Origin of the sequence: Acidovorax benzenivorans (assembly GCF_028680575.1) — a bacterium.
In the GTDB taxonomy this organism is placed as follows: Bacteria; Pseudomonadota; Gammaproteobacteria; order Burkholderiales; family Burkholderiaceae_C; genus Acidovorax; species Acidovorax benzenivorans.
On record NZ_JAPCKI010000002.1, the window covers coordinates 1 to 54,704 of the forward strand.

The window sequence follows — 54,704 nt, forward strand, 5'->3', positions numbered from 1 at the left end:
GGAGCTTCACACCGAGCCGTTGCCAGCTCCGCATGTCCGGGTAGGGAACGGCTGATGGAACAGCCGGTTTCATCAGGTCATATCTACCTCCGTGAAACAGAAATTCAAGCGACTTGCAGGTCGCACGGTCTCGCCGTCAAGGTCTGCGCGTGCCTTGCACGCTGGCGGCCACCTTGCAGGATGGCCGTCTGCGAACCCTGACTGCTGCGCTGCGCCGTGACCCGGAGGGCTCGGGCAATCCCGCCCGGCTTCCTTTCGGAGATCCATCATGCAACTCGCATCCCGTTTCGCTCATCATTCCCCGTCGCTGCGCAGTAGCTCGCCGCTGACCGACGACCAGATCCGCGCGGTGGCGCCGTCCATCTTCGCCTTGGACAAGCACGCGAGCCGGTCCGACCGCTACACGTACATCCCGACCGGCGAGGTGCTGACCGCGCTGCGCAGGGAAGGCTTCGAGCCGTTCATGGTCTGCCAGACGCGCGTGCGGCAGGACGACCGGCGCGATTTCACCAAGCACATGGTGCGGCTGCGCCATGCGCGGCACATCGGCGATGCCGAGGCCAACGAGATCGTGCTGCTCAACTCGCACGACGGCACCAGCAGCTACCAGCTGATCGCGGGCTTGCTGCGCTATGCGTGCAGCAACGGACTGGTGTTCGGCGACACGTTCTCGGACGTGCGCGTGCACCACAAGGGGCAGATCGTGGACCGCGTGATCGAGGGCGCCTACGAGGTGCTCGACGGGTTCGACCTGGTGCGCGAACGCCGTGACGCAATGCGTGCGATCACGCTGGATGCCCAGGAGCAGGCGATCTTTGCGCGGGCGGCGCTGGCGCTGAAGTACGAGCCCGATCCGGTGCGGCCGGCACCGATCACCGAGACGCAGGTGCTGGAAGCCCGGCGCAGCGCCGATGCGCGTTCCGACCTGTGGTCCACGTTCAACCGGACCCAGGAGAACCTGCTGCAGGGAGGCATTCCGGGACGCAGCGCGACCGGGCGCCGGATGCGCACGCGGGCGGTGCAGGGCATCGACCAGAACCTGAAGCTCAACCGGGCGCTGTGGATGCTGGCCGAGGAGATGCGTCGGCTCAAGGGCTGATCATTGATGCGGTGCGCTCGCACCGCTTGACGTCTCATCGGGAGGAGTGCGCTGCTTCAGTGCTCCTTCCTCGACGAGTCGCTCATAGCTTTCCCGCAGCATTTCACGGAACCGGGCATGCTCTTCCTTGCAGGTGCCCTCCATTTCCTTGAAGCCGGTATCGATGGTGGATTCAGGGTGTTGAATCAATCGAATGGTGTCGCGCCCGAACCAACGCGAGTTCCATTTCGGTGTGATTTCAAGGACCAGGCCATCATGATGTAGCTTGAACTCCGCGTAGACCTTCGTGTGCCCCTGCACAAACTCGTAAATTTGAATCTCTGCGCTGTTTCCGAAATGAGAAATGGTGCCCCGTACAAGTTTGAAGTCCTTTGGAGGGAAGATTCCGCACAGCCTCTTTTCCGACATACCACCGTCAATGGTGTTGCCTGATGCCTGCAATGCCAGTGTCATCGATGAGTCGTTGGAAAGATTCATCTCCTCTAGGTTCACGATGCCTTCGAAGAAGTTGCTGAAGTAGCCGTGCCAAAGCTCCGTCTTGTAGTGCCACGCGACGATACGATCCGCATAGCGCTTGAACGTCTCCTCGTCGCTGGCATGAACCTTCAGCAGTGTCAGGAGGCCGGTGACCAACGCAACCAAGGTGACCAGCACGCCGACGAAGAGCTTTGTTTTGGTCAAAGCGCCTTCTGACAGACCGAAGCGCCACCATTTCTTGTTCTTGGGCGTCGCGCGAAGGGAACTGGGCTTTCGCAGTTTCTTCTGCGGGATACGCAGGCTGCTCTTGCGATTGCTGTGCATCTGTATCGCAGTCAATTGCCGGGTAGCCGGGCCTCGGTTTCAAGAATGAGTTCCCCCGCACTACGCCCCAGTGCCCGTGCGATTTTCAGGATCACCGCCAGCGTGGGCATGTGCTCGCCGCGCTCGATCTTGCCCATGTGCGAGCGTTCGATGCCGGCCAGATGCGCGAGGGTTTCCTGGGCGATGCCTTCCTCCGTGCGGATCGCGCGCACGGCTGCGCCAAAGGCCAGGGCCGGCGCGGCCTCGAAGGTCGTTGCGCCGACGGGTCTTCCACGCTGGATTCCTCGCTTTGCTTGCATCGCAGCAAGCGTCGCGATGGATGCCTATTAAAACCACGTTAAAGATAACTATTTTTCACCAATGCACGCGGGACGGACCTAGAATTCCCGCTTATGCAAAGGCAGGCACAGCGCTCACCCATGCCCCACGGTATGCCCGGCCTAGAGGCCGGCCCTCTTTGACTCCTGGAGCTTCCATGGCCTTTCTGACCGATGAGCAGCGCCGCCGGATGCTGGCCAACGGTGTTGCCAGGGCGCGCGGCGAAGACAGCGATCCGTATCCGGTGGTCAAGCTCTACACGCCGGATGCCGGCGCTGCCTGGGTGCTCACGGCCCTGGCCGCCGATGGCGACCTGGCCTACGGGCTCATCGACGCGGGTACCGGGTTCCCTGAGTTGGGCGAGGTGAGCCTGGCCATGCTGGCCGGCATCAAGGGTCCGAAGGGCCTGCCCGTGGCGGTGGAGCCGCAGTACCGCCCACGCAAGACCTTGTCCGCCTACGTGGCGGACGCGCAGCGCGACGGCATGATCACAGACTAAGGGCCACTGGTTTCCGGCGGATACGCTCGGATGCCGAAGTTACCGCGCAGGCGCACCGCGCTGCGCTGCCCCGACGGGAAAGCGGCCCACACCGGCCTGATCCATGGCAGCTTGCCATCTTCAACCGAAGGAGCTTGCCGCCATGACGATGCACAGCGATCTCACCCCCGCGCCCTGGGCTGCCTCGGCCGCCTACCTCTATGCGCTGGACCTGGATGGGCCGACGCTGGCATGGGAGTATCTGCGCCGGCATCCCGGCTACCGCGTGGCCTGGCTCGGCGCGCCCCGCAAGCGGCGCGCCGCCATCGCACCACGCTGGGGCTTGCGATGTCGATCTTGATCCGCGCCTGGATGCGCGCGAGGCGCATCCGGTCTGGATCGGCGCCGAAGACCGGTTGCCGCACCTGCGCCTCGCGCAGGTGCGCGGCAGCGTGGGCGATGGTCCGGTCTTCGGCCTGTGGCGCATCCGTGGCCGCAAGCACCTGCTGCATGCGGGAGCCGATCTGATTCTTTGCGCACTGGACGGCCGGCAAAGGTTGCAGACCAGCGTGTCTCCCGCCTTGGCCGAGGGCTCGGCTTGCCGACTCTCCCTGCCGCCTGGCGGCGAAGCCGCGGCGGCCTCCGCCGCGCTGCAGGTCTTGCGCGGCGAACACCACGCACCGGCCTTTCGCCATGTTTCGCGCATGGACCTGCTGCACATGCGCGGCCTGCAGGCACTCGATGCCTTGCAGGCCGGCTGCGGCCACCGGGAGATCGCGGAAGCGGTCTTCGGCGCCGATGCCGCTGCCGGCCGCTGGCACGCCGACAGCGACCTGCGCGCCCAGATGCGCCACATCCTCTCCCGTGCGAAGGCCTTGATGGCGGGCGGCTACCTCCGGCTCGCTGGCGTGCGCCCCGGTTAGCGCCTGCCCACGGAGACGAGACTGGCCACCGAATCTCCCTTCGCAGCCCACCCCCCTTTGCCCAGACTGCCTCCATCGGGCCGCGAATCGTTTGCGGCCCATCCACCGAGATGGAGGCCTTCATGGCAGCAGGACATTCGATCCCTTCGCGCGGCGCGGCAGCGGCTGCGCCGCAGCCCGCCCCTGCGGTGCCGGCTGCAGCCGCAAAACCTGAATTCCTGACCACCGACGAGGCAGCCGCGCTGCTGCGGCTGTCGCCGCGCACGCTGGAGAAGCACCGCGTGCTGGGCGGCGGACCGCGCTTTCGGAAATTCGGCGCGCGCGTGGTCTACGCCATGGCGGACCTGCGCACCTGGGCCGACAGCCACACCTACGGTATGACCTCGGACCCCGGCTACGTGATGCGGGATTCGGTGCGCTGAGCGGAAATCGAAGGTGTCTGCCATGTCCCGGCGCTCCAGCGAACGCGAACAGCTCGCGCTGTTCCGCGCGCTGCCGGGCGACGACATGGCCCTGCGCGACGCGCAGGACCTGATGGCCTATCCCTTCTTCAGCCTGGCCAAGTCCCGGCGCACCGTGCCCATCCGCTTCGATGCCGGTGGCGTCTCGCTTACCGTCGAAGGCGTGCCCGAGCACGGCATCGCCACCATCTGGGACGCCGACGTGCTGATCTGGGCCGCCAGCCAGATCGTGCAGGCGCGCGATGAGGGCCGGCCCACCTCGCGCCTGATGGCCGCCACGCCCTACGAGATCCTGCGCTTCGCCCAGCGCGCCACGGGCCGGACCGAATACCTCGGGCTGCGCGCATCGCTGGACCGGCTGCAGTCCACCACGGTGCTCACCTCGATCCGACAGGCCGGCAAGCGCATGCACCGCTTCTCGTGGATCAACGAATGGCAGGAGCACGTGCGGCCCGATGGCCGCTCCGACGGCATCGAGCTGATCCTGCCGGACTGGTTCTATTGCGGCGTGATGGACGACGCGCTGGTGCTCACGCTCGATCCCGCGTACTTCCGGCTCACTGGCGGCATCGAGCGCTGGCTGTACCGCCTCGTGCGCAAGCACGGCGGGCGCCAGCGCAACGGGTGGCGCTTCGACATGCGCCACCTGCACCAGAAGTCCGGCAGCCTGCAGCGCTACCGCGACTTCGCGCTGCACCTGCGCGGCCTGGTGCTGCGCCAGGCCTTGCCGGGCTACCGGCTCGCCATCGAATGGGCCGGCCGCACCGAGTGGCTGACCTTCCGGCCCGATCCCGGCACACCCGACCGGGGCGACTTATTCACAGCACCTGTTGAAGAAGCTGTGGATAGCGCGGGGACGGACTCGGGAGATCACCGGCGCGGGAGTCGGGAAATCGCCGACGCCGCCATCGGGAAATCACCGGCGCAAAACCTTCCGCAAGCCGCGCCCTGCAACGGTTTGGGCCTTCCTTAACTTTTATCCATAACAAGGACTAACTCTATGAATAAAAGATGGGGCGCCAACACCGCTGCGCAAAAAACAGGCAGTCTCGCATCCGGTGTATCTGAAAACAGCTTCCCAGAAACTCCGGCCAATGGGGTTGGCAAGGTCATCGCGCTGCTGAACCAGAAGGGCGGCGCAGGCAAGACCACGCTGTCCACGCACCTGGCCGGCGAGTTCGCCAGGCAGGGAAGGCGCGTGACGCTGATCGACGCCGATCCCCAGGGCTCGGCCTTGGACTGGGCACAGCGGCGCCTGCAGAGCGCCCAGGGGCGGCTCTACGGGGTTTTCGGGCTGGCGCGCGACACCCTGCACCGGGAAGTGCCCGAGATCGCCCTGCAGGCCGACTACGTGGTGATCGACGGCCCGCCCCGGGTCGCGGCGCTTGCGCGCTCCGCGCTGCTGGCCGCCGACCTGGTGCTGATCCCCGTGCAGCCCAGCGCCTACGACGTATGGGCGACGCAGGAGATGGTGGGTCTCATCACCGAGGCACGGGTGTTCCGGCCTGCGCTGCGCGCGGCCTTCGTCATCAACCGGCGCGTGGTCGGCACCGTGATCGGACGCGAGGCGCGTGCCGCGCTCGCGGATCAGCCGTTTCCAACGCTGCACGCCGACATTGCGCAGCGCATCGCGTTCGCCGACTGCGTGGCGGCGGGCAAGCTGGTGTGGGAGGTGTCGCCGAAGGGCGCGGCCGCGCGCGAGATCGCGGCGCTCGCACAGGCCGTGCAGAACGTGCAGAACGTGCTCGGCGATGCACTGGAAGAGAGCAGGGAGGTGCTGCGATGACAGGCACCGCCGATTCCCCGAAGCGGCGCCGCGCGCCGATCGGCCGCCGGCCTGCGGCCGATCCGGCCACGGCCTGGGTGCATCGTGAAGATGCCGCCGCTGCGCAGGCCAAGGCGGCGGTCTTCACCGCCCGGCTGACCATCGACGTGACGCCAGCGCTGCGCGGACGCATCAAGGTGATCGCGTTCCAGCGCGGCGTCACGGCCGCCGACATGCTGCGCGAACTGCTGGAGCGTGAATACCCGGAGGCACGGCCATGATGCCGGCGCGGGCACCTGGCATGCAGGCCTCGGCGCGGGCGGCGCTGCCGCCGCGCTTCACTCCTATGCGCGTGTCGCTCGCTTTCGTCGAGCACCGCGTGAACGTCTACTTGCGCTTCGGCCGGCCCGTGCGCGAAACCGTGCTGGACCGCTGGCGGCGCGCCGCGCTGTTCGCGCCGGGCGCGGTCTGCTGTCGCATCAAGTGGTTGGGCAACGACTACGGCACGGCACTGTGGCAGCTCATGGTGCTGCAGGCGCCCATGTCGTTTGATGACGCCCAGCGCGTGGCCGGCGTGTCGCCCGGCGCGCGCATTCTGCTGCGCGCCGATGGTGAACCGGCCGTCAAGGCGGTGCTCGCCGCCATCGATGCCATCGAGACGGACGGCATTGATCCGTGCGTGGTGGCCACCATCTACTGGCGCATGGTGGGAAACCGGCTGGCGGCACGCCGGCCGCTACCGGCGTATACGGCAGAGCGCCATGCGGCGCATCTCGCGCGCGAGGCGCTGCGATGACGCCGCGCATGTCTCGGGCGGCGCTGCTGGCCGTGGCAGGTATCGGCCTGGCGGCGCTGTGCGCGCCGGCCCTGATGCAACCTTCCGCGCGCATCGTCTACAACCCCAGCGCCAGCGTGGCGCGCGGCTGGTACCGCATCGCATCGCTTGCCCATCCCGGCTCGCTGCCGGTTGGCAGCATCGTGCTGGTCCGGCTTCCCGCCAGTGTGGCCACGTTCGCGGCGCAGCGCGGCTACCTGCCTGCGGGCGTGCCCATCCTCAAGCGCGTCGGCGCCGTAGCGCCGCAGCCGGTGTGTGTTCGGGGGCGCATCGTGCACGTCGATGGCGCTGTCGTCGCAACCGTGCTCGCGCACGACGGCGCGCATCGGCCTCTGCAGCCGTGGGCGCCATGCCGCGCACTGGCCGAGGGCGAACTGTTCCTGCTCAGCGACACGCATCCGGCCTCGTTCGACAGCCGCTACTTCGGGCCTGTCGATGCGTCCGCCGTACTCGGCGTTGCGCGGCCACTGTGGACATGGGGTGCACCATGAGCCTGTCGCCAGCCATGCACCGGCCGTGCGCCGATGCTGCATCCATCCGTGCGTCAGCCTTGCCGCCGAACTGCAGGCGAAGCCGCGCTTCGCCTGCACTCCAACGTGCAGGGATCCCGGCGCCAGCGTGCAGCGGACGCTGCACCCGCGCGGCCTTACGGGCTGCGCTGCGTGCCCCGTGCGCGGCTGGCGGCTCGCCGGAGCCGGGAGCGGATGCGGGGGCGCAGGCGGAGGGCAAGAGAAAAGGACCGGCACGTCTTCGCCCGCCTGCCCAGTCTGCACGTGGGTTGGGCACGGCACCGCGCCTGCGGCCGCGTGTGCCGTGCGGGAGCCGTTTCGCCATCGCTGCGGGCTGCCTGCGCGTGCCGTTCCCGATGCACTGCGCCCTGATGCGCTGGAGGTTCCACCATGGCATCCGCTGACGAAGACCACTTCCGCGTCCGCCCGAGCCCGCCCAAGGCGCGCTCCGGAGCGAAGCCGAAGGGCTTCGTGTCGCAAGTGCTCAAGGCCGTCTCCAAGTCCGGCGCCAAGGCCTCGGGCGCACGCGGCGCGCGCCCGGCATCGACCTTCGGCCGGGGCCGCGTGGCCGCTGGCATGGCGGGCCGCGGCCTGGGCGCGAACGCCCGGCGAGTGGTCATCAAGTCCCGCTTCGTGGTGCTCAGGCGCGCCGGCGCAACCGCCGTCTCGGCGCACCTGCGCTACATCGAGCGCGAGGGCGTCACCCGGGACGGCCAGAAGGGCCAGGCCTACGGTGCCGACACCGACGCGGCGGACCTCAGGGGCTTCGAGGAGCGCGGCCGGGGCGACCGCCACCAGTTCCGCTTCATCGTCTCGCCCGAGGACGCCGTGGACCTGGAAGACCTCAAGGGCTTTACCCGCCAGCTCATGCAACGCATGGAGACCGACCTGGAGACGCCGCTGGACTGGGTGGGGGTAGACCACTGGGATACCGACAACCCGCATACCCACATCGTGCTGCGGGGCTGGATCGGCAGCGGGCGCCAGGGCCGCGACCTGGTGATCGCGCCCGACTACATGGCCCACGGCATGCGGCTGCGAGCCAGCGAGATCACCACCGAATGGCTGGGCCCGCGCACCGAGGCCGAGATGCGTCGGAGCCTGCAGCGCGAGGTGGACCAGCATCGCCTGACCAGCCTGGACCGGCAACTGCAGCGGCAGGCCACAGTGAACGTCGTGGACCTGACTGAGGCGCCGGGCACTGCCCAGGGAGCGCAGCGCCAGACCCTGCTGCGCGCGCGACTGCAGCGGCTCGAAGCGATGGCTTTGGCCGAGCGCATCGATGCCAACCGCTGGCAGCTCTCGCCCAGCATGGAACAGACCCTGGCCGCCATGGGCGAGCGCGACGACATCCTGCGCACCATGCACCGCGCCATGAAGGGTGAGCAGCGGGAGCTGGTGACGGACCCGCCGGCGGATGCACCCGTCATCGGGCGCATCGCGGCCAAGGGCCTGGACGATGAACTGCACGACCGGCCCTATCTGGTGGTCGATGGCATCGACGGCCGGGCGCACTACCTGAAGCTGCCGGCCGGCACCGATCTGGCCGAGCTGCCCATCGACGGCATCGTGGAGGCCAGGCCACCTGCGCAGGTGAGGGCCGTGGACCGCAAGATCCTGGCGGTGGCCAGGGACGGCATCTACACCACGGCCAGCCACCAGGACCAGCTCGCGCAGATGGGCGACCGCGATCCGCAGGCCACGGCCGAAGTGCACGTGCGCCGGCTCGAAGCGCTGCGCCGCAGCGGCATCGTGGAGCGCGTGGCTGATGGCGTCTGGGCCGTGCCGCCAGATCTGCTGCAGAAGGCCCGGCAGCACGATGCGCACAAGGCCGCAGGGCATGCCATCGAACTGCGCTCGCACCTGCCTATCGAGCAGCAAGTCAAGGCGATGGGCGCGACCTGGCTGGACCGCGGTTTGGTGGCGGACGACGCCAACAGCCGACCGGCCGGGCAGGGCTTCGGCGCGCAGGTACGCGAGGCCATGGACCAGCGTGTGGACTTCCTGGTCCGGCAGGGGATGGCCGAGCGTCGGGGCCAGCGCGTCATCCTGGCGCGCAGCCTGCTGGCCATCCTGCGCGACCGCGAACTGGCCCAGGTGGGCCAGGAACTACAGCAGCAAACCGGCAAGGCCTGGCGCCCGGTGCAGGACGGTCAACTCGCCAGCGGCGTCTACCGCCAGTCCATCCAGCTCGCCAGTGGCCGCTTCGCCATGCTCGACGACGGCATGGGCTTCCAGCTGGTGCCGTGGAAGCCCGTGATCGAGCAGCGCCTGGGACAGCAGCTCAGCGCCGTGGTACGGGGATCGTCGGTAACCTGGAACCTTGGTCTTCAGCGCGGCGCTTCTCGTTGAGTCGGTCGTCTCGTGGATCGTTGTCAATCCGTGATGGCTCGAACTCGCCGTGTTGCGTTAACCCGGATATTTCGCGGCCACCATGCACATGGTCACGAGGCCGAGCGCGAGAAGCGTCATCTGGATTCTTCCTGCTCCTTTAGCAATCCGTTGGAACGGATTACATTGGCGGCTCGGCGAATGTGCTGCGAAAGCGCCGAAACCGCCTGATCCACATCACGGGCCATCGCGGCTTCGAAGATTGCCTTGTGCTCCTCGTGCACTTCGACAGGAAGTGGGCCTTGCGCACCGGACAACCTGCGATAGCGTTCGGAGTTGTGAAGCAAGATTCCTCTGAAGTTCGCGAGCCATTTGGACGGAGAGGCGGCCACGAGCGCGTTGTGGAATTCCTGGTTCCTCGTTTCCCAAGCGTCGAAGGCCTCTACCGGATCGGCTTCGAGCCACTCCTGCGCCCGAGCCAGTCGACGGAAACTGGTGACAAGCTGGTCTTCCCAGTCGCCGCCACCGAGTTGGATGCTCTCGACGAGGGCCGTGGTTTCCAACGTGATGCGTGCGTTCGTCAGGTCGTCGAGATCGCAAAGCGACATCGGGGCGACCTTGAACCCCTTCTGCCCTTCGGCGACGACGAAATGCTCTCCAATCAGGCGCGTTAATGCTTCGCGCAGCGTGCTTCCGCTGACACCCAGCGACGACTTGAGCGTTTCGAGGTGGAGCTTTGATCCCTGGGGGTAGCTTCCCTTGATGATCCGGTTGCGAAGGGTGGCATAGGTGGACTCGATGGCGGTTGAGGCTTTTCGCCTTTTCGGGCCGAGGTCGGGTTCCGCTGCTGGCCCTTCGGCCAGCTTTGCCGACTCAACCAATCGAGTCAGAACTGCTTGATCTTGCTGTGTCATGGTTTTCGTTTCGTTGTTTGGCCGCTATCGGCATTTTCCCGGTTGTGCGATCAACGGATGGAGTGGCCCCCTGTACGCGCGATGACGCAGGCCGCAAGACCGCTCCGCATGGTCGCCGTGGGTCGGTCCGTGCCACCCGAGGTCCGCCGTAGAAGCCAAAGCCGCCGCATGCCACACGCCGCGTCGCAGGACCAGCGTGCCGGCAGCCACACGAAGCAGCGGCAACGGCCGCCCACATGCCGTTGAAGCCTCGGGTAGCCAGACGGGCGGGCATGTGCTCTGAGTTGGCCACAACGCGGGGTTGCCGGTCTGCTCGTTCCCATCCGACTGAATGTCTGTGCCGAGAGGGTTCTTCCCCGGCTGATGCGCCGCAGCGCCTCTGCACTTCGGCGGAACCCCACTGAATGCCAAGTTGGCCCGTCGTTGGACTCTAGGCGTGAAGTGGAGGGTCGTCATAGGGTTATCCCTGTAGCTGAAAATTCGAGCATGCATGCAAAATCGTCTCATTGAAAGAATAACGTTATTTATTGAAAGTGACGACATGCTGATTGAAAAAAGACGCTTACGTATGGAGGCAATAGTGCCCTGCGGCGCTCATTCATGCAACCACATTGCGGCGATCGGAGGCAGCGCGCTGCCTCCGGCCGACTGCTGGGTCGCACCGCACCTGGAGTCCCGCAGATGACGAATGCAAACGCAGAAGTCGGTCGCATGGTGCGAGCCGGCAGCATCGACACCAATCTTCATGACGTCGGCGCCGGCAAGCCGGTCCTGCTCGTTCATGGTTCAGGCCCTGGCGTGACCGCCTGGGCGAACTGGAGAACGGTCATGCCCGAGTTGTCCCGGCGCCGGCGCGTCATCGCACCGGACATGGTGGGCTTCGGCTTCACGGAGCGGCCGCAAGGGATTCGCTATGGCCTCGATACGTGGGTCGAGCATCTGGTCGGGATTCTTGACGCCATGGAACTCGACCGTGTCGATTTCGTGGGGAATTCGTTCGGAGGCGGCTTGTCTCTGGCCTTTGCCATCCGGTTTCCGCACCGGGTCCGCCGGCTGGTGCTGATGGGATCAGCGGGCGTGAGCTTCAAGCTCACCGATGGGCTGGACGCCGTGTGGGGCTATGAGCCGTCCGTGCCCAACATGCGCAAGGTCATGGACTACTTTGCCTACGACCGAAGCCTCGTTTCCGATGAGCTGGCGGAACTGCGCTACGGCGCGAGCATCAGGCCCGGCTTCCAGGAGGCCTTCGCGTCCATGTTCCCCGCCCCGCGGCAGCGATGGGTGGATGCGCTGGCCAGCACCGATCAGGACATCCGGGCGATCCGGCATGAAACGCTGATCTTGCATGGCCGTGACGACCGCGTGGTTCCCCTTGAAACGTCGTTGCGCCTGAACCAGCTGATCGAGCCCTCGCAGTTGCATGTCTTTGGAAGATGTGGCCATTGGGTGCAGATCGAGCAAAACCAAGGCTTCATCCGTTTGGTCAACGACTTCCTCGACACGGAGGACTGATCTCAAGACCGAAGCGCTCATTGATTTCGAAACCGCGCAATCACCCACCACCCACCCATCCACCACCATGAAACGTGAGGAGACAATGAATCACACCGACACCTCCCCTATCAAGCTGCGCAAGAACTGGAACGCCCGCGAGATGCAGGCGCTCTTTGACGAGCGCGCCGGACGTATCGACCCGCGTATCTATACCGATGAAGACCTGTACCAGATCGAACTGGAGCGCGTCTTCGGCAGGTCGTGGCTTCTGTTGGGGCATGAAACCCAGATCAAGAAACCGGGCGACTACACCACGAACTATATGGGCGAAGACCCCGTCTTGGTCGTGAGGCAGAAGGACGGCAGCATCGCTGTATTCCTGAACCAATGCCGCCACCGCGGCATGCGCATCTGCCGCTCGGATGCCGGCAACGCGAAGGCTTTCACGTGCAGCTACCACGGCTGGGCCTACGACACGGCGGGCAACCTGGTCAACGTCCCCTTCGAGGCTGAATCCTTCCCTTGCCTGGACAAGAAGGAATGGAGCCCCTTGAAGGCCCGGGTCGCGACCTACAAGGGCCTGATCTTCGCCAACTGGGACCACGACGCCCCGGATCTGGACACCTATCTGGGCGAGGCGAAGTTCTACATGGACCACATGCTCGACCGTACCGAGGCCGGCACCGAAGCCATCCCGGGTGTGCAGAAGTGGGTCATCCCCTGCAACTGGAAATTCGCCGCCGAACAGTTCTGCAGCGACATGTACCACGCCGGCACGACCTCGCATCTGTCCGGCATCCTGGCCGGTCTGCCGGACGGCGTTGAGCTGGCCGATCTCGCTCCGCCGACGGTCGGCAAGCAATACCGTGCGCCGTGGGGCGGACACGGAACCGGTTTCTATATTGGAGAACCCAATCTCCTGCTCGCCATCATGGGGCCGAAGATCACCAGCTACTGGACCGAAGGCCCCGCCTCTGAAAAGGCGGCCCAGCGCCTGGGCAGCGTCGAACGCGGCTCCAAACTCATGGCCGAGCACATGACTGTGTTTCCCACGTGCTCCTTCCTTCCAGGCATCAACACGGTTCGGACATGGCATCCACGCGGGCCGAACGAGGTGGAGGTGTGGGCGTTCACGGTGGTCGACGCCGATGCTCCCGACGACATCAAGGAAGAGTTCCGCCGCCAGACGCTGCGCACCTTCTCCGCTGGCGGGGTGTTCGAGCAGGACGACGGGGAGAACTGGGTCGAGATCCAGCACATCCTGCGCGGCCACAAGGCACGCAGCCGACCGTTCAACGCGGAGATGAGCATGGGCCAGACCATTGACGACGATCCGGTCTACCCCGGGCGCATCAGCAACAACGTCTACAGCGAGGAAGCGGCCCGCGGGATGTATGCCCAGTGGCTGCGGATGATGACCTCGTCTGACTGGGCCGCGCTGAACGCCACACGCTGAATCACGACACCTCACGCCGCAAAGTCGCGCTGGCCAGGAGCCGCGTCCGATTTCGGGCCGAGGCCGATTTAGCGACCCTTCTTCGATTTGAAATTATCAAGGAATGACCATGCTTGATTCCGTCAAGAGAGCCGACGTCTTTCTCCGTAAACCCGCGCCGGTGGCGCCCGAGCTGCAACACGAAATCGAGCAGTTCTACTACTGGGAAGCCAAGCTGCTCAACGATCGCCGCTTTGAGGAGTGGTTCGCCCTGCTGGCGGCTGACATCCACTACTTCATGCCGATCCGCACCACGCGGATCATGCGGGACGCACGCCTGGAGTACTCGGGCACCGGCGAGTACGCGCACTTCGACGACGATGCCGCGATGATGAAAGGCCGGCTGCGCAAGGTCACATCCGACGTGAGCTGGTCGGAGAACCCCGCTTCGCGCACCCGGCACCTCGTGAGCAACGTGATGATCGCCGACGGACCGGTAGAAGGCGAGTACGAGATTTCCAGCGCTTTCATCGTGTATCGCAATCGCCTGGAACGGCAACTCGACATCTTTGCCGGCGAACGTCGCGACACGTTGCGCCGCAACAAGACCGAGACCGGGTTCGAGATTGTCAATCGGACCATCCTGATCGACCAGAGCACCATCCTGGCGAACAACCTCAGCTTCTTCTTCTAGGGCGGGTCATGGCTTGGACGTACATCATGCGGCAGTCCGACCTGCCGCCAGGCGAGATGCAGCGCCATGAAGGCGGCCCCGAGCCGGTGATGGTCTGCAACGTCGACGGGGAGTTCTTCGCCGTGCAGGACACGTGCACGCATGGAAACTGGGCGCTATCGGATGGCTATCTGGACGGTGGCGTCGTCGAATGCACGCTGCATTTCGGCAAGTTCTGCGTTCGAACCGGAAAGGTGAAGGCGCTGCCAGCCTGCAAGCCGATCAAGGTGTTTCCCATCAAAGTGGAAGGCGGCGACGTGCATGTCGATCTTGACGCCGGCGAGGTGAAGTGATGGCGACGCATGTGGCGATCATCGGCAATGGTGTGGCGGGCTTTACGACCGCGCAAGCCCTGCGTGCTGAAGGCTTTGAGGGGCGGATCTCGCTGATCGGGAACGAACCGCATCTGCCCTATGACCGACCGTCTCTGTCCAAGGCCGTGCTCGGCGGCAGTCTTGAGCATCCGCCCGTATTGGCGGAAGCCGACTGGTACGGCGAGGCGCGCATCGACATGCTGTCCGGCCGAAGTGTCACCAACCTGAACGTGGACGCTCGAACGATCAGCCTAGACGATGGAAGCACGTTCGCTGCAGACGCCATAGTCATCGCCACGGGCAGCCGGGCACGAACGCTTGCGTTGCCTGGCAGCCAACTGACCGGCGTTGTCACGCTTCGCACCTACGACGACGTGCGGCCGCTGTGCCGTGGCTGGACGCCTGCAACGCGACTGGTGATCGCAGGCGGCGGATTGATCGGCTGCGAAGTCGCGACGACGGCGCGCAAGCTCGGCCTGGCGGTGACGATTCTGGAATCCGCCGACGAACTGCTGGTGCGTGTGCTGGGCCGGCGCATCGGCGCCTGGCTGCGCGGCCTGTTGACGGAACTCGGCGTACGGGTCGAGCTGGGAACAGGCGTGGCCGGCTTCTCTGGCGACGACCGGCTCGAAGAGGTACTGGCCAGCGATGGACGCCGCTTCGCCGCCGACAACGCGCTTGTCTGCATCGGCGCCGAGCCCGAGGATCAACTCGCGCGTCAGGCGGGCCTGTCCTGCGACCGGGGCGTCATTGTCGATGACCACGGCGCGACGCATGCCGAAGGGGTATTCGCAGTCGGCGATGCGGCCAGTTGGCCGCTGCGCGATGGCGGCAGGCGTTCGCTCGAAACCTACATGAACGCGCAGCGCCAGGCCGCCGCGGTGGCAGCGGCCATTCTGGGAAAGCATGGATCGGCGCCGCAGGTGCCCGTGTCCTGGACGGAGATCGCCGGGCATCGGATGCAGATGGCGGGCGATATCGAAGGGCCGGGCGAATTCGTCTTGCGCGGCACGCTGGGGGATGGCGCGGCGCTGCTGTTCCGGCTGCGGGACGGAAGGATTCAGGCCGTCGTCGCGGTCGACGCGCCGCGTGACTTCGCGATGGCGGCCCGATTGGTGGAAGCGCGTGCAGCCATCGAGCCGGCGCGGCTGGCAGATTTTTCAAACAGCATGCGCGATCTCGTGCGTGCACAACAAGGAGACTCAGCATGAAACTCAAAGGTGAAGTGGCATTGGTGACGGGCGGAGGCGCCGGACTGGGGCGAGCGATCGTCGATCGCTATGTCGCAGAGGGCGCCCGCGTCGCGGTGCTGGACAAGTCGGCAGCAGGCCTGGAGGAAATCAGGAAGCGCCACGGCGATGCCGTGGTCGGCATCGAGGGCGATGTTCGGTCGCTCGACAGCCATCGTGAAGCCGTGGCGCGCTGCGTCGAGACCTTCGGAAAGCTCGATTGCCTGATCGGCAACGCCGGCGTTTGGGACTACCTGACCCAACTGGCGGACATTCCCGACAACGGCATCTCGGAAGCCTTCGACGAAATGTTCGCGATCAACGTCAAAGGCTACATCCTGGCCGCCAAGGCCGCGTTGCCCGCGCTGTACAAGAGCAAAGGCAGCGCGATCTTCACCGTGTCGAACGCTGGCTTCTACCCTGGTGGCGGAGGCGTTCTCTACACCGCGGGCAAGCATGCCGTGATCGGCTTGGTCAAGCAGCTCGCGCATGAATGGGGGCCTCGCATCCGTGTCAACGGCATCGCCCCTGGAGGGATCCTCGGCAGCGACCTGCGCGGGCTCAAGACGCTGGGTCTGCAAGACCAAACCATTGCGACGATGCCACTGGCCGACATGCTGGGTCCTGTCCTTCCGACCGGGCGGGTGGCCACCGCCGAGGAATACGCCGGAGCCTACGTGTTCTTCGCCACGCGCGCGGATACCGTCCCGCTCACCGGCAGCGTGCTGAACTTCGACGGCGGCATGGGCGTGCGCGGCTTGTTCGAAGCCAGTCTCGGTGCACAGCTCGACAAGCATTTCGCTTGAAGGAGAGACAACATGAGCATTCAAAGGCTTGGCTATATGGGCTTCGAAGTCGCGGATGTGCCGGCATGGCGCTCCTTCGTTACCAGCAAGCTGGGGGCGATGGAAGCCTCCGCCAACGAGGCGGAGGCCACGTTCCGGATCGACTCGCGCACCTGGCGGCTATCGGTCAGCAAGGGCACTGCGGACGACTACCTGTTTGCCGGCTACGAGGTGGACAGCGAGAAAGGACTGCAAGAAGTCAAGGAAAGCCTGGAGGCCCACGGCGTTGCTGTCAAGGTCGAAGGTCGGGAACTGGCCGCCAAGCGCGGTGTGCTTGGGCTTATTTCCTGTAGCGACCCGTTCGGCAACCGCGTCGAGGTCTACTACGGCGGCACCGAGCTGTTCGAGCGGCCGTTCGCTTCACCCACCGGCGTCACGGGATTCCAGACCGGCGACCAGGGTATCGGTCACTATGTACTCAGTGTCCCGGACGTGGACGCAGCGCTCGCCTTCTATACCAAGGGGCTGGGTCTCCAGCTTGCCGACGTCATCGACTGGACGGTCGGCGAAGGGATGACCCTGACTGTCTACTTCTTCTACTGCAACGGCCGCCACCACACTTTCGCATTTGGCAAGCTGCCCGGGCCGAAGAAGCTCCATCACTTCATGCTGCAAACCAACAGCATGGACGACGTTGGCTTGGCCTACGACAGATTCGATGCTGAACGCGCGATCGTCATGACGCTCGGCCGGCATACGAACGACCACATGGTTTCGTTCTACGGGGCCACGCCTTCGGGCTTTGCGGTCGAGTACGGCTGGGGTGCCCGTGAGATGCCCCCCCGCTGGTCGGTCGTGCGCTACGACCGCATCAGCATCTGGGGGCACAAGTTCCAGCCGCCCGCATGAACCGCCAGCCTGGCTGGACGCTAGGCTGACCCCCCCGCTCGCACCCGCATATGCCGTCGATCCCGAGCGGCAGGGCAGCGCACACGGAAATCGCAGAAGACATGAACTGAGGAGAAATATCGAATGAGCAAACCGGATACGGTGCTGACCAGTGCGGTAAGTGAAGCCGCCAACCTGCTGTACGAGGCGGCCCGGACCGGGGTGGCCGTGGCGCCGGTACGCAATCTGATCGGCGAGAGGGATCTCGACGCGGCCTATGCGGTGCAGGAGATCAACACCCAGCGGGCGCTGGCAGCGGGGCGGCGCCTGGTGGGACGCAAGATCGGACTGACCTCCGTGGCCGTCCAGAAACAACTCGGGGTTGGACAGCCGGACTACGGCATGCTGTTCGCCGATATGGCACGAACCGAGGGTGAAGAAGTCTCCCTCAAGGACGTGCTGCAGCCCAAGGTCGAAGCCGAGATCGCCTTTGTATTCGGCCGTGACCTCGAAGGTGATCAACTGACTGTGGCTGACCTCTTTCGCGCCATCGAGTTCGCGGTTCCGGCGATCGAGATCGTGGGCTCGCGGATAGCGAACTGGGAGATCCGCATCACCGACACCATTGCCGACAACGCCTCGTCGGGCCTATATGTGCTGGGTTCCACGCCGAAGCGGCTAAGTGACTTCGATGCGCGCCAGGCAGGCATGGTGATGGAACGGCAAGGCACGCCGGTGTCCTCTGGCGCAGGGTCGGCCTGCCTGGGTTCGCCGCTCAACGCAACGCTCTGGCTGGCCAAGGTCATGGCCCGGGCCGGTCGTCCGCTGCGTGCTGGCGATACCGTGCTTTCCGGTGCGCTGGGGCCGATGGTCGCCGTGGCGGGGGGCGATGTATTCGATGTACGCATAGCCGGACTTGGATCGGTGACCGCCGCCTTCGCGAAGGAATAAGTCTGTGCGAACGATCCCATTCACTGCCGGGGTCATCCCGGTCTCGCGCATACAGCAGCAGGCCTTGCGACCCGACGCGATGGCGAACTGATTCCAAGGAGCATCACCATGACCCGAAAACTCAAGGCTGCCATCATCGGCAGCGGCAATATCGGCACCGACCTGATGATCAAGATCCTCAGGCATGGCCAGCACATCGAAATGGGCGCCATGGTCGGCATCGACCCTGCCTCCGACGGCTTGGCGCGCGCGCAGCGCATGGGCGTGGCCATCACCCACGAAGGCGCCGAAGGCTTGACGCGCCTGCCGGTGTTCGCCGACATCGACGTTGTGTTCGACGCCACCAGCGCCGGCGCGCACGTGAAGAACGACGCCCTGCTGCGCCAGCACAAGCCCGGACTGCGCATGATCGACCTGACGCCGGCGGCCATCGGCTCCTATTGCATCCCGGTGGTCAACGGCGAGGCCCACCTTGACGCCAACAACGTCAACATGGTCACCTGCGGCGGCCAGGCCACCATTCCGATGGTGGCGGCGGTGTCGCGCGTGGCCAACGTGCACTACGGCGAGATCGTCGCCAGCATCTCCAGCAAGAGCGCGGGCCCCGGCACGCGCGCCAACATCGATGAGTTCACCGAAACCACGTCGAAGGCCATCGAGGTGGTCGGCGGCGCGGCCAAGGGCAAGGCCATCATTGTCCTGAATCCGGCCGAGCCGCCGCTGATCATGCGCGACACGGTCTATACCCTGAGCGACTTCGCCGACACCGACAAGATCGAGGATTCGGTGCAGCGCATGGCCGCCGCGGTGCAGGTCTACGTGCCCGGCTACCGCCTGAAGCAGCGCGTGCAGTTCGACCGTATCGAATCCGACCGGCCGATTCGCATCCCCGGCGTGGGCGACCGTCTCACCGGGCTGAAGACCTCGATCTTCCTGGAGGTCGAAGGCGCCGCCCACTACCTGCCGGCTTACGCCGGCAACCTGGACATCATGACCAGCGCCGCGCTGCGCACCGCCGAGAAGATGGCCGAGCGCTTGCTCGCCACCCTGGTTGCCTGAGGACACTTCCATGACACAGAAGAAGATATACATCTCTGACGTGACGCTGCGCGACGGCAGCCACGCCATCCGCCACCAGTACAGCGTTGAGAACGCCAGGACCATCGCCCGCGCGCTGGACGAGGCGAAGGTGGACTCCATCGAGGTCGCCCACGGCGATGGCCTGCAGGGCGGCAGCTTCAACTACGGCTTCGGCGCCCACACCGACCTGGAGTGGATCGAGGCCGTGGCCAGCGTGGTGAAGCACGCGAAGATCGCCACGCTGCTGCTGCCGGGCATCGGCACCATCCACGACCTGAAGGCCGCCTACGACGCCGGCGCGCGCATCGTGCGCGTGGCCACGCACTGCACCGAAGCCGACATCTCCAAACAACACATCGAGTACGCCCGCCACCTGGGCATGGAGGCCGTTGGCTTCCTGATGATGAGCCACATGAACACCCCGCAGGGCCTGGCCAAGCAGGCACAGTTGATGGAAAGCTACGGGGCAACCTGTTGCTACGTGGTCGACTCCGGCGGCGCCTTGTGCATGGATGACGTGCGGATGCGGTTCCGCGCCTTCAAGGACGTGCTCAAGCCCGAGACCGAAACCGGCATTCACGCCCACCACAACCTGAGCCTGGGCGTTGCCAACAGCATCGTGGCCGTGGAGGAAGGTTGCGACCGCGTCGATGCCAGCCTGGCCGGTATGGGCGCTGGCGCTGGCAACGCGCCGCTGGAGGTGTTCATCGCCGCCGCGGAACGCCTCGGCTGGGCTCATGGCTGTGACTTGTACAAGCTGATGGATGCGGCCGACGACATCGTGCGCCCGCTGCAGGACCGCCCGGTGCGGGTGGACCGCGAGACGCTGGCGCTGGGCTACGCCGGCGTGTACAGCAGCTTCCTGCGCCATTCGGAGGTGGCGGCCCAGAAGTACGGCTTGAAGACCGTGGACATCCTGGTGGAACTCGGAAAGCGCCGCATGGTCGGCGGCCAGGAAGACATGATCGTCGATGTCGCGCTGGACCTGCTCAAGCTGCAGAAGCACGAGCGCATCCATGCAGAGCCGGTTTCCAGCGAGGCGGGATGACGCCGTCAAGGGCACGATCATGGACACTACCGGACTGGAACGCAACGCGGCCAACCATGCGCCGCTCACTCCCCTCGTCTTCATCCGTCGTGCGGCCGAAGTTCACGGTGACCGCACGGCCATCGTCTATGGCAACGTGCGGCGCAATTGGCGCGAGACCTGGGCCCGTGTGCGGCGCCTTGCATCGGCCCTTCGTCGGCGTGGCATCGAGCCCGGCGACACGGTGGCGGCTTTGCTGCCGAACACGCCGGAGATGATTGAACTCCACTTCGCCGTGCCGTTGGCTGGCGCGGTGCTCAATGCGCTCAACACGCGTTTGGACGCAAACAGCATCCGCTACATGCTCGAACACGCCGAGGCACGAGTACTGCTGGTTGATCGCGAGTTCGCGCCGCTGGCCGACGAAGCCATCCGAGGCTGCGGGCAGTCGCTGCTCGTGGTGGATGTGGCTGATGCATCGTTTGGCGGCGAGCCGGCCGCGAGTGCCACAGTCGACTATGAAACGCTGCTGGCAGACGGCAACGAGCGTTTCGACGGTGTGCCCATCGCTGATGAATGGGATGCGATCTGCCTGAACTACACGTCGGGCACGACGGGCCGGCCAAAGGGCGTGGTCTACCACCACCGCGGGGCGTACCTCAACGCGGTGAGCAACATCCTGGAGTGGGATCTGCCGAGGCATCCCGTCTACCTGTGGACGCTGCCTCTGTTTCACTGCAACGGCTGGTGCTTTCCCTGGACCATCGCCGCGCGGGCCGGCGTCAATGTCTGCATGCGCAGGGTGGATGCGGAGAAAGCGCTGGCACTGATCGCAGAGCATCGCGTGACGCACTACTGCGGCGCACCGATCGTGCACAAGCTGCTGGCCAGCGCTCCCGCATCCTGCCGCGCGCACATCAGTCATCGGGTACATGCCATGGTGGCAGGCGCCGCGCCGCCTGCTGCACTGCTGGCGGAGATGTCGAGGATGGGCTTCGAACTGCGGCACGTCTACGGCCTGACGGAGGTCTATGGTCCCGCCGCCGTGTGCGAGCCGCAACTCGAATGGGATGGTCTCGATCCGGACGAACTGGCGCGCCTGAACGCCCGGCAAGGGGTGCGCTACCACTTGCAGGACGCCGTGGATGTGGTCGATCCAGAGACCATGGCGCCTGTGCCGGCGGACGGCGAAACGATTGGCGAGGTGGTTTTCCGCGGCAACATCGTCATGAAGGGGTATCTGAAGAACCCCGGAGCCACTGCGGATGCATTCGCCGGGGGCTGGTTCCGCACCGGGGACTTGGCGGTCAAGCATCCAGACGGCTATCTGAAGGTCAAAGACCGCAGCAAGGACATCATCATCTCCGGCGGCGAGAACATCTCGAGCATCGAGGTCGAAGATGTGCTGAGCCTTCACCCGGCAGTGCTGATGGCTGCGGTCGTGGCCTGTCCTGACGCGCACTGGGGCGAGACGCCCGGTGCTTTCGTCGAGCTGCTTCCCGGCGCCTCGGTGTCGGCGGAGGAATTGCGAGATCACTGCCGCCTTCACCTAGCCGGATTCAAGTTGCCGCGCCGATTCGAGTTCGGTGAATTGCCCAAGACGTCCACCGGCAAGGTCCAGAAGACCGTGCTGCGCGAAAAGATCAAGGCGGTGCACGCAATCGACGTTTGATCTGCCTTACGACAGTCTGCGCCAACGCTTCAAGTCAAGGCCGGCTTGCAGACGGAATGCAGGTCCGCGTCATTCAAACAGGTTCATCAGCATCGCTCTTTCGAAGCGATATCACACAAAGGAGGCACCTTATGTCAAAGCTGTTCTGGATGCGCATTGCATCCGCATTCTCGATGATGCTCACCCTGACCGCTCACGCGCAATCGGCCGACAAGAAGTTCTGGGCGCACGTCGGCCCGGTCGGGGTTCAGTTCAATACCGATACGCGACTGGTTGTCGCGGGCGCCCCTGTCAATGGCGCCAACGCCGATGCCAAGAACAATGTTTCGCTGGGCGTCGAGATAGGCTACGAAGTGGCTCCGTCCGTCATCGTGTCGCTGACCGCGGGCTTGCCGCCGACCACCACCTTGATCGGAAAGGGCGGCCCAGTCGATGGCTTGCAACTGGGCCGAGTGAAGTACGGTCCTGCGGTGCTGTCCGCGCACTATCACTTTGACGCCGGTTCGTTCAAACCCTATGTGGGAGCCGGCATCAACTACACGGCCGTACTGGAGTCCAAGGACGGTGCGGTCGCGGAGCTGGACGTGAAGAGTGCATGGGGCAGCGTGCTGCAGGTGGGGGTCGATGTGCCACTGTCCAACGGATGGGGGCTCTTTCTCGATATCAAGAAGATCTACGTGAAGACGACGGCCAGGGGCACGGTTCCTGCGTTCGGTGGCCCACCCGCGGAAGCCTCGATACGCCTGAACCCGCTGCTGGTCCATGCCGGCATTAGCTGGCGCTTCTGATTGGTTCCATTCAGATGGACGGACTCCATTCTCATTTGACCTCCCTCCCGGTCGTGAGGGGCGTGCGGCAGCGCATCCGAGCCTTGGGTGCGGCGCTTCTCTTCGCAGTTCTCGTGTGCAGCGTGTACGCGGCAGAGAAAGAAATCGTCGTTGCCCAAGTCGCGCCTTTCAGCGGTCCTGTGTCGTTCTACGCACGAGAAACTCAGTTGGGCGCGGCGGCCTATTTCTCAGCTGTCAACGCGAAGGGCGGTGTGCGTGGGGCCAAGATTCGCTTTGTCACCAGAGATGACGGATTGGATCCAACAAAGACCGTTGCGTTGTTTCGCGAGGTGGCCGGGGGCGAAGCGCCGGTCTACTCGCCTTGCAGCATTGATCATCCTTCTTGTGCACGTCGCGACTCTTCAATCACTTTGTCAGGGCAGTAGGCAATGTTCAAAGCCATCCTCATCGAAAAAGACGAATCCGGCTATCGCGCCACCTTGCGTGACATAGACGAAGGAATACTGTCGCAAGGCGACGTGACCGTGCAGGTTGAGCGCTCTACGCTGAACTATAAGGATGGGCTCGCCATCACTGGCAAGGCACCCATCGTCAAGCGCTTTCCAATGGTGCCAGGCATCGATCTATCTGGCACGGTGATCAAAAGTCAGCACCCGCGCTGGCAGTCAGGTGACCGCGTTGTGCTGAATGGCTGGGGCGTTGGTGAAGCGCATACGGGCGGTTTGGCACAGCGTGCGCGTTTGAGCGGCGATTGGCTTGTCCCGCTACCAGATGCGTTCACACCGGCGCAGGCGATGGCGATCGGGACTGCCGGCTACACCGCGATGCTGTGTGTGCTGGCGTTGGAACGGCATGGCGTCAAGCCCATAGATGGGCCTGTGGTGGTCACAGGCGCCGCAGGTGGTGTCGGCAGTGTTGCGGTGACTTTGCTCAGCCGGCTTGGCTATGCGGTAGCAGCGGTAACCGGGCGGCCACAGGAGGCCGATTATTTGAAGCAACTCGGAGCCAAGGAGATTCTGGCGCGGACTGACTTCAGTGCGCAGGGAAAGCCGCTGGAAGCGGAGCGCTGGGCAGGAGCCGTTGATACTGTCGGTAGCCACACGCTGGCCAATATTTGCGCGCAGATGAAGTATCGCGGCACTGTGACCGCCTGCGGGTTGGCCGGAGGCAGGGATTTTCCGGCGACGGTCGCTCCGTTCATTCTGCGCGGCGTGACGCTGGTGGGTATTGACAGTGTGATGTGCCCTCTGCCAGAGCGCCTGCTGGCTTGGCAGCGATTGGCGCGCGACCTTGATGTGACACAGCTGGCGTTGATGACGCGTGAGATTGGTCTCGGCGAGGCCATTGCCACTGCCTCCGAATTACTCGCCGGGCAAGTCCGTGGTCGCGTTGTGGTGGACGTAAACCGCTGACACAGAAGGCGCGAGAAGAAAGCCGGAGAAGGCCTTATCACGAGGCGACCGAAATGGGGTCACCAACATGCAGATTGGGTAGTCGCAGAATAGGTTCCCCCGAAGCATTGGTGAAGGTTCAGGGTGTGGACTTTTGAGTTTTTGATCTAAGGGGGAAAAGTGCGTGATCGAACTTCGCCACCTGCGCTACTTCATCGCTGTGGCGGAAGAACTGAACTTCACTCGGGCGGCCGAGCGCGTGCACATCGACCAGACGCCGCTGTCGCGCGCTGTGCGCGACCTGGAGGATGAACTGGGCGTGCAGCTGTTCGTGCGTAAGCCGCGCCGGCTGCTGCTGACCCCGGCTGGGGCGCGGCTGCTGGAGGAAGCGCGCAAGCTGTTCATCCGCTTCGAGCGGACCAAACGCGCTGTGCGCCAGACCCACTCCCTCTACCAGGCACCGCTGCGCATCGGCGTGGCCGATGGGATCTCGCAGCCTTTGCTTTCGGAGTGCTTCCTTCGTTGGCAGAGCGTTGCACCGGAAGTGCCGCTGGAGTTGATCGAGATGCGGGCGCGCGAACTGGCGGCCGCCTTGAAGCACGAAGATCTGGATATCGGCTTCTCGTTTGGCGTTCCCGAAGATGACGCGATCGCCCAGCGGCCGGCATGGAGGTACCGGCTCATGGCGATGCTGCCCTGTACCCATGAACTGGCTTCCCGCTCGGTGGTCTCGCTGCGGGAACTGCTGGCGTTTCCGCTGCTGTCGTGCAGTGAAGACCGCCTGCCGGGCATGTTTGCGCAGATGCGCGATATCGTGCGCCGCCACACGGAGCAGACCACCGTCGCCGACGTGGCATTTACAGCGCAGGGCTATGTCACCCGCATCGCTGCTGGCGTGGGGGTGGGACTTGCGGATGCGGGCCATGCCCAGACCTTGCATCGCAGCGACGTCGTGGTGATCCCGCTCGCGGAGGAGGAGCAGATCGTCACCTACGTGCTGCACAAGCATCAGCGCTTCGGCATCGCGGGGCCGGTGCAACGTTTCCTTACCCACGTCAGCACTCTGTCATAAACGTTACGCAACCCGGTGCTCCAGGGCATGGTCGCCTCTCCATCGGCCTTGGACTGTATGGCTCGCAGCGGAGATGCTTCATAGCCTGCGAAGCCGCGGGCCACCATGTCATCTGCTCCCAGGATTCCAGCCAGCCACCTGCGTTTTCTCTGACGCATCCGCCAGCCTGCGCTGCGCTACGCCCAGATGGGTGGCCTGTGCGACGCATCAATTCCAAACTCCTGCGATGCGTGCTGTGGGCACGCACGCACATGGCGCGCGCAGGCGCCGAAGGAACCAGCGGGCATGGCATCTCGATCCTATATCGGCGAGCACGGCGCATCCAGCGGGCACACGGGCATCCTGTTCGGCCAGATCGCGGCTGTCACGGCTGTTGCCCTGGGCGGCGTGTGGGCCGCCACGCAGTGGAGCGCACACGCGCTGGGCTACCAGGCGCGCTTGGGGCCGCCGTGGTTCTTCGCGGCGGATGTGCCGGTCTACGAACCCTGGAAGCTCTTCGAATGGTGGTACTGGTACGACGCTTATGCGCCAGAAGTGTTCTTGCGCGGAGGTGTCATCGCGGCGTCTAGCGGGTTGCTGGCCACGGGCGTGGCCATCAGCATGGCGGTATGGCGCTCGCGCATGGCCCGGCGCGTTACCACTTACGGCTCGGCCCGCTGGGCCGAGCACGAGGAGATAGCCAAGGCCGGGCTGACCGGCCCGGCAGGTGTCTTTCTGGGACGTGCGCCATCGAAGGAGGGCAGTTACTTGCGCCACGAGGGCCCGGAGCACGTGATGGCCTTCGCGCCCACGCGCTCGGGCAAGGGCGTCGGTTTGGTTGTGCCCACGCTGCTGTCCTGGCATGGCTCGGCCGTGATCCATGACATCAAGGGCGAGAACTGGCAGGTGACGGCCGGCTGGCGCTCGCGCTTCTCGCACTGCCTGCTGTTCAACCCGACCGATGCGAAGTCGGCAGCGTACAACCCCCTGCTCGAAGTGCGGCGCGGCGCGCACGAGGTGCGTGATGTGCAGAACATTGCGGACATCCTGGTGGATCCCGAAGGCGCGCTGGAGCGGCGCAACCACTGGGAGAAGACTTCGCACGCGCTGCTGGTCGGCGCCATCCTGCACGTGCTCTACGCCGTGGAAGACAAGACCTTGCGCGGCGTCGCCAACTTCCTGTCCGATCCCGCGTGCCCGTTCGAGGTGACATTGCACCGGATGATGACCACGCAGCATCTGAGCGATCAGGTGCACCCCGTCGTGGCCTCGGCCGCGCGTGAGGTCCTCAACAAGAGCGATAACGAGCGCTCGGGCGTGCTGTCCACCGCCATGAGCTTCCTGGGCCTGTACCGTGATCCGACGGTGGCCGAAGTCACCTCGCGCTGCGACTGGCGCATCGCAGACCTGATCTCGGCCGAGCATCCGGTGTCGCTGTACCTGGTGGTGCCGCCCTCGGACATCAGCCGCACCAAACCTCTGATCCGGCTGATCCTCAACCAGGTGGGCCGGCGCCTGACCGAATCGCTGGACGGCTCGGACGGCATCGCGCGGCGCCACAAGCTGCTCTTGATGCTCGACGAGTTTCCTGCGCTGGGCCGCCTGGATTTCTTTGAGTCGGCTTTGGCTTTCATGGCGGGCTATGGGCTGCGGGCCTTCCTGATCGCGCAATCGCTCAACCAGATCGACAAGGCCTATGGCCCGAACCACTCCATCCTCGACAACTGCCACGTGCGCATCGCGTTTGCCACCAACGACGAGCGCACGGCCAAACGGATCTCGGATTCGCTGGGCACCGCGACCGAGTTGCGTGCGCAACGCAACTACGCGGGGCACCGGCTCGCACCGTGGCTGGGGCACCTGATGGTGTCGCGCCAGGAGACGGCGCGCCCGCTGCTCACGCCCGGCGAGGTGATGCAACTACCGCCCGACGATGCGGTGGTGATGGTGTCGGGCCACCCTCCAATCCGTGCGAAGAAGCTGCGCTACTACCTGGACCGCAACTTCACGGCCAGAGTATCGCCAGCACCGGTCCTCGCGGGTGGGGTCTATGCGGATCGGCCCGTGGTGCGCCTGGACGACTGGAGCACGCTGCCCGTGCTTGTGGTTCAGTCAGCTGCAGGGGCCGGCGACGCTGCCGGCCTTGCCGACGAGGGCGGCCACCAGCTCAAGCCGGAATTGGAGGTGGTGGAGAAACCCATGCATGAGCCCGATGCCGGCGACCTGATCCTGCTCGACGACGAGCGCGATGACGATGGCGCGCCGCTGCTGCCGCGTGATTTCGACCGCCAGTTGGAGCGCGACTTGGTGCGCACTGCGCGTCTGGCCGCCCTGGACCCTGACGACGGGATCGCCCTATGACCCGCGCTCGCCTGAATATCTTCGTTGAGCCCGAGCATGCGAAGCGCCTGGAGGACTTCGCCGCGCACCGCGGGGTTTCGAAGTCGTCGGTGATCGCGGCAGCGCTGGCCTCGTTCCTGTCGCCCGATGCCATGGACCAGCGCGAGGCGGCCATGGCCAAGCGCTTGGACCGGCTCTCGCGCCAGTTCGACCGACTGGAGCGCGACCAGTCCATCCTGATCGAGACCCTGGCGCTGTACCTGCGCCATTACCTCACCCTGGCACTGCCGGTGCCCGAGCACCAGCAAGACGCCCTGCGCGCGCAGGGGCGAGCGCGCTATGCCCAGTTCATCGAACAGCTCGCGCGTCACATCCAGCGTGGGCGCAGCCTGGTGCGCGAGATCCATGAGGAGATGGGCCCGTCGGAGGAGGCTGCGCCAGTTGGAAACGAAGGCAATGGGGAGGGTATCGCATGAAACGCATCGACGGTTTGCCTGGCGATGAACCCGCTCAGCGCCGCATTCGCATGCTGCGCACTGCCATGGGGCAAGAGATCGCGGAAGCGCTCGAAGATCCTGAGGTGGTCGAGGTGCTGCTGAACCCGGACGGCTCGCTCTGGGTAGACCGGCTGGGCACCGGCCGCTCGCCCACGGGGCACGTGATCCCGCCGCCGGTGGCCGAACGCATCATCCGTCTGGTTGCCGCTCACGTGCGCGCCGAGGTGCATTCTGGCGCGCCGCTGCTGTCGGCCGAACTGCCCGAGACGGGCGAGCGCTTCATGGGTGCCTTGCCGCCCATCGTGCGTGCGCCGTCCTTCGCCATCCGCAAACGGGCGCTGCGCATCATGACGCTGGCCGACTACGTGGCCGATGGCGTCATGACCGGTGAACAGGCGGCCTTCCTGCGACAGGCCGTGCGGGAGCGCCAGAACATCGTCGTGGCCGGCGGCACCAGCACCGGCAAGACCACGCTGGCGAACGCGCTGCTCGATGAGATCGCGGTCACCGGCGACAGGGTGCTGATCCTCGAAGACACGGTGGAGCTGCAATGCCGCAGCGACGACTTTGTTGCCATGCGCACCGAACCGGGCGTCAGCACGATGGCCGACCTGGTACGCGCCACGCTGCGGCTGCGGCCGGACCGCATCGTGGTGGGCGAGGTGCGGGGCGCCGAAGCGCTGGACCTGCTCAAGGCCTGGGGCACCGGCCACCCCGGCGGCGTCGCCACCGTGCATGCGGGCTCGGCCCATGGCGCGCTCACGCGTCTCGAACAGCTCGTGCAGGAGGTCAGCGTGACCGTGCCGCGCGCACTGATCGCCGAAGCCGTGCACGTGATCGTCTTCATCGCCGGACGCGGCCATGCGCGCCGCGTGCGCGAGATCGTGCGCGTGATCGGCCACGGCAGCCAGGGCTACCAGCTCGATGCCTCTCTGGGGCCTGCGCTCCCCTCTATTTCCACACCACCGTCATCCACCACAGGAGAACCGACATGACGATTCCGCGTCTATCCGTAAAGCCGTATCTGCCAGCAGCGGCTCTGGCCGCATTGCTTCTGGTCGTGGCGCTGCCCGCGCACGCGGCCGGCTCCAGCATGCCCTGGGAGGCGCCGCTGCAGTCCATCCTCGAATCCATCCAGGGGCCGGTGGCCCGCATCGTGGCGGTGATCATCATCATCGCCACGGGGCTGGCGCTGGCCTTCGGCGATACCTCGGGCGGGTTCCGCAAGCTGATCCAGATCGTCTTCGGGTTGTCGATCGCCTTCGCGGCGTCCTCGTTCTTCCTGTCGTTCTTCTCGTTCTCGGGCGGGGCGGTGCTGGCATGAGCGCGCAGGGGATCGCTCCTGGGTTCGAGGTGCAGGGCTTTGAGGTTCCTCTTCACCGTTCGCTGACAGAGCCCATCCTGCTCGGCGGCGCGCCGCGCACGGTGGCGATCGCCAACGGCACGCTGGCCGCCGCCGTGGGCCTCGGGCTGCAGCTGTGGATTCCGGGCCTGGTGCTCTGGATCGCCGGCCATTCGCTGGCGGTCTGGGGCGCGCGCATGGATGCGCAGTTCATGGCCGTGTTCGCGCGGCACATCAAGCACCGTCCCTTGCTGGACGTGTGAAGGAGAGGCCGCTATGCTGAACCTCACCGAATACCGCCAGCGCCCGGCGCTGCTGGCCGACTGGCTGCCCTGGGCCGGCTTGGTCGCACCGGGTGTCGAGTTGAACAAGGACGGCTCGTTCCAGCGCACGGCGCGCTTTCGCGGACCGGACCTGGACAGCGCGACGCGGGGTGAACTCGTTGCCACGTCGGCGCGGCTGAACAACGTGCTGCGCCGCCTGGGTTCGGGCTGGGCGCTGTTCGTGGAAGCCGAGCGGTGCGAAGCCGCGGACTACCCCGAATCGTCCTTCCCGGAGCCGCTGTCATGGCTGGTGGACGAGGAGCGGCGCGCCGGCTTCGAGGATGCCGGGAGCCATTTCGAGAGCCACTACCACCTGACGCTGCTGTACCTGCCGCCGGAGGAATCGAGGGCGCGCGCGGGCCGGCTGCTGTACGAGAACCGCAAGACCGAAGGCGTGGACTGGCGGGAGCGTCTCGAAGCCTTCGTCGCCGAGTCCGAGCGCTTCCTGGGGCTGCTGGAAGGCGTGATGCCTGAGATCGGCTGGCTGGACGATGCGCAAACGCTGACCTATCTGCATGGCTGCATCTCGACGGCCCGGCATCCGGTGACCGTGCCCGAGGTGCCGATGCACCTCGATGCGCTGCTGGCGGACCGTCCGCTGGTGGGAGGGCTCGCGCCCATGCTGGGCGATGCCCATCTGCGCGTGCTGACGATCCGCGGCTTCCCGACCTCGACCTGGCCAGGGATCCTCGACGACCTCAATCGCCTGGGCTTCGCCTACCGCTGGAGCACGCGCTTCCTCTGTTTGGACAAGGCAGAAGCCGAGAAGGAACTGGGCCGCCTGCGCCGCCAGTGGTTCGCCAAGCGCAAGAACATCGTCGCGCTGCTGCGCGAGACGATCTTCAACCAGGAGAGCCCGCTGGTCGATACTGACGCGAGCAACAAGGCGTCCGATACCGACGCGGCGCTGCAGGAACTGGGCAGCGACCAGGTGGCCTTCGGCTACGTCACCGCCACCGTGACGGTGATGGACCGGGATGCTGCTGCCGCCGATGAGAAGCTGCGACAGGCCGAACGCGCGATCCAGGGGAGGGGCTTCGTCACCATCCCCGAGACCTTGAACGCCGTGGAGGCCTGGCTGTCCTCGATTCCGGGCAACGTCTACGCCAATGTGCGCCAGCCCATCATCTCGACGCTGAACCTCGCGCACCTGATGCCGCTGTCGGCCGTGTGGGCCGGGCAGGAGCGCAATGCACACCTCGACGGGCCGCCGCTGATCGTGACGCGCACCGACGGCGCGACGCCGTTCCGGCTGGTCACGCACATCGGGGACGTGGGCAACACGCTGCTGGTCGGCCCCATCGGCATGGGCAAGTCGGTGCTGCTGGCGACCCTGGCGCTGCAGTTCCGGCGCTATCCCGGCTCGCGCATCCTGGCCTTCGACATGGGCCGTTCCATTCGCGCCACCGTGCTGGGCCTGGGCGGCGATCACTACGACCTGGGCACGGATCCGGAGGATGGTGGAGCGATCGCCTTCCAGCCGCTCGCGCGCATCGACCGGGAGGGCTACCGCGCCTGGGCGGCCGAGTGGATCGAAGGGCGGCTGCTGCAGGAGGGCGTGGCCGTGGGGCCGCCCGAGAAGGATGCTGTCTGGTCGGCGCTGAACAGCCTGGCCAGCGCCCCGGTGGAGCAGCGCACGATGACCGGCCTGTCGGTGCTGCTGCAGAGCAACGCGCTGCGCCAGGCGCTGGCGCCCTACGTGCTGGGCGGCGCCCATGGGCGGCTGCTCGATGCCGATGCCGACCGGTTCGGCACGGCGGACGTGCAGGGCTTCGAGATGGAGGAACTGATGCCCAGCAAGGCCGCGGTCATGGCCGTGCTGGGCTACCTGTTCGCACGCTTCGGCGAGCGCTTCGACGGCGCGCCCACCCTGCTGATCCTCGACGAGGCCTGGCTGTTCCTGGATGACCCGGTGTTCGCGGCGCGCATCCGCCAGTGGCTCAAGACGCTGCGCAAGAAGAACGTGTCGGTCATCTTCGCCACGCAGAGCCTGGCGGACATCAAGGATTCCGCGATCGCGCCCGCGATCATCGAAAGCTGTGCGAGCCGCATTTTTCTGCCCAACTCGCAGGCGACCGAGCCACAGATCCGGGTGATCTACGAAGGGTTCGGGCTGAACAGCCGGCAGATCGACATCGTCGCTACGGCTCAGCCCAAGCGCGACTACTACTACCAGTCGCGGCTGGGCAATCGTGTTTTCGAGCTGGGCCTGGGGCCGGTGGCGCTGGCCTTCGCCGGGGCATCCACGCCAGAGGACCAGCGGGCCATCGATGCGGTGGTCTCCGCAGCCGGTGTGCCTGGCTTCGCATCGGCCTGGCTGCGCCATCGTGGCCTGGACTGGGCCGCCGATCTCATCCCTTCGTTTCCTTCACCACTTCAGGAGAACACGCCATGAAGAAGACTTTGCTTTCCCTCACCGCTGCCGCGCTCTTCGCGGCGGCTCCGGCCGCGCATGCGCAGTGGGTTGTGATCGACCCCACGAACCTCGCGCAGAACATCCTCACCGCCGCCAACACGCTGGAGCAGATCAACAACCAGATCCAGCAACTGCAGAACGAGGCCCAGATGCTGATGAACCAGGCGCGGAACCTGACCGGGCTGGATTTCAGCGCCTTGTCGCAACTGCGCTCGGCGCTGTCGGCGACGAACCGGCTGATCCGGCAGGCGCAGGGCCTGGCGTTCAACGTGCAGCAGATGGAGGTGCAGTTCAGCGAGCTGTATCCCGAGTCCTTCAGCGCTTCCGTCACCAGTGCCCAGATGGTGTTCGATGCGCGCAGGCGCTGGACCAACTCGCTGGAAGCGCTGCGCACCGCGACCCAGGTGCAGTCCCAGGCGGTGCAGAACTTCGCGGCGGACGAGCAGGCGCTGGCGGAGCTCGTGAACCGCAGCCAGTCCGCCGTGGGCGCGCTGCAGGCCATGCAGGCGACGAACCAGTTGCTCGCCTTGCAGTCCCGGCAGGCGATCCAGGCGCAGCAGCTGCAGCTCACGCAGGACCGGGCCGTCGCGCTGGAGCAGGCACGGCAGGTGGCCGTGCACGAGCGGGCCCGGGAGGTGCGGCGCCGCTTCCTGGGCAGCGGCACGCCGTACACGCCCCAGCCGGTGAATTTCTACGGCAACCCGTGAGGACACCATGAACAGACTTCTTGCCCTTACCGTAGCCCTCACGCTCGCTGCGTGCAGCAAGCCCGACCCCGTCGAATCGGTCGAATCGCTGGTCGCCAATCCCGAGCGCCTGAAGGAACTGCGCGCCGCCTGTAAGGCAGATCACGCCAAGGCGGGTGATGCGCAGTGCAACGCGGTGGCCGAGGCGACGCGCCAGCGCTTCATGCGGCCGACGCCCTCGCCGTACGCGAACGACCCCGTGAAGCCACCGCCGCCGCCCGCGTCGCCACCGGCGGCGAAGGACGGACCGCCGTGAACGACGTCTCGGTCATCGACCGCTTCCTGGACGTCTTCTCGCGCTACATCGACTCGGGCTTCGGCCTGCTGGGCGGGGAGGTCGCCTTTCTCACCGCCACCTTGGTGGCGATCGACATGACCTTGGCGGGCCTGTTCTGGGCCATGGGCCACGCCTCGGGCCAGGGTGACGACGTGATGGCCAGGCTCATCAAGAAGGTGCTCTACGTGGGTGCCTTCGCCTACATCCTGGGCAACTTCAACCGGCTCGCGGGCATCGTCTTCAACTCCTTCGCGAGCCTGGGCCTCACGGCCTCGGGTTCAGGCCTGTCGCAGGGACAACTGCTGCAGCCCGGACGTCTGGCGCAGGTGGGCATCGACGCGGGCCGGCCGATCATGGCGCAGCTCAGCGATCTGACGGGCTTCCCGGAGGTGTTCGCCAACCTCGACGTGATCGCCGTGCTGTTCCTCGCGTGGCTGGTGCTGATCGTGTGCTTCTTCGTCCTCGCGGTGCAGCTTTTCGTGACACTGATCGAGTTCAAGCTGACCACGCTCGCGGGCTTCGTGCTGGTGCCCTTCGCGCTCTGGAACAAGACCTCGTTCCTGGCCGAGAAGGTCCTGGGCAATGTGATCTCGTCCGGTATCAAGGTGCTGGTGCTCGCGGTGATCGTGGGCATCGGGACGGGGCTTTTCAGCGAGTTCACCGTGGCGCCAGGTGCGGACCCCAGCATCGATCATGCGCTGGTCATCATGCTCGCGGCGCTGGCCATGTTGGGCCTGGGGATCTTCGGGCCGGGGATCGCGACCGGGCTGGTGTCCGGCGCACCGCAGCTCGGCGCCGGGGCCGCAGCCGGGACAGCCATCGCGGCAGCGGGACTCGCTGTGGCCGGCGGAGCCGCCGTGGCGGGGGCGGGCTCCGCCGTCGCCGCGGGAGCCCGCATGGCGCCAGGAGCTGCGCGCGCGGCCATCGGCGGCGGTGCAGCGGCCGCGCGTTCGGCTTCCGCGTTGGCCAGCGGCGCCAAGGGCGCCTACCAGGCCGGCGCGGCCGCATCAGGCGGGGGGGCGGTTCGCGCAGCCGGTGCTGGCGTTGCCCATGTGGCGAAGGCCGGCGCCGCAGCTGTGGGACAGCGCATCGCTTCCGGTGCGAAGGCGGTCAAGGACCGCGCAGTCAACTTCGTGGCCGATACGGCGGCGCCGGCCACCGCTTCCGCAGCCAGTGCCGAGGTCGAGGCCTCGCCGGCTTCTGCCTCCGAACCCGCCTGGGCGCAGCGCATGCGCCGCAAGCAGCAGGCGACCCATGCGGCCATGACCACCGCGCACGTGCTGCGCTCGGGCGACCACGCGGGCGGCGGGACTGGCCCCAGCCTGCGCGACGACTCCAGTTCTTGACTTGAAAGGAATCTCCATGCGTTTCAAACGCCCCCTGGTGCGGTATTCGGACAGCCCCGTGCCTGCCACGCCGTACCAAGCTGCCGGCCAGGTGTGGGACGAGCGCATCGGCTCGGCCCGGGTGCAGGCACGGAACTGGCGGCTCATGGCCTTCGGTTCCTTGTCGCTCGCGTTGCTGATGGCTGGCGGCCTGCTGTGGCGCTCGGCGCAGTCCATCGTCACACCGTACGTCATCGAGGTGGACCCAGCCGGGCAGGTGCGGGCGGTGGGAGAAGCCGCTACGCCCTACAAGCCCAGCGACGCGCAGACGGCGCACCACCTGGCGCGCTTCATCTCGCTGGTGCGCTCCCTGTCCATCGATCCCATCATCGTGCGGCAGAGCTGGCTCGATGCCTACGACTACACGACCGACCGGGGGGCGGCCACGCTCAACGACTACGCCCGCGCGGCCGACCCGTTCTCGCGCGTGGGGCAGGAGTCCGTCACGGTGCAGGTCAACAGCGTCGTGCGCGCGAGCGATTCATCGTTCCAGGTGCGCTGGGCCGAGCGGCGCTACGTCAACGGCGCGGCCGCCGGGCTGGAGCACTGGACCGCTGTGCTGTCCATCGTGCTGCAGACGCCTCGTACCGAGGAGCGGCTGCGCAAGAACCCCCTGGGCATCTACGTCAACGGGCTGTCGTGGAGCCGTGAACTCGACGCCTCGCAAGGAGCAAAGCCATGAAGACACATTTGCACAAATCCGTACTGCCGGGGATCCCGCTGGCCGCATTCATGTTCCTCGTCGGCTGCGCCACGCAGGGCAAGCCGCCGCCGGTGATCTCGCTCGATGAGCCGGTGGCCGTTACGGCACAGCCGCTGCCCGACCCACCCAAGCCGATGGAGGTGGTTGCCGTGCCCCAGCCGCTGGCGCTGCCAGCGCAGTTGAAGCCCTTGCCGGAGATCGCGGAAACCAGGCCTGTGCCCGAATCGGCCGACGAGAAGATACGGGTGTCGCGCGCGAACGAGGAAGCGCGCGTGGCGCCCACGCGCGAGGGCTACGTCAATGCGATCCAGGTCTGGCCGTACAGCGACGGTGCGCTGTACCAGGTCTATGCGGCGCCAGGCCGCGTGACGGTGGTCTCGCTGCAGGCCGGCGAGGAGCTTGTGACAGTGGCCGCCGGCGACACGGTGCGCTGGATCGTGGGCGACACGTCCAGCGGCAGTGGCGATGCGTTGCGCGTCAACGTGCTGGTCAAGCCGGTGCGCTCGGGTTTGAAGACCAATCTGGTCATCACGACCAACCGGCGCACCTACCTGATCGAACTGACCTCGACCGAGAAGGTCTGGATGGCCTCGGTGTCCTGGGACTACCCCAAGGACCGCATGCTGGCCCTGCAGCGACAGGCGCACGCAGCGCAGGCGAGCGCGCCGGTCGATACCGGGTTGTCGCTGGAGAAGATCCGTTTCCGCTACGCGGTCAGCGGCAGCAATCCGTCGTGGAAGCCGCTGCGCGCCTTCGACGATGGCGAGAAGGTCTACATCCAGTTCCCGGCGGGCATTGCCCAGGGCGAGTTGCCGCCGCTGTTCGTGATTGGCGCGCAGGGCGACGGGCAGTTGGTGAACTACCGTTTCCGCTCGCCGTACTACGTCGTGGACCGGCTGTTCGGCGCGGCCGAACTGCGCCTGGGTGCCGACAAGGGCGACGTGGTGCGCATTGAACGCACCGATGGTGTGTCCGCTGCGTCGGCTTCGGTGCAAAGGGACTGACTATGAGCCAGGACGACACTTCCGGAATTGCCGCGCCGCCGGCGGGCAAGGTGGCACCCGAGGCGGTGGCGCTGCGCGCCCAGCCGCGCCCGGTGATGCGCCTGAACCGGCGCATGCTGGCGGTCCTGGCCGGTGGCGTTGCCGTGGCCGTGCTGGGCGCCACCATGTGGTCATTGCAGCCGCGCCAGCGTGGCGCCGGTGAGAACACCGAGCTTTACAACGTGGATCGCGTCTCGCGCTCCGATGGATTGAGCCAGCTTCCGTCCGACTACTCGAAGCTGCCGCCCTCGGTGCCCGAACTGGGGCCACCGTTGCCGGGCGATCTGGGGCCGGCCATCGTGAGGTCGCAGTCGCCGGTGGTGGCCAGCTATTCGCCGCCTGGTCATGACCCGGCTGCCGCCGAGCGCGATGCGTTGCGCAAGGAGGCCGATGCGGCGGCGGCTTCGTCGGTGTTCTTCCGGTCGGGCAACCAACGCGCGGCTGCGGTACCGGCGCAGGTCGCTGCGGCGCCAGCTTCCCGCCTCGCGGGCTTCGACCCGTTGGAGGCTGGTCCGGCTTCGACGGCCGCGCAGGCAGATCCGACAGCGGTGCAGAACCGGCAGGACCAGAAAGAGGCTTTCCTGAAAACCGGCTCCACGGAGACCCGCAATTCCGGCAGCCTCAAACTGCCGGCCTCACCGTACCAGGTGATGGCAGGCACGGTGATCGCGGGCGCGCTGGTGACGGGCATCAAGTCGGACCTGCCGGGTGACGTGATCGCCACCGTGACCGAGCCGGTCTACGACACGGCCACGGGGAAATACCTGCTGATCCCGCAGGGCTCGCGCATCCTGGGCAAGTACAACAGTCAGGTGAGCTACGGTCAGAGTCGCGTGCAAGTGGTGTGGAGCCGGGTCATCCTGCCGGACATGTCCTCGTTCCAGTTGGACAACCTCGTGGGCACGGACCCGGCCGGCTATGCCGGCCTGGAGGATAGTGTGGACTGGCATTGGGACCGCGTGTTCGCCGGCGCAGCGCTGACCACGCTGCTGGGCATCGGAGCCGAGCTGGCGGCACCCGAGAACCGCCAGGATGGCAACCGGGTGGTGATTGCCGGGCGCGACGGCCTGCAGGACAGCGTGAACCAGGTCGGACAGGAGATGACCCGGCGCAACATGAACATCCAGCCGACGCTGACCGCGCGGCCGGGGTTGCCGGTGCGCTTGCTTGTGAGCCGAGACATCGTATTGCGACCCTACCAGCCGCTGTTTTTCCAGAGGGGAGGAAGTCAATGAGCAAGGCAGGCCATCGCCTGAGCCTGGGGCCGATACCGAGGCCCGATGCGGTCAAGCTCACGATCACGCTGTCGGCGGAGCTGAAAGCGCAGCTCGATGCTTACGCGGAGGTGCATGGACGGATGCACCAGGCACCGGTGGATGCGGTGGCGCTGATCCCGCACATGCTGGCGGCGTTCATCGCGCGGGACCGGGGATTCAAGTCGAGGCTGAATGGCAAAAACCCAGCGGCCAAGGCTCAGACGCCTGCGGCGTGAGCTGGCTTGTTGTTTTCTGGCGCTGGCCACCATCTAGAATTTCGCCTATGGGGGGTGTTGATGCCCTCCAGTGGAAGGTGGCGTCGCCTCCCACCTGGGCGGTGTGTGCGCCCCCCGAAGAAGGATGCAGGGTAAGCACATCAAGCGATAGCACACGGAACATAGATAAGCGGGTGGGAGGTGCAGGTGCCTCCCTGGGGTACGGCCTGATCTCCGGGATCGCGGCCTTGGCTTGCTTATGCTGAGAGCCATCGAACGAACTGGAGATTGTCATGAGCGTTGCAGCAGTCGCACCTGTACCCGAGCTGGAATCCGATCCGAAGGCCGCGGTGCGAGAAAACGAAAAGAAATGGGGCAAGCCCCTGATGGATGCCGGCTGGACCTGCATTCCCAGCACCATCATCCTGCGTCAGCAGGCGCTGGGCCTGGACCCGGTTGACATGAATATCGTGCTGGTGATCGCGGCGCACTGGTGGAAGGCCAATCAGCTCGCATTTCCGTCCAAGAAGCTGATCGCCGACACGATCGGCAAAGACCCGACCACGGTGCGCCGGCGGCTGGCAAAGTTGGAAAAGGACGGAATGATCGAGCGCATCCTGCGGCCGCAGCCGGGCGGGCGCCACAACTCCAATGAGTATCGACTGACTGGCCTGATTGCTGGGGCGGAGCCGCTTGCGAAGGAGGAAATCGCCAAGCGCGCCGAGGGCAAGACTTACCGGAAGGCGCGTGCGGTCAAGAAGGGACTGGGCCTCGTGTCCGTGGTCAAACCATGATCGCATGGAGGCCATTCGTCCATGAGGGCACGAACTACGACCTGTCCCACCTGCACCCCTTCGTGCATACGTTCGAGCAGGCCGCACAGGCCGGCAAACCGGCGCGCGTTTATCCGGTCCAGGTGATCTTCAGCCTGCATTGCTTCACGCGCGGCGCGGACGGGATTGAGGACCCGAAGGGGCCACTGGGGTACGCGGATTCGCGCGAGACGCGCGTCTTTGATTTCGGGCGCTACGCACAGTCCCAGCAGTTGCCCGAGATCGTGCGTGCCTTGCCCACATCACCGTGTTTCCACACGGACCACGGCAACTTCTTCACAGTGAGGCTGCTCAACGCGGCGACTGGACAGGAGGACACCTACGAGGTGTACTTCACCGCCTCGCGGTCCAGCTCGAAGGCTGTCCCGTTGAACCTGTTCGTGCAGAGCGCCTACGTGCGCGACAGGCTGCATACCAACAGGCCGTCGCGCAAGAAGATCGGGTTCTTCGTGATCCTGCACAACACGCTGAACGGCCGGCCGATCAAGGCGCCGAAATGAAAACGCCCTCCACAGGGGAGGGCGTTGGAAAAAATCGGACCTCTTGGCTATCCCTACGCTTGGGTGGGGGCCCCTTACGGGGTGGGATCAACGCACAGCTTTCGCTGCTCCGTTCATACGCTGATGCATCGATGATAGCGCATCGGGGAGGACCACGCAACCGCCTCTGGGGGGCGCGGACGCCCGCCAGGGCGCTTGCCGGGGTTCGCCGCCGCCCTCTCTGGTGGCCCGGCATGCCCTCCGCTGGGATGCCCTTCTTCAGGGTACACGGACCGCCTGAATCGTGAGACAATCACATCCAGACTCGTGGTTCGATTCCACAGTTCCTCTTGGTTGGTCTGGTGTACCCAACGATGTACCCAGAGAACAGGAGAGATGAGAAAAGCTAGTGTTGGCACGGGTTGCGGACGATTTTTCGAACCAGCCCCAGGCCACCAAACAAAAGCCCTTGATTTGCAAGAATCAAGGGCTTTTTCAATTTCGCGTCGCCAAAGCAGGGTCACGCCCTACATGGCCGGTGTGGCATGCCGCAGTCCCGCTGTTGCCCTGGTCGGGCTGCCGCTGGCACCGCGCGCCGCATTCTTTGTTGTCTTTCCCCACGCTTCCCATGCCCCTCCTGCAGGACACCACCCTTGGTATCGACTTTGGCACTTCCAACTCTGCGATGGCGGTGCGTCAGGGCGTGGGGCCGTCGCGGATGGTGGCGCTGGAGGGCGATGCACATACGTTGCCCACCGCGTTGTTCTTCAACGCCGAAGACCAGCGCACGCACTTTGGGCGCGATGCGGTGGCGCAGTACCTCGCTGGCACCGAAGGGCGGCTGATGCGCTCGCTCAAAAGCCTGCTGGGCAGTGCGCTGCTGCAGGACAAGACGGCGGTGCACAACCAGTTGGTCAGCTACCAGGACATCATCGGCCTCTTCTTGCGGATGCTGGCGCAAAAGGCCCGCGACGAGCTGGGTGGCATGCCGGGGCGGGTGGTGATGGGGCGGCCGGTGCATTTTGTGGACGGTGACGCCGAGCGCGATCAGCAGGCCGAGGACGCGCTGCGTCAGGCCGCGCTGGGCGCAGGGTTCGAGAACGTGAGCTTCCAGTTTGAGCCCATTGCGGCCGCGCTGGACTACGAGCAGCGCATCGACCGGGAGTCGCTGGTGCTGGTGGTGGACATTGGCGGCGGCACCTCGGACTTCACCGTGGTGCGCCTGGGGCCTGATCGCATGGCGCGCGCCGACCGCAGCGGCGATGTGCTGGCCACCACCGGCGTGCACATCGGCGGCACAGACTTTGACCGGCGCCTGAGTCTGGACCTGCTCATGCCGCTGCTGGGCTTTCGCCACATCGGCCCGTCGGGGCGCGAGGTGCCCAGCCGCGTGTTTTTTGACCTCTCGACCTGGCATCTGATCCAGTGGTTGTATTCGCCGCGCGCACTGCGCGACGCGCAGAACCTGCGCACCGACTATGCCGACGCTGCGCTGCACGCCCGGCTGATGCGGGTGCTGAACGAGCGGCTAGGCCATCGCCTGGCCAACACGGTGGAGCAGGCCAAGATCGCCGCTTCGCTGGCCGATGCCGAGGCGCCCATGCCGCTGGACTGGGTGGAGGCCGGGCTTAGCGCCGCCATCACGCCGCCCGGATTGGCGCAGTCCCTGGCGCAGCCGCTGGAGCAGGTGGTGGCCTGCGCACGCGACTGTCTGCAGCTGGCGGGCCTGGGCGATGGGGGCGTGGATGCGATCTACCTGACCGGGGGCTCGTCGGCGCTGCGGCCGCTGCGGCAGGCGCTGCGCACGGCCTTTCCGGCGACTCCGCAGGTGGAGGGCGATCTGTTTGGCGGGGTGGCTGCGGGCCTGGCGGTTTCGGAGTAGTCACGACATTCAGTTTGCTATCAATTAAATAGCTGATACGGCATATTGCACTAGCGCTACTGCCCGAAAACATCGCAAACACTGCCCAGGGGCACCTGGAGTCAGTCCTGTACGCCGTCCTTGCGCTTCCACTCCAGCGCGGTGTCGTACAGCGCGTTGCGCGACGCGCCCGTGATCTCGGCGGCCAGGCGCACGGCGGTCTTCAGGGGCAGCTCGGCCAGCAACAGGCGCAGCACGCGGTGGCTGTCGCCCGCGTCGCTGACCACGGGCACCGGGTGCAGCAGCACCACAAATTCGCCGCGCGAGCGCTGGGGCGACCCGTCCAGCCATGCGGTCAGCGCCTGCGCTGGCTGGGTGGTGATTTCTTCAAACTGCTTGGTCAGCTCGCGCGCCAGGGTGACGGGGCGCTCGCCCAGCACGGCCAGGGCCTGGGCCAGCTCGCCAATGCGGTGGGGCGCTTCGAGCAGCACCACGCACCGGGGCTCCTGGGCCAGTTGCTGGGCAATCACGTTGGCACGCTCCGCGTTCTTGACGGGCAGGAAGCCTGCAAACACAAAGCCGCCATGCTCGGTGCTGTGGGCCACGGCACCGGCCACACTCAGTGCGGTGGTGATGCTGCTGGCACCCGGCAGCGGTACGGCGCGCAGGCCCGCTGCCTGCACTGCGGCCACCAGACGTGCGCCGGGGTCGCTCACGCCGGGGGTGCCCGCGTCGCTCACATAGGCCACGCGCTGGCCTTGCTGCAGCCGGTGCACCACGTTCTGTGCGGCTTCGGCCTCGTTGTGCTGGTGCACGGCCAGCAACTGGCTGGCGCTCTTGTCGATGCCGTAGGCGCGCAGCATCGACTGCGTATGGCGTGTGTCTTCGCAGGCCACCGTGTCGGCCAGTTGCAGCACATGCAGTGCGCGCAGGGTGATGTCGGCCAGGTTGCCGATGGGCGTGGCCACCACGTACAGTGCGCCCTGCGGATAATGCTGCGCAGCAGCGGCGTCGTGCGCCGCACCCTGGGCTGAAGCGAAAGATGCGCTCAATGAATTTCCTTGGAAAAAGACCACCCGCCGTTGCCACCCCAGGGGCTGCCAAAAAAGCCACCACGCGTGAGCGGGGCAACGCCGCTGAGGACCAGGCTCTGGCCCATCTGCAGGCGGCGGGCCTGCAACTGGCGGTGCGCAATTATCGGACGCCCGGGCGCGGCGGGGGCGAGATTGATCTGGTGATGCGTGACCGGGACGGCACCCTGGTGTTTGTGGAGGTGCGCAGCCGCGCGCACAGCGGTTTTGGTGGCGCCGGTGCCAGCATCAGTGCCACCAAGCAGCAGCGCATCATCTTCGCCGCGCGGCACTACCTGCTGCGGCTGCCGTCGCCACCGCCCTGCCGGTTTGATGTCGTGCTGGTGGAGGAGGGGGTGCAGTGGCTCCGGGCGGCGTTCGATGCGCAGTAGCAGCGGGCGCTGTACCGGTCGCCAGCGCAATGCAGATGGCTACGGTTTGCTACAAAAGCTGTAACACGCGGCGGGTATCATCGGGCCCTCATGCTTGAGCAACGTATCCAACAGCATTTCATCGACAGTGCCGACCTGAAGTACCAGGCCGCGCAAACCCTGAGCCACCCCATCGCCGCTGCCGTACAGGCCGTGCTGGCCTGCGTGACCAGTGGCGGCAAGGTGCTGGCCTGTGGCAACGGCCCGTCTGCCGCCGAGGCGCAACAGTTCGCCGCATTCTGCGTGGCTGGCTTTGAGCGCGAACGCCCCGAGCTGGCTGCGCTGGCGCTCACGTCGGACAGCACCCTGCTCACGGCGGCTGCGGGCAACAACGATGCCACCCAGCAGTTTGGGCGCCAGGTGCGAGCCCTGGGCCAGGCGGGCGATGTGCTGCTGGCCCTGACGGTGCACGGCAACGACCTCAACCTGCTGGCCGCCGCCGAAGCCGCGCACGAGCGCGATATGACGGTGGTGGTGTTGGCAGGCCGCACCGGCGGCAAGCTGGCCGCCATGCTGCGGGAGACCGACGTTTTGATCAGCGTGCCCCACGACCGTGCGGCGCGCGTGCGCGAAGTCCATACGCTGGTACTGCACTGCCTGAGCGATGGCGTGGACGCACAGTTACTTGGTGAACAGGAGATTCCACTATGAACCCGACAACCCTGAACCGAACCCGCCGCGTGGTGGGTATTGCCCTGGCTGCTGCTGCACTGGCCGCCGGGCTATCGGCCTGCGCGCCCCTGATCGTCGGCGGCGCCGTGGTCGGCGGCGTGATGGCGGTAGACCGCCGCACAACTGGCACCCAGATCGAAGACGAGGGCATCGAGCTGCGCGCGGCCAACCGCATTCGCGAAGCCCTGGGTGACCGTGCCCATGTCAACGTGACCAGCTACAACCGCCAGGCCCTGCTGACCGGTGAAGTCGCCACGGCCCAGGACCGCCAGGCGGTGGAGCAGATGGTGTCGCAGGTAGAGAACGTGCGCTCCGTGGTCAACGACCTGGCCGTGATGCCCAGCTCCACGCTGGGTCAGCGGTCCACCGACACCTTCATCACCGGCAAGGTACGCGCGAGTCTGGTGGACGCGCAGGACATTTCGGCCAACTCCTTCAAGGTGGTGACCGAGCGCAACATCGTCTACCTGATGGGCCGCGTCTCGCAGCGCGAGGCCAACCGGGCCACGGACATTGCCCGTGGCGTGAGCGATGTGCGCAAGGTGGTGCGCGTGTTCGAGATCGTGTCGGAAGAAGAACTGCGCCGCATTGCGCCCCAGCCCGCGCCGGTGACCACCGATACCAAGCCTGCCGGGGGCTGAGTGCGGCAGGGTTAGACCGCCGGACTCCAAGTCCCAGGCCGCGTTGCGTGGCCTGGGACTTTTTTCTTGGGGCGCGGCACCCACGAACGCAGCTGCACAGATGGCTTCACCGGGCCACCGGGTGGTCGCCCTTGTAGGGTGAAGGCGCAGCAGGTGATTGAAGAGGGGTTACTTCAAGCGCTGAATCAGGCTGGACGTATCCCAGCGGTGGCCGCCCATCTTCTGCACGTCGGCATAGAACTGGTCCACCAGCGCCGTCACGGGCACGCGTGATCCGTTGCGCTTGGCTTCGTCCAGCACCAGGCCCAGGTCCTTGCGCATCCAGTCCACGGCAAAACCAAAGTCGAACTTGCCGTCCACCATGGTCTTGCCACGGTTGTCCATCTGCCAGCTCTGAGCGGCGCCCTTGCCGATCACTTCCAGCACCTGCTTCATGTCCAGCCCGGCGTTCTGGCCAAACGCCACGGCTTCCGACAGGGCTTGCACCAGCCCGGCGATGCAGATCTGGTTGACCATCTTGGCCAGTTGGCCCGAGCCGCTGGCACCCAGCAACGTGAAGGCGCGCGAGAACGCCATGGCCACGGGCTGAGCAGCCTCGAAGGCTGCGGCATCGCCGCCGCACATCACGGTCAGCAGGCCGTTTTGCGCACCGGCCTGGCCGCCGGACACGGGGGCATCCACAAACTGCAGGCCCAGTGCCTGGGCGGCGGCATACAGCTCGCGCGCGACCTCGGCCGATGCCGTGGTGTGGTCCACAAAAATGGCGCCGGGCTTCATGCCTGCAAAGGCGCCGTCAGCGCCCAGCGTGACCGAGCGCAGGTCGTCGTCATTGCCCACACAGCAGAACACGATGTCGGCACCTGCAGCCGCCTCGCGGGGCGTGGCTGCATGCTGGGGGGCCTTGGTGCCCGCATACTCTGCGCACCATGCTGCGGATTTGGTAGCGGTCCGGTTGTACACAGTGACTTCATGACCAGCCAGCGCCAGGTGGCCTGCCATGGGGTAGCCCATCACGCCCAGGCCCAGAAAGGCGACTTTGCGGGAGGGAGTGGTGTCGTAGTTGCGGGGGTTAGTGCTTGGCATGGTGTGACGGCAAGATGATGCAAAAGTATGCGTGAAAACGAAAACCCGCCCAGGAGGGCGGGTGAAGCGGTGCGAAGGTGTATGGACCTGGCTCTGGGGTCAAACGATCGCGAAATGCTCGGTGCCCTGTGCCAGGTCGGGTGACTTGGCGCGCTGGCTGTTGAGCTTGATCTGCAGGCGCAGGTCGTTGAGCGAGTCGGCATTGCGCAGCGCGTCTTCGTAGCTGATGACGTTGGCCTCATAGGCATCGAACAGCGCCTGGTCGAAGGTCTGCATGCCCAGGTTGCGGCTCTTCTTCATGATCTCCTTGATCTCGGAGACTTCACCCTTGAAGATCAGGTCGGAGATCAACGGGGTGTTGAGCATCACTTCCACCGCAGCGGCTCGGCCCTTGCCATCCTGCTTGGGGATCAGGCGTTGCGACACCATGGCGCGCAGGTTGAGCGACAGGTCCATGAGCAACTGGGCGCGGCGCTCTTCCGGGAAGAAGTTGATGATCCGGTCCAGCGCCTGGTTGGCGCTGTTGGCGTGCAGCGTGGCCAGGCACAAGTGTCCGGTTTCGGCAAACGCCACGGCATGTTCCATGGTCTCACGGTCGCGGATTTCGCCCATCAGGATCACGTCGGGTGCCTGGCGCAGCGTGTTCTTGAGCGCGGCCTCCCAGCTGTCGGTATCCAGGCCCACTTCGCGCTGTGTCACCACGCAGTTCTTGTGTGGGTGCACGAACTCGACGGGGTCTTCCACCGTGATGATGTGGCCGAACGAGTTCTCGTTGCGCCAGTCCACCATGGCGGCCAGCGTGGTGGACTTGCCCGAGCCCGTGGCACCCACCAGGATGCACAGGCCGCGCTTGGTCATCGTCACTTCCTTGAGCACCTGCGGCACACCCAGGCCGTCGATGGTGGGCAACGTGAGCGGAATGGTCCGCAGCACCATGCCGACCTTGCCCTGCTGGATGAAGGCGTTGACGCGGAAGCGCCCGATGCCAGCAGGCGAGATGGCGAAGTTGCACTCCTTGGTGCGCTCGAAGTCGGCCACCTGCTTGTCGCTCATGATGGCACGCGCCAGCGTGAGCGTGTGGTTGGACGTGAGGGGTTGCGGCGACACCTTGGTCACCTTGCCATCGACCTTGATGGCAGGCGGAAACTCTGCCGTGATGAACAAGTCGCTGCCATTGCGACTCACCATCAGCTTGAGCAGGTCATTGATGAATTTACTGGCCTGATCGCGTTCCATCAGAAGTTCTCCCGGGGGTAGTCGTCTACCGGACGATCTGGGGTCATGGATAGGTGCATCATTTCTGGTTGTCGCTCAGGCGTGCGCTCACCACGCGCAGGCGCAGCGACAGCTTGCGCGCCAGCAGCGCAATCAGGCTGGCTGCCAGTTGCGGGTCCTTGGTCATCATGTCGTCCATGGCCTCGGCGGAGAGCACGGCGATCTCGCAGTCGGTCAGCGTGGTGCAGGCCGAAAAGCGGATGCCGCTGTCCAGCAGCGACATCTCGCCCAGGATGTCTCCTGGGCGCGTTTCGGCCAGGCGCAGTTGCTCGCCCCAAGGCTGCACGCGGTCCACGGCGATGGTGCCGGTGAGCAGCACGACCATGAAGTTGCCGTACTCGTCCTGGCGGATCACGTCGCGGTTGGACGGGACAGCCGCAAACTCAAAAAAGCGCTCCATGCGCTCCACGGCATCCTTGTCCAGGTGTGCCATGTATTTGTCCTTGGCCCACAGGCCTTGCAGCAGCTTGCCGCCCCGGCTGGTGGGCAGGCGCTTGGCGCCTACTTCCACGGCACGCGCCTCCCAGGGCACCAGCATGGAGTCGTCCACACCCTGGCCCGCAAACGCGGTGGAAAACAGCACGGAATCCGTGTGGTCGTCCGATGGCTTGCCGCTGCGGGCTTTCATTTTCAGAAGGCTCAGAATGCCTTTCATATCGCGCTCCGGTATGCGGCACCTGCTGGCGCCGCAAAGTCGTTCATGGGGGTGTGCTGTCGGGGGCTCAGCCGGGGAAGTTCTCGGGGATCTTGGCCTTGCTGCGTGCTTCGGCCGGGCTGATGATGTTGCGGCGCACGAGGTCGGTGAGGTTCTGGTCCAGCGTCTGCATGCCCACGCTGTTGCTGGTCTGGATGGTGGAGTACATCTGCGCTACCTTGGCCTCCCGGATCAGGTTGCGGATGGCGCTGGTGCCCAGCATGATCTCGTGCGCGGCCACGCGGCCAGATCCGTCCTTGGTCTTACACAGTGTCTGCGAGATCACGGCCTGCAGCGATTCGGACAACATGGCGCGGACCATTTCCTTTTCTTCGGCCGGGAACACGTCAATGATCCGGTCGATGGTCTTGGCGGCGCTGGATGTGTGCAGCGTGCCAAACACCAAGTGACCTGTTTCCGCAGCCGTCATGGCCAGGCGGATGGTTTCGAGGTCGCGCATTTCGCCCACCAGGATGGCGTCCGGGTCTTCACGCAGTGCGGACTTCAGGGCCGCCGCGAACGACAGCGTCATCGGGCCGACTTCACGCTGGTTGATCAGGCACTTCTTGGACTCGTGCACGAACTCGATCGGGTCTTCCACCGTGAGGATGTGGCCGTATTCGGATTCGTTGAGGTAGTTGACCATGGCCGCCAGCGTGGTGGACTTGCCCGAGCCCGTGGGGCCAGTCACCAGCACCAGGCCCCGTGGCTTCAAGGCCAGGTCGCCAAAGATCTTGGGGGCGTTGAGCTGCTCCAGCGTCAGGATCTTGCTCGGAATCGTCCGGAACACGGCGGCCGCGCCCCGGTTCTGGTTGAAGGCGTTGACGCGAAAGCGTGCAAGGCCTTCGATCTCGAAAGAAAAGTCCACCTCCAGAAACTCTTCATATGTCTTGCGCTGCGCGTCGCTCATGATGTCGTACACCATGGCGTGTACGGTCTTGTGGTCCAGCGCATCGACATTAATGCGCCGCACATCGCCGTGGACCCGGATCATGGGCGGCAGACCGGCGGAAAGGTGCAGGTCGGAGGCCTTGTTCTTCACGCTGAACGCGAGCAATTGGGTAATGTCCACGGAGTCCCTCTATCGTTTGGTACGCTTGCCAAACATTATGACCACGATTGCTAACAACCTCCAACAGGTTATGGGCCGGATCGCCCAGGCGTGCCAGGCCGCCGGGCGCGACCCGGCCCAGGTGGGCCTGCTAGCCGTTTCCAAGACCTTTGGCGCCGATGCGGTGCTGGAGGCGGTGGCCGCAGGCCAGCATGCCTTTGGCGAGAACTACATCCAGGAGGGCGTGGACAAGATCGCCGCCGTGCGCGCTGCCTTGCCCGATGTGGCACTGCAGTGGCACTGCATCGGCCCCATCCAAAGCAACAAGACCCGCCTGGTGGCCGAGCACTTTGACTGGGTGCACACGGTGGACCGGCTCAAGATCGCCGAGCGTCTGTCGGCCCAGCGGCCCGATCACCTGTCGCCGCTACAGATATGTATTCAGGTCAATATCGACGGTGGGCCCACCAAGTCGGGCGTGGCCCCGGCCGAGGCCCTGGACCTGGTGCGCGCTGTCGCAAAACTGCCACGGCTTGTCGTGCGGGGGCTCATGAGCATTCCTGATCATGCTCCTGAATTGGAAGCGCAACTGGCAATCCACACCAGCGCCAGAAGGCTTTTTGACCAAATATCTGCAGTGGGTGAACCAGGCCTTGGGCAGTTCGACACTTTGTCCCTGGGCATGACCGCCGACCTGGAGGCCGCGATCCAGGCGGGCAGCACGCTGGTGCGCGTGGGCACCGGCATCTTTGGCGGTCGGACTTACCCCGCCGCTTGAACCGGGGGGTATCAGCCCTGCCGTTCGAACCGCGCCACGCAGTCCAACGCCGCCGTCACGTCCGCCTCGCTCACATCCAGGTGCGTCACCCAGCGCAGCCGCGTGGCGCCGCCATACAGGCTGCTGGTCACGCGCACGCCGTGCTGCGCCAGCCAGGCAGTGAAGGCCGGGGCCACATCCGCATGCAGATCCGTGAACAGGATGTTGGTCTGCCACGGCAGCACGGTGATCTTGCCCTGCAGCACGGGGTGGCTGCGGTTGGCGTCGGCCAAGCCCTGCGCCAGCCGGTCCAGGCGGGCGTGGTCTTCCGCCAGGCGCCGCACATGGTGTTGCAGCGCGTAATGACCGGCAGCCGCCAGGACACCCGCCTGCCGCATGCCACCGCCCAGGATCTTGCGGGTGCGGCGCGCCTGGCGGATGAAGTCGCGCGAGCCTAGCACCAGTGAGCCCACAGGGGCACCCAGGCCCTTGCTCAGGCACAGCGATGCCGAATCAAAGTGGCTGCACAGTGCACGCGCCTCTTCGTACACATCGGTGCCGTGGCGCGCGGCATTGGCCGTGGCGGCGTTGAACATGCGTGCGCCGTCCAGGTGCATCGCCAGCCCCCGGCTGCGCGCCAGTTGCGCCACCTCGGCGATGTAGGCGGGCGGCAGCACCTGGCCACCGGTCGTGTTCTCCAGCACCACCAGGCGGGTGCGCGCAAAGTGTGGGTCGTCGGGCTTGATGGCGGCGGCAATGTCGGCCACACGCAGCGAGCCGTCGGGCTGGGTCTCGACGGGCTGGGGCTGGATGGAGCCCAGCACCGCCATGCCGCCCGCCTCCCAGCGGTAGGTGTGCCAGCTTTGGCCTACGATGGCTTCGTCGCCGCGCTGGCAGTGGCCCCACAGCGCAATCAGGTTGGTCTGCGTGCCCGAGGGGGCGAACAGCGCGGCCTCAAAACCCAGCAACTCGGCCGCATGGTCCTGCAGTGCATTCACCGAGGGGTCATCGGCAAACACATCGTCGCCCAGCGGGGCCTTGAACATGGCCTCGCGCATGGCGGGCGTGGGCTGAGTGACGGTGTCGCTGCGAAAGTCGGGCATGGGCGCGGTCCTTGTGGGTCGGGTCAATGAAGGCAATGACCGGCCATGGTAGCGGCGGCCTGTGGTGGTTGCCGCCGTGGGGGTAACGGCGCGCTGTGGCGCCGTGATATCAAGGCCGGGTCATCTTGCAGTCCGTGCCTTGTGCCAGTTCGTTGCCGGTGTAGGCCGCGTCGGTGCGGAAGCCGTAGTTCGTGCCTTCCCAGCCCACCTTCACGGCCTTGCCGTCCACCGGCGCGATGGTGTTGACCACCTGCGGCAGCAGCAGCTGGTGGTCTTCGCCGCGCATGCGCACCGGGCCCACTACCGAATCGATGGTCAGGTCTTCCAGTGCGCGTGCCACCTTCACCGGGTCGGTGGACTGGGCCTTGTTGATGGCGGCGGCCAGAAAACGCGGCGTCATTTCGATGCGCGGCGCGAGGAAGTCCTTGCTTGTCTTGGCCTTGTAGGCCTTGGCCAGCGCGTCCACCTTGGGGGTGTCGGCCTGGCCGGGGTGCCATTCGGCCACCCAGGTCAGCTGGCCCTGCTTGGCCTGCGAAACGGCCAGCACCGTGCCGGGGATGGAGCCCGCGCTGTGGTTGAAGTAGCGCAGGTTGTAGCCCGCGTCGCCTGCGGCCTTGAGCAGCAGCGTCATGTCCTGCCCCCAGTTGCCGGTGATGACCGAGTCGGCCTCGGTGCTCTTGACCTTGGCGAGGTAGGGCGCAAAGTCCTTCACGCGGCCGATGGGGTGCAGCGCTTCGCCCACAAACTGGATGTCGGGCCGCGCCAGGCCCACCATCTCGCGGCCATAGTGTGCCCACTGCTTGCCGTGGGCGTAGTCCTGGTTCAGCAGGTACACCTTCTTGATGTCGGGCTGCTTCTTGATGTAGTTGGCAATCGCCTTCATCTTCATGGCCGTGTTGGCCTCGAACTGAAAGTGCCAGAAGTTGCACGCCTTGCCCGTCAGATCCGGGTCGATGGAGGAGTGGTTCAGCACCAGGATCTCCTTGCCTGGGTTGCGCTGGTTGTGGCGCGCTGCGGCCTGCACCAGCGCCGTGACCACCGACGAGCCCGAGCCGCCGGTCACGATGGCCTTGGCCCCCTGGTCGATGGCCGCCTGCAGTGCGCTCTGGCTCTCCTGCGCGGAGAGCTTGCTGTCGAACTGCAGCAGCTGCAGCTTGGTGCCCTTGAGCACGCCGCCCTTGGCGTTGATGTCCTCGATGGCGTACTGCGTGTGCGTGAGCATCAGCTCGCCCACGTTGGCGAACGGGCCCGACAGCGGGTCGATGTAGGCGACCTTGAAGGTCTCTTGCGCGCTGGCGGCCGTGCCGATCAACAGGGCTGCGGCAGTGGCCAGGGGAGTGAGGAAAGCGGTCTTCATGGTGTCTTGTCTCCGGTGGTTGTGGGGGTCGTTGTCATGTGTCTAGCCAGCTATGCCGCGCTCCGCTTGCGGGTGCGCCGCAGCCCGAGCACACGCCAGGCCAGTTGCGCCAGCTCCTGCGCCACCTCGTCTTGCGACAGGCGGCCATCAGGGCGGTACCAGTTGTAGAGAAAGCCGGGCAGGCTGCAGGCGGCCAGGGCGGTGATCTTGGTGTCGTTGAACTCGAACATGCCGTCCTGGCGGCCCTGTTCGAGCAGCGCACACAGCCGGTCGTAGAAGTGGTTGGCCAGGTCCTTCTGTGCCGCCAGGTACTCGGGCCGGTACACCTGCGGCTCGCGGTACGGGAAGAAGGCCGACGGGTGGTGCTCCAGCGTGGCGCGGATCAGCCGTTCGATGCCTTCTGTCACCTTCACATGCGCGGGCCGGTCATTGTCAGCCGCAAAGTCCATGGCGGTGAAACACGCCACCGCAGGCGCCCACGACAGGGTCTCGAAGATCTCCTGCTTGTTGCGAAAGTAGTAGTACACAAAGGGCTTGGTCACGCCCAGCTGCTGCACGATCTGCTCGATGGTGGTGTTGGCGTAGCCCTGCGCATCGAACAGCGCTTCGGCCGCGCGCAGGATGCGCTCGCGCTTCTCGTCCGACCCTGCAGTGGCGGCCTTCTGGCGGCCGCTGGCCTGTACGGGCGGCTGCTGACTCATGGCCTGTCCTTTATGCGACGGTTGATTTATACCCATGGGTAGCATTGTTCTACCGGTCGGTATATATTGGCAAGACGCTGGCGGGTGCGGGCACTCAGCAAAAACCCTGAGTGGCCACTAAGAACCAGCGATTCCAGACACCTCGGAGACAACGCCATGCCACAGACCGCACCGCAGCTGCCGCTGCACGAACACCTGCGCCGCCACGCGCGCGAAACGCCCGACCGCATCGCCTACCTCTGGTACGGCCAGCCCCTGACCTGGGCGCAGCTCGACGCGGCCAGCGATGCGTTCGCGGCGCGCCTGCAGGCGCTGGGTGTGAAGAAGGGCGAGCCCGTCGCGCTGTTCATGAACAACTGCCCGCAGTACGTGATGGCGCACTACGGCATCCAGAAGATCGGTGCCATCGTCTGCCCCTGTGGTCCGCTGAACAAGGAACACGAGCTGGAATACCAGCTCACCGACCTGCAGGCGCGCGTGATCATCGCAGCGGATGTGCTGCTGCCCGTGGTGGACAAGGTGCGCGCCAAGACCGCGCTGCAGCAGGTGTTTGTGGTGCGCTATGCCGAGCTGCTGCCCGAGGGCTCGCCCAGCATCGACGTGCCTGCCGAGCTGCTGGCCATGCGCGCAGCCATGGGCCCGGTGCCTGCGGGCTGCGAAGATTTTCTGGCCGCCACCCGCACCGGCGCGCGGCCTGTGCCCGTGGCGCTGTCGATGGATGACGTCTCGCTCATGACCTACACCTCGGGCACCACCGGGTTACCGAAGGGCGCCATGCTGAGCTACGGCAATGCCACGTTCAAGACCGCTGCATCGGCCGACTGCAACGGCATGACGCCGCACGAAACGCTGCTGGCCGTGGCGCCGCTGTACCACATCGCCGGCATGGTGATGGGCGTGAACCTGCCGGTTTACACCGGCGCCACGGCGGTGTTGCTGTACCGCTTTGACCCGCTGGGTGTGGCCCAGGCGCTGGAGCGCCACCGCGTGACCTGGTGGTACAGCATTGCACCCATGAATGGCGCACTCATGCAGGTGCCCGGCGCGCGCGGCATGGACTGGAGCGCGCTGCGCCGCAACCCGGTCACCAGCTTTGGCATCACCTTCACCGAGGCGCTGGCCCAACAGTGGCAGCAGTTCGCGCCCCACTGCATCTCGCACGAGGCGGCCTATGGTCTGTCCGAAACCCACACCGTGGACACCGCCATGCCGGTGGACGCGATCCGCTGGGGCACCCAGGGCAAGCCCGTGCCGGGCAACACCCTGCGCATCGTCGACCCCGACACCGGCACACCGCTGGCCGTTGGCGAGGTGGGCGAGATCACCATCCACGGCCCCGGCAACTTCAAGGGCTACTGGAACAAGCCCGAGGCCACGGCCAAGACCCTGCGTGACGGCTGGGTCTACACCGGCGACATGGGCAAGATCGATGCGGATGGCTACCTCACCTTCATCGGCCGGTTCAAGGAAATGATCAAGGTCTCGGGCTACAGCGTGTTCCCCGAAGAGGTCGAGACATTGCTCATCAAACACCCTGCCGTGGCCCAGGCCGCCGTCATCGGCGTGCCCGATGCGGAAAAGGGCGAGGTGGTGCGTGCCTTCATCGTCAAGAAGCCTGGTCAGGACATGGACGCCGCTGCGCTGGTGGCCTGGTGCCGGGACAACATGGCGCCCTACAAGGCCCCGCGCGAGGTGCGTTTTATCGACGCACTGCCCGCCACGGGCGCAGGCAAGGTGCTGCGCCGCCTGCTTCGGGATATTGCCTGATTGGATAAGAAATTGGCTGCTGGCGCAGGATGAATATGCGCTGGCAGCTATACAAAATATAGCGACTGCCCCATGCCATCTTCTGTTCTGTTCACCAAAGTGCTGGTTGCCAATCGGGGCGAAATCGCACTGCGCACCGTGCGCGCCCTGCATGACCTGGGCATTGCCAGCGTGGCCGTGTTTGCCGACGACGACGCCACCAGCCCCCATGTGCGCGCAGCCAGCGCTGCCGTGGCGCTGGGCGCTACCGGCCCTGCGGCGTATCTGGACGGCGCGCGCCTCATCGCCATTGCCAAGGCGCAGGGCTGCGATGCCGTGCACCCGGGCTACGGGTTTTTGAGCGAGCGCGCCGACTTCGCCCGCGCCTGCGCCGAGGCCGGGCTGCGTTTCATCGGCCCCACGCCTGCGCAGCTCGCGCTGTTCGGCGACAAGGCGCAGGCCCGTGCGCTGGCGCAGCAGCAGGGTGTGCCGCTGATGCCCGGCACGCAGGCGGCGGTGTCGCTCCCGGAGGCCCAAGCCTTTTTTGCGCAGCACGCCCATGCGGGCATCGTGATCAAGGCCATCGGTGGCGGCGGTGGGCGCGGCATGCGTGCGGTGTCGTCGGCCGATGAACTGCCTGCTGCCTACGCGCGCTGCCGCAGCGAGGCGCAGGCCGCCTTTGGTGTGGACGGCGTGTATGTGGAGCGCCTGATGAGCAACGCCCGCCATATCGAGGTACAGGTGCTGGGCGATGGGCTGCAGGTGATCGCGCTGGGCGAGCGCGAGTGCACGCTGCAGCGGCGCTTTCAGAAGGTGGTGGAGATTGCTCCCAGCCCTTCGCTGCCCGCGCCGCTGCGCGAACGCATTACCGCTGCCGCGCTGGCCATGGCGCGGGCCGTGGCCTACGAAGGCCTGGGCACGTTCGAGTTTCTGGTGGACCTAGCCTCCGCCGACCTGCCCTTTGTGTTCATCGAATGCAACCCACGCCTGCAGGTGGAGCACACCATCACCGAAGAGGTCACGGGCGTGGACTTGGTGCAGGGGCAGATCGCGCTGGCCGCGGGGCGCACGCTGCAGGACATTGGCCTGGACCCCGCCGCTCCGCCCGCCGTGTTGGGTTTTGCCGTGCAGTGGC

General features: G+C 65.8%; 59 protein-coding genes and 1 pseudogene (1 of these 60 running past the window's edge). 48 read left to right on the forward strand and 12 right to left on the reverse strand.

Annotated features, from left to right (window positions below; all coding sequences use genetic code 11):
- Window positions 1-268 precede the first annotated feature (268 nt).
- Window positions 269-1,099 (forward strand): DUF932 domain-containing protein, encoded by an 831-nt coding sequence (locus tag OIN59_RS03445; protein ID WP_270174434.1) that lies wholly within the window; start codon window positions 269-271, stop codon window positions 1,097-1,099.
- Here the strand turns inward: OIN59_RS03445 and OIN59_RS03450 are convergent, their stop codons facing one another.
- Both OIN59_RS03450 and OIN59_RS03455 read right to left on the reverse strand, forming a co-directional pair.
- Entirely contained in the window at window positions 1,100-1,900 is an 801-nt protein-coding gene (locus OIN59_RS03450; RefSeq protein WP_270174433.1) for a hypothetical protein, read from the reverse strand.
- 11 nt (window positions 1,901-1,911) lie between these two features.
- Window positions 1,912-2,199 carry a helix-turn-helix domain-containing protein gene (locus OIN59_RS03455; RefSeq protein WP_270174432.1) on the reverse strand — a complete coding sequence of 96 codons (288 nt, stop codon included), beginning with the start codon at window positions 2,197-2,199 and terminating at the stop codon, window positions 1,912-1,914.
- Between the two features lie 176 nt (window positions 2,200-2,375).
- Here OIN59_RS03455 and OIN59_RS03460 point away from each other — a divergent pair, with 176 nt between their 5' ends.
- The 10 genes and pseudogenes from OIN59_RS03460 (at window position 2,376) to OIN59_RS03500 (ending at window position 9,541) form a co-directional block, all read left to right on the forward strand.
- Window positions 2,376-2,717: a DUF2958 domain-containing protein gene (locus OIN59_RS03460; RefSeq protein ID WP_270174431.1), complete on the forward strand. Its 342-nt coding sequence runs from the start codon at window positions 2,376-2,378 to the stop codon at window positions 2,715-2,717.
- 148 nt (window positions 2,718-2,865) lie between these two features.
- Window positions 2,866-3,057, forward strand: coding sequence for a transcriptional regulator domain-containing protein (locus tag OIN59_RS25315; RefSeq protein ID WP_407655059.1), 192 nt, complete (start codon window positions 2,866-2,868; stop codon window positions 3,055-3,057).
- A gap of 208 nt (window positions 3,058-3,265) precedes the next feature.
- Entirely contained in the window at window positions 3,266-3,619 is a 354-nt protein-coding gene (locus OIN59_RS25320; protein WP_407655060.1) for a DNA -binding domain-containing protein, read from the forward strand.
- Window positions 3,620-3,741: 122 nt separating this feature from the next.
- Window positions 3,742-4,041 carry a helix-turn-helix transcriptional regulator gene (locus OIN59_RS03470; protein ID WP_270174428.1) on the forward strand — a complete coding sequence of 100 codons (300 nt, stop codon included), beginning with the start codon at window positions 3,742-3,744 and terminating at the stop codon, window positions 4,039-4,041.
- Window positions 4,042-4,063: 22 nt separating this feature from the next.
- A pseudogene (locus OIN59_RS03475) lies at window positions 4,064-4,879 on the forward strand (replication initiator protein A); the annotation flags it as partial.
- Between the two features lie 201 nt (window positions 4,880-5,080).
- The gene (gene parA / locus OIN59_RS03480) at window positions 5,081-5,866 is read left to right on the forward strand and encodes a ParA family partition ATPase (RefSeq protein WP_270174426.1); all 786 of its coding nucleotides are present in this window, start codon (window positions 5,081-5,083) and stop codon (window positions 5,864-5,866) included.
- Complete coding sequence (locus OIN59_RS03485) at window positions 5,863-6,126, forward strand: ribbon-helix-helix protein (protein ID WP_270174425.1); 264 nt, start codon at window positions 5,863-5,865, stop codon at window positions 6,124-6,126. Before parA ends, OIN59_RS03485 begins: the two co-directional genes overlap by 4 nt.
- A 20-nt stretch (window positions 6,127-6,146) precedes the next feature.
- On the forward strand, window positions 6,147-6,641 hold the full coding sequence (locus OIN59_RS03490; protein WP_270175466.1) for a DUF2840 domain-containing protein: 495 nt from the start codon (window positions 6,147-6,149) through the stop codon (window positions 6,639-6,641).
- Complete coding sequence (locus OIN59_RS03495) at window positions 6,638-7,171, forward strand: S26 family signal peptidase (RefSeq protein WP_270174424.1); 534 nt, start codon at window positions 6,638-6,640, stop codon at window positions 7,169-7,171. Before OIN59_RS03490 ends, OIN59_RS03495 begins: the two co-directional genes overlap by 4 nt.
- A gap of 408 nt (window positions 7,172-7,579) precedes the next feature.
- Window positions 7,580-9,541 carry a DUF3363 domain-containing protein gene (locus tag OIN59_RS03500; RefSeq protein ID WP_270174423.1) on the forward strand — a complete coding sequence of 654 codons (1,962 nt, stop codon included), beginning with the start codon at window positions 7,580-7,582 and terminating at the stop codon, window positions 9,539-9,541.
- A gap of 116 nt (window positions 9,542-9,657) precedes the next feature.
- Here OIN59_RS03500 and OIN59_RS03505 read toward each other — a convergent pair whose 3' ends face one another.
- A complete protein-coding gene (locus OIN59_RS03505; protein ID WP_270174422.1) occupies window positions 9,658-10,434 on the reverse strand; it encodes a GntR family transcriptional regulator in 777 nt (258 codons plus the stop codon).
- 594 nt (window positions 10,435-11,028) lie between these two features.
- Entirely contained in the window at window positions 11,029-11,217 is a 189-nt protein-coding gene (locus OIN59_RS03510) for a hypothetical protein (RefSeq protein ID WP_273625299.1), read from the reverse strand.
- Here OIN59_RS03510 and OIN59_RS03515 point away from each other — a divergent pair.
- The 31 genes from OIN59_RS03515 to OIN59_RS03665 all read left to right on the forward strand — a co-directional run bounded on the left by OIN59_RS03515 (window position 11,146) and on the right by OIN59_RS03665 (window position 41,009).
- Window positions 11,146-11,946: an alpha/beta fold hydrolase gene (locus OIN59_RS03515; protein WP_274108059.1), complete on the forward strand. Its 801-nt coding sequence runs from the start codon at window positions 11,146-11,148 to the stop codon at window positions 11,944-11,946. The two genes, OIN59_RS03510 and OIN59_RS03515, sit on opposite strands and share 72 nt — an antisense overlap.
- A gap of 67 nt (window positions 11,947-12,013) precedes the next feature.
- Window positions 12,014-13,384, forward strand: a complete 1,371-nt coding sequence (locus OIN59_RS03520) for an SRPBCC family protein (RefSeq protein ID WP_407655050.1) — start codon at window positions 12,014-12,016, stop codon at window positions 13,382-13,384.
- Between the two features lie 109 nt (window positions 13,385-13,493).
- Window positions 13,494-14,057, forward strand: a complete 564-nt coding sequence (locus tag OIN59_RS03525; protein ID WP_012250636.1) for an aromatic-ring-hydroxylating dioxygenase subunit beta — start codon at window positions 13,494-13,496, stop codon at window positions 14,055-14,057.
- A 26-nt stretch (window positions 14,058-14,083) separates the two neighbouring features.
- Complete coding sequence (locus OIN59_RS03530; protein WP_269446929.1) at window positions 14,084-14,389, forward strand: non-heme iron oxygenase ferredoxin subunit; 306 nt, start codon at window positions 14,084-14,086, stop codon at window positions 14,387-14,389.
- Window positions 14,389-15,621 carry an NAD(P)/FAD-dependent oxidoreductase gene (locus OIN59_RS03535; RefSeq protein ID WP_012250638.1) on the forward strand — a complete coding sequence of 411 codons (1,233 nt, stop codon included), beginning with the start codon at window positions 14,389-14,391 and terminating at the stop codon, window positions 15,619-15,621. Before OIN59_RS03530 ends, OIN59_RS03535 begins: the two co-directional genes overlap by 1 nt.
- Entirely contained in the window at window positions 15,618-16,445 is an 828-nt protein-coding gene (gene bphB / locus OIN59_RS03540; protein ID WP_012250639.1) for a cis-2,3-dihydrobiphenyl-2,3-diol dehydrogenase, read from the forward strand. Before OIN59_RS03535 ends, bphB begins: the two co-directional genes overlap by 4 nt.
- A gap of 12 nt (window positions 16,446-16,457) precedes the next feature.
- A complete protein-coding gene (gene bphC, locus OIN59_RS03545) occupies window positions 16,458-17,333 on the forward strand; it encodes a biphenyl-2,3-diol 1,2-dioxygenase (protein ID WP_274107187.1) in 876 nt (291 codons plus the stop codon).
- Between the two features lie 123 nt (window positions 17,334-17,456).
- A complete protein-coding gene (gene todJ, locus OIN59_RS03550) occupies window positions 17,457-18,263 on the forward strand; it encodes a toluene degradation hydratase TodJ (protein WP_273623856.1) in 807 nt (268 codons plus the stop codon).
- Between the two features lie 108 nt (window positions 18,264-18,371).
- Entirely contained in the window at window positions 18,372-19,322 is a 951-nt protein-coding gene (locus tag OIN59_RS03555; protein ID WP_270174414.1) for an acetaldehyde dehydrogenase (acetylating), read from the forward strand.
- Between the two features lie 10 nt (window positions 19,323-19,332).
- Window positions 19,333-20,391: a 4-hydroxy-2-oxovalerate aldolase gene (gene dmpG, locus OIN59_RS03560; protein ID WP_270174413.1), complete on the forward strand. Its 1,059-nt coding sequence runs from the start codon at window positions 19,333-19,335 to the stop codon at window positions 20,389-20,391.
- Between the two features lie 19 nt (window positions 20,392-20,410).
- Entirely contained in the window at window positions 20,411-22,042 is a 1,632-nt protein-coding gene (locus OIN59_RS03565) for an acyl-CoA synthetase (protein ID WP_270174412.1), read from the forward strand.
- A gap of 131 nt (window positions 22,043-22,173) precedes the next feature.
- The gene (locus OIN59_RS03570) at window positions 22,174-22,830 is read left to right on the forward strand and encodes an OmpW/AlkL family protein (RefSeq protein ID WP_270174411.1); all 657 of its coding nucleotides are present in this window, start codon (window positions 22,174-22,176) and stop codon (window positions 22,828-22,830) included.
- Between the two features lie 14 nt (window positions 22,831-22,844).
- Window positions 22,845-23,255, forward strand: coding sequence for an ABC transporter substrate-binding protein (locus OIN59_RS03575; protein WP_270174410.1), 411 nt, complete (start codon window positions 22,845-22,847; stop codon window positions 23,253-23,255).
- A gap of 3 nt (window positions 23,256-23,258) precedes the next feature.
- Window positions 23,259-24,242, forward strand: a complete 984-nt coding sequence (gene acuI, locus OIN59_RS03580; protein WP_270174409.1) for an acrylyl-CoA reductase (NADPH) — start codon at window positions 23,259-23,261, stop codon at window positions 24,240-24,242.
- A gap of 163 nt (window positions 24,243-24,405) precedes the next feature.
- Window positions 24,406-25,293: a LysR family transcriptional regulator gene (locus OIN59_RS03585; protein ID WP_274107192.1), complete on the forward strand. Its 888-nt coding sequence runs from the start codon at window positions 24,406-24,408 to the stop codon at window positions 25,291-25,293.
- A gap of 285 nt (window positions 25,294-25,578) precedes the next feature.
- Complete coding sequence (locus OIN59_RS03590) at window positions 25,579-27,633, forward strand: conjugal transfer protein TraG (protein ID WP_270174407.1); 2,055 nt, start codon at window positions 25,579-25,581, stop codon at window positions 27,631-27,633.
- Entirely contained in the window at window positions 27,630-28,088 is a 459-nt protein-coding gene (locus tag OIN59_RS03595; protein WP_270174406.1) for a CopG family transcriptional regulator, read from the forward strand. Before OIN59_RS03590 ends, OIN59_RS03595 begins: the two co-directional genes overlap by 4 nt.
- On the forward strand, window positions 28,085-29,104 hold the full coding sequence (trbB, locus tag OIN59_RS03600) for a P-type conjugative transfer ATPase TrbB (RefSeq protein ID WP_270174405.1): 1,020 nt from the start codon (window positions 28,085-28,087) through the stop codon (window positions 29,102-29,104). The genes OIN59_RS03595 and trbB overlap by 4 nt, the downstream gene beginning before the upstream one ends.
- On the forward strand, window positions 29,101-29,433 hold the full coding sequence (locus tag OIN59_RS03605) for a TrbC/VirB2 family protein (RefSeq protein ID WP_270174404.1): 333 nt from the start codon (window positions 29,101-29,103) through the stop codon (window positions 29,431-29,433). Before trbB ends, OIN59_RS03605 begins: the two co-directional genes overlap by 4 nt.
- A complete protein-coding gene (locus OIN59_RS03610; RefSeq protein WP_270174403.1) occupies window positions 29,430-29,714 on the forward strand; it encodes a VirB3 family type IV secretion system protein in 285 nt (94 codons plus the stop codon). Before OIN59_RS03605 ends, OIN59_RS03610 begins: the two co-directional genes overlap by 4 nt.
- Window positions 29,715-29,727: 13 nt before the next feature.
- Window positions 29,728-32,169 carry a conjugal transfer protein TrbE gene (gene trbE / locus OIN59_RS03615; protein ID WP_270174402.1) on the forward strand — a complete coding sequence of 814 codons (2,442 nt, stop codon included), beginning with the start codon at window positions 29,728-29,730 and terminating at the stop codon, window positions 32,167-32,169.
- The gene (gene trbJ / locus OIN59_RS03620) at window positions 32,166-32,897 is read left to right on the forward strand and encodes a P-type conjugative transfer protein TrbJ (protein WP_270174401.1); all 732 of its coding nucleotides are present in this window, start codon (window positions 32,166-32,168) and stop codon (window positions 32,895-32,897) included. Before trbE ends, trbJ begins: the two co-directional genes overlap by 4 nt.
- A 7-nt stretch (window positions 32,898-32,904) precedes the next feature.
- Entirely contained in the window at window positions 32,905-33,192 is a 288-nt protein-coding gene (locus OIN59_RS03625) for an EexN family lipoprotein (RefSeq protein ID WP_270174400.1), read from the forward strand.
- Window positions 33,189-34,559, forward strand: coding sequence for a P-type conjugative transfer protein TrbL (gene trbL / locus OIN59_RS03630; RefSeq protein WP_270174399.1), 1,371 nt, complete (start codon window positions 33,189-33,191; stop codon window positions 34,557-34,559). Before OIN59_RS03625 ends, trbL begins: the two co-directional genes overlap by 4 nt.
- Window positions 34,560-34,575: 16 nt before the next feature.
- Entirely contained in the window at window positions 34,576-35,280 is a 705-nt protein-coding gene (trbF, locus tag OIN59_RS03635) for a conjugal transfer protein TrbF (protein WP_270174398.1), read from the forward strand.
- Complete coding sequence (gene trbG, locus OIN59_RS03640) at window positions 35,277-36,305, forward strand: P-type conjugative transfer protein TrbG (protein WP_407655051.1); 1,029 nt, start codon at window positions 35,277-35,279, stop codon at window positions 36,303-36,305. The genes trbF and trbG overlap by 4 nt, the downstream gene beginning before the upstream one ends.
- A 2-nt stretch (window positions 36,306-36,307) precedes the next feature.
- Window positions 36,308-37,579, forward strand: coding sequence for a TrbI/VirB10 family protein (locus tag OIN59_RS03645; protein ID WP_270174397.1), 1,272 nt, complete (start codon window positions 36,308-36,310; stop codon window positions 37,577-37,579).
- Window positions 37,576-37,836, forward strand: a complete 261-nt coding sequence (locus tag OIN59_RS03650) for a DUF2274 domain-containing protein (protein ID WP_270174396.1) — start codon at window positions 37,576-37,578, stop codon at window positions 37,834-37,836. The genes OIN59_RS03645 and OIN59_RS03650 overlap by 4 nt, the downstream gene beginning before the upstream one ends.
- 272 nt (window positions 37,837-38,108) lie before the next feature.
- The gene (locus tag OIN59_RS03655) at window positions 38,109-38,609 is read left to right on the forward strand and encodes a helix-turn-helix domain-containing protein (RefSeq protein WP_270174395.1); all 501 of its coding nucleotides are present in this window, start codon (window positions 38,109-38,111) and stop codon (window positions 38,607-38,609) included.
- A complete protein-coding gene (locus OIN59_RS03660) occupies window positions 38,606-39,148 on the forward strand; it encodes a hypothetical protein (RefSeq protein ID WP_270174394.1) in 543 nt (180 codons plus the stop codon). The genes OIN59_RS03655 and OIN59_RS03660 overlap by 4 nt, the downstream gene beginning before the upstream one ends.
- A gap of 607 nt (window positions 39,149-39,755) precedes the next feature.
- The gene (locus tag OIN59_RS03665) at window positions 39,756-41,009 is read left to right on the forward strand and encodes an Hsp70 family protein (protein WP_274107199.1); all 1,254 of its coding nucleotides are present in this window, start codon (window positions 39,756-39,758) and stop codon (window positions 41,007-41,009) included.
- Between the two features lie 101 nt (window positions 41,010-41,110).
- Here the strand turns inward: OIN59_RS03665 and rsmI are convergent, their stop codons facing one another.
- Entirely contained in the window at window positions 41,111-42,040 is a 930-nt protein-coding gene (gene rsmI / locus OIN59_RS03670; RefSeq protein WP_274107201.1) for a 16S rRNA (cytidine(1402)-2'-O)-methyltransferase, read from the reverse strand.
- On the opposite strand from rsmI, the gene OIN59_RS03675 reads away from it, so the two are divergent.
- The 3 genes from OIN59_RS03675 to OIN59_RS03685 all read left to right on the forward strand — a co-directional run bounded on the left by OIN59_RS03675 (window position 42,040) and on the right by OIN59_RS03685 (window position 43,802).
- Window positions 42,040-42,450, forward strand: a complete 411-nt coding sequence (locus OIN59_RS03675) for a YraN family protein (protein ID WP_274107203.1) — start codon at window positions 42,040-42,042, stop codon at window positions 42,448-42,450. The two genes, rsmI and OIN59_RS03675, sit on opposite strands and share 1 nt — an antisense overlap.
- 90 nt (window positions 42,451-42,540) lie before the next feature.
- Entirely contained in the window at window positions 42,541-43,140 is a 600-nt protein-coding gene (locus OIN59_RS03680; protein ID WP_274107205.1) for an SIS domain-containing protein, read from the forward strand.
- Window positions 43,137-43,802, forward strand: coding sequence for a BON domain-containing protein (locus OIN59_RS03685; RefSeq protein WP_274107207.1), 666 nt, complete (start codon window positions 43,137-43,139; stop codon window positions 43,800-43,802). Before OIN59_RS03680 ends, OIN59_RS03685 begins: the two co-directional genes overlap by 4 nt.
- Window positions 43,803-43,970: 168 nt before the next feature.
- On the opposite strand, the gene OIN59_RS03690 is transcribed toward OIN59_RS03685, so the two are convergent.
- From OIN59_RS03690 to OIN59_RS03705, 4 genes are all read right to left on the reverse strand, one after another.
- Window positions 43,971-44,885, reverse strand: coding sequence for an NAD(P)-dependent oxidoreductase (locus OIN59_RS03690; RefSeq protein WP_274107209.1), 915 nt, complete (start codon window positions 44,883-44,885; stop codon window positions 43,971-43,973).
- A gap of 99 nt (window positions 44,886-44,984) precedes the next feature.
- Entirely contained in the window at window positions 44,985-46,121 is a 1,137-nt protein-coding gene (locus OIN59_RS03695; protein ID WP_274107211.1) for a PilT/PilU family type 4a pilus ATPase, read from the reverse strand.
- A gap of 58 nt (window positions 46,122-46,179) precedes the next feature.
- Window positions 46,180-46,815: a Crp/Fnr family transcriptional regulator gene (locus OIN59_RS03700; protein ID WP_015012256.1), complete on the reverse strand. Its 636-nt coding sequence runs from the start codon at window positions 46,813-46,815 to the stop codon at window positions 46,180-46,182.
- Between the two features lie 67 nt (window positions 46,816-46,882).
- Window positions 46,883-47,926, reverse strand: coding sequence for a type IV pilus twitching motility protein PilT (locus tag OIN59_RS03705; RefSeq protein WP_015012257.1), 1,044 nt, complete (start codon window positions 47,924-47,926; stop codon window positions 46,883-46,885).
- 37 nt (window positions 47,927-47,963) lie between these two features.
- Here OIN59_RS03705 and OIN59_RS03710 point away from each other — a divergent pair, with 37 nt between their 5' ends.
- A complete protein-coding gene (locus OIN59_RS03710; RefSeq protein ID WP_274107215.1) occupies window positions 47,964-48,683 on the forward strand; it encodes a YggS family pyridoxal phosphate-dependent enzyme in 720 nt (239 codons plus the stop codon).
- An 11-nt stretch (window positions 48,684-48,694) separates the two neighbouring features.
- Here the strand turns inward: OIN59_RS03710 and ltaE are convergent, their stop codons facing one another.
- The 3 genes from ltaE to OIN59_RS03725 all read right to left on the reverse strand — a co-directional run bounded on the left by ltaE (window position 48,695) and on the right by OIN59_RS03725 (window position 51,823).
- A complete protein-coding gene (gene ltaE / locus OIN59_RS03715; RefSeq protein ID WP_274107217.1) occupies window positions 48,695-49,765 on the reverse strand; it encodes a low-specificity L-threonine aldolase in 1,071 nt (356 codons plus the stop codon).
- 109 nt (window positions 49,766-49,874) lie between these two features.
- Window positions 49,875-51,122 (reverse strand): branched-chain amino acid ABC transporter substrate-binding protein, encoded by a 1,248-nt coding sequence (locus OIN59_RS03720; RefSeq protein ID WP_274107219.1) that lies wholly within the window; start codon window positions 51,120-51,122, stop codon window positions 49,875-49,877.
- Window positions 51,123-51,172: 50 nt separating this feature from the next.
- Window positions 51,173-51,823, reverse strand: a complete 651-nt coding sequence (locus OIN59_RS03725; protein ID WP_274107221.1) for a TetR/AcrR family transcriptional regulator — start codon at window positions 51,821-51,823, stop codon at window positions 51,173-51,175.
- A gap of 156 nt (window positions 51,824-51,979) precedes the next feature.
- Between OIN59_RS03725 and OIN59_RS03730 the strand changes: the two genes are divergently transcribed.
- The gene (locus tag OIN59_RS03730) at window positions 51,980-53,590 is read left to right on the forward strand and encodes an AMP-binding protein (RefSeq protein ID WP_274107223.1); all 1,611 of its coding nucleotides are present in this window, start codon (window positions 51,980-51,982) and stop codon (window positions 53,588-53,590) included.
- A gap of 87 nt (window positions 53,591-53,677) precedes the next feature.
- Window positions 53,678-54,704, forward strand: the 5' portion of a protein-coding gene (locus tag OIN59_RS03735) for an acetyl-CoA carboxylase family protein (RefSeq protein ID WP_274108064.1). Its footprint extends 2,246 nt past the window's final position; 1,027 of the gene's 3,273 nt are visible here — the first part of the coding sequence; it begins with the start codon at window positions 53,678-53,680; the stop codon falls past the right edge of the window.

What these genes read in the sequence shown, in the direction of transcription:
- trbE (WP_270174402.1), top strand. Translation starts at nt 29,728, where the DNA reads ATGCTGAACCTCACCGAATACCGCCAGCGCCCGGCGCTGCTGGCCGAC.
- OIN59_RS03525 (WP_012250636.1), top strand. Translation starts at nt 13,494, where the DNA reads ATGCTTGATTCCGTCAAGAGAGCCGACGTCTTTCTCCGTAAACCCGCG.
- OIN59_RS03695 (WP_274107211.1), bottom strand. Translation starts at nt 46,121, where the DNA reads ATGGAACGCGATCAGGCCAGTAAATTCATCAATGACCTGCTCAAGCTG.
- OIN59_RS03660 (WP_270174394.1), top strand. Translation starts at nt 38,606, where the DNA reads ATGATCGCATGGAGGCCATTCGTCCATGAGGGCACGAACTACGACCTG.
- OIN59_RS03625 (WP_270174400.1), top strand. Translation starts at nt 32,905, where the DNA reads ATGAACAGACTTCTTGCCCTTACCGTAGCCCTCACGCTCGCTGCGTGC.
- OIN59_RS03685 (WP_274107207.1), top strand. Translation starts at nt 43,137, where the DNA reads ATGAACCCGACAACCCTGAACCGAACCCGCCGCGTGGTGGGTATTGCC.
- bphB (WP_012250639.1), top strand. Translation starts at nt 15,618, where the DNA reads ATGAAACTCAAAGGTGAAGTGGCATTGGTGACGGGCGGAGGCGCCGGA.
- OIN59_RS03460 (WP_270174431.1), top strand. Translation starts at nt 2,376, where the DNA reads ATGGCCTTTCTGACCGATGAGCAGCGCCGCCGGATGCTGGCCAACGGT.
- OIN59_RS03665 (WP_274107199.1), top strand. Translation starts at nt 39,756, where the DNA reads ATGCCCCTCCTGCAGGACACCACCCTTGGTATCGACTTTGGCACTTCC.
- OIN59_RS03520 (WP_407655050.1), top strand. Translation starts at nt 12,014, where the DNA reads ATGAAACGTGAGGAGACAATGAATCACACCGACACCTCCCCTATCAAG.
- trbF (WP_270174398.1), top strand. Translation starts at nt 34,576, where the DNA reads ATGCGTTTCAAACGCCCCCTGGTGCGGTATTCGGACAGCCCCGTGCCT.
- OIN59_RS25315 (WP_407655059.1), top strand. Translation starts at nt 2,866, where the DNA reads ATGCACAGCGATCTCACCCCCGCGCCCTGGGCTGCCTCGGCCGCCTAC.
- OIN59_RS03565 (WP_270174412.1), top strand. Translation starts at nt 20,411, where the DNA reads ATGGACACTACCGGACTGGAACGCAACGCGGCCAACCATGCGCCGCTC.
- OIN59_RS03555 (WP_270174414.1), top strand. Translation starts at nt 18,372, where the DNA reads ATGACCCGAAAACTCAAGGCTGCCATCATCGGCAGCGGCAATATCGGC.
- OIN59_RS03650 (WP_270174396.1), top strand. Translation starts at nt 37,576, where the DNA reads ATGAGCAAGGCAGGCCATCGCCTGAGCCTGGGGCCGATACCGAGGCCC.
- OIN59_RS03530 (WP_269446929.1), top strand. Translation starts at nt 14,084, where the DNA reads ATGCGGCAGTCCGACCTGCCGCCAGGCGAGATGCAGCGCCATGAAGGC.
- OIN59_RS03720 (WP_274107219.1), bottom strand. Translation starts at nt 51,122, where the DNA reads ATGAAGACCGCTTTCCTCACTCCCCTGGCCACTGCCGCAGCCCTGTTG.
- OIN59_RS03505 (WP_270174422.1), bottom strand. Translation starts at nt 10,434, where the DNA reads ATGACACAGCAAGATCAAGCAGTTCTGACTCGATTGGTTGAGTCGGCA.
- trbB (WP_270174405.1), top strand. Translation starts at nt 28,085, where the DNA reads ATGAAACGCATCGACGGTTTGCCTGGCGATGAACCCGCTCAGCGCCGC.
- trbG (WP_407655051.1), top strand. Translation starts at nt 35,277, where the DNA reads ATGAAGACACATTTGCACAAATCCGTACTGCCGGGGATCCCGCTGGCC.
- bphC (WP_274107187.1), top strand. Translation starts at nt 16,458, where the DNA reads ATGAGCATTCAAAGGCTTGGCTATATGGGCTTCGAAGTCGCGGATGTG.
- OIN59_RS03575 (WP_270174410.1), top strand. Translation starts at nt 22,845, where the DNA reads ATGGACGGACTCCATTCTCATTTGACCTCCCTCCCGGTCGTGAGGGGC.
- OIN59_RS03655 (WP_270174395.1), top strand. Translation starts at nt 38,109, where the DNA reads ATGAGCGTTGCAGCAGTCGCACCTGTACCCGAGCTGGAATCCGATCCG.
- OIN59_RS03450 (WP_270174433.1), bottom strand. Translation starts at nt 1,900, where the DNA reads ATGCACAGCAATCGCAAGAGCAGCCTGCGTATCCCGCAGAAGAAACTG.
- OIN59_RS03485 (WP_270174425.1), top strand. Translation starts at nt 5,863, where the DNA reads ATGACAGGCACCGCCGATTCCCCGAAGCGGCGCCGCGCGCCGATCGGC.
- OIN59_RS03595 (WP_270174406.1), top strand. Translation starts at nt 27,630, where the DNA reads ATGACCCGCGCTCGCCTGAATATCTTCGTTGAGCCCGAGCATGCGAAG.
- OIN59_RS03535 (WP_012250638.1), top strand. Translation starts at nt 14,389, where the DNA reads ATGGCGACGCATGTGGCGATCATCGGCAATGGTGTGGCGGGCTTTACG.
- OIN59_RS03510 (WP_273625299.1), bottom strand. Translation starts at nt 11,217, where the DNA reads ATGAACGAGCAGGACCGGCTTGCCGGCGCCGACGTCATGAAGATTGGT.
- OIN59_RS03495 (WP_270174424.1), top strand. Translation starts at nt 6,638, where the DNA reads ATGACGCCGCGCATGTCTCGGGCGGCGCTGCTGGCCGTGGCAGGTATC.
- dmpG (WP_270174413.1), top strand. Translation starts at nt 19,333, where the DNA reads ATGACACAGAAGAAGATATACATCTCTGACGTGACGCTGCGCGACGGC.
- acuI (WP_270174409.1), top strand. Translation starts at nt 23,259, where the DNA reads ATGTTCAAAGCCATCCTCATCGAAAAAGACGAATCCGGCTATCGCGCC.
- OIN59_RS03500 (WP_270174423.1), top strand. Translation starts at nt 7,580, where the DNA reads ATGGCATCCGCTGACGAAGACCACTTCCGCGTCCGCCCGAGCCCGCCC.
- OIN59_RS03730 (WP_274107223.1), top strand. Translation starts at nt 51,980, where the DNA reads ATGCCACAGACCGCACCGCAGCTGCCGCTGCACGAACACCTGCGCCGC.
- todJ (WP_273623856.1), top strand. Translation starts at nt 17,457, where the DNA reads ATGAGCAAACCGGATACGGTGCTGACCAGTGCGGTAAGTGAAGCCGCC.
- OIN59_RS03675 (WP_274107203.1), top strand. Translation starts at nt 42,040, where the DNA reads ATGAATTTCCTTGGAAAAAGACCACCCGCCGTTGCCACCCCAGGGGCT.
- OIN59_RS03645 (WP_270174397.1), top strand. Translation starts at nt 36,308, where the DNA reads ATGAGCCAGGACGACACTTCCGGAATTGCCGCGCCGCCGGCGGGCAAG.
- OIN59_RS03610 (WP_270174403.1), top strand. Translation starts at nt 29,430, where the DNA reads ATGAGCGCGCAGGGGATCGCTCCTGGGTTCGAGGTGCAGGGCTTTGAG.
- OIN59_RS03700 (WP_015012256.1), bottom strand. Translation starts at nt 46,815, where the DNA reads ATGAAAGGCATTCTGAGCCTTCTGAAAATGAAAGCCCGCAGCGGCAAG.
- ltaE (WP_274107217.1), bottom strand. Translation starts at nt 49,765, where the DNA reads ATGCCCGACTTTCGCAGCGACACCGTCACTCAGCCCACGCCCGCCATG.
- OIN59_RS03590 (WP_270174407.1), top strand. Translation starts at nt 25,579, where the DNA reads ATGGCATCTCGATCCTATATCGGCGAGCACGGCGCATCCAGCGGGCAC.
- OIN59_RS03725 (WP_274107221.1), bottom strand. Translation starts at nt 51,823, where the DNA reads ATGAGTCAGCAGCCGCCCGTACAGGCCAGCGGCCGCCAGAAGGCCGCC.
- OIN59_RS03515 (WP_274108059.1), top strand. Translation starts at nt 11,146, where the DNA reads ATGGTGCGAGCCGGCAGCATCGACACCAATCTTCATGACGTCGGCGCC.
- OIN59_RS03690 (WP_274107209.1), bottom strand. Translation starts at nt 44,885, where the DNA reads ATGCCAAGCACTAACCCCCGCAACTACGACACCACTCCCTCCCGCAAA.
- parA (WP_270174426.1), top strand. Translation starts at nt 5,081, where the DNA reads ATGAATAAAAGATGGGGCGCCAACACCGCTGCGCAAAAAACAGGCAGT.
- OIN59_RS03570 (WP_270174411.1), top strand. Translation starts at nt 22,174, where the DNA reads ATGTCAAAGCTGTTCTGGATGCGCATTGCATCCGCATTCTCGATGATG.
- OIN59_RS03490 (WP_270175466.1), top strand. Translation starts at nt 6,147, where the DNA reads ATGCAGGCCTCGGCGCGGGCGGCGCTGCCGCCGCGCTTCACTCCTATG.
- OIN59_RS03445 (WP_270174434.1), top strand. Translation starts at nt 269, where the DNA reads ATGCAACTCGCATCCCGTTTCGCTCATCATTCCCCGTCGCTGCGCAGT.
- OIN59_RS03680 (WP_274107205.1), top strand. Translation starts at nt 42,541, where the DNA reads ATGCTTGAGCAACGTATCCAACAGCATTTCATCGACAGTGCCGACCTG.
- OIN59_RS03470 (WP_270174428.1), top strand. Translation starts at nt 3,742, where the DNA reads ATGGCAGCAGGACATTCGATCCCTTCGCGCGGCGCGGCAGCGGCTGCG.
- OIN59_RS03455 (WP_270174432.1), bottom strand. Translation starts at nt 2,199, where the DNA reads ATGCAAGCAAAGCGAGGAATCCAGCGTGGAAGACCCGTCGGCGCAACG.
- OIN59_RS03710 (WP_274107215.1), top strand. Translation starts at nt 47,964, where the DNA reads ATGACCACGATTGCTAACAACCTCCAACAGGTTATGGGCCGGATCGCC.
- trbJ (WP_270174401.1), top strand. Translation starts at nt 32,166, where the DNA reads ATGAAGAAGACTTTGCTTTCCCTCACCGCTGCCGCGCTCTTCGCGGCG.
- OIN59_RS03605 (WP_270174404.1), top strand. Translation starts at nt 29,101, where the DNA reads ATGACGATTCCGCGTCTATCCGTAAAGCCGTATCTGCCAGCAGCGGCT.